This window comes from Duganella sp. GW822-FHT06D06, from assembly GCF_058799615.1.
Genome location: NZ_JBXALQ010000028.1, coordinates 1 through 48,055 on the forward strand (window position 1 = coordinate 1; position 48,055 = coordinate 48,055).

The 48,055-nt window shown below is 64.6% G+C and carries 42 protein-coding genes and 1 pseudogene; 34 read left to right on the forward strand and 9 right to left on the reverse strand.

Annotation, left to right across the window (positions count from 1 at the left end):
- The 19 genes from AC1RMD_RS29795 to AC1RMD_RS29885 form a co-directional block, all read left to right on the forward strand.
- The coding region (locus tag AC1RMD_RS29795; RefSeq protein WP_492932243.1) for a chemotaxis protein CheA at positions 1-1,388 on the forward strand (1,388 nt) is incomplete at its 5' end.
- A 214-nt stretch (positions 1,389-1,602) separates the two neighbouring features.
- On the forward strand, positions 1,603-3,006 hold the full coding sequence (gene leuC, locus AC1RMD_RS29800) for a 3-isopropylmalate dehydratase large subunit (protein WP_492932245.1): 1,404 nt from the start codon (positions 1,603-1,605) through the stop codon (positions 3,004-3,006).
- Between the two features lie 43 nt (positions 3,007-3,049).
- Positions 3,050-3,175 carry an entericidin A/B family lipoprotein gene (locus AC1RMD_RS29805; protein WP_008450980.1) on the forward strand — a complete coding sequence of 42 codons (126 nt, stop codon included), beginning with the start codon at positions 3,050-3,052 and terminating at the stop codon, positions 3,173-3,175.
- A 54-nt stretch (positions 3,176-3,229) separates the two neighbouring features.
- Entirely contained in the window at positions 3,230-3,877 is a 648-nt protein-coding gene (gene leuD / locus AC1RMD_RS29810; protein ID WP_492932247.1) for a 3-isopropylmalate dehydratase small subunit, read from the forward strand.
- Between the two features lie 15 nt (positions 3,878-3,892).
- A complete protein-coding gene (gene leuB, locus AC1RMD_RS29815; RefSeq protein ID WP_492932249.1) occupies positions 3,893-4,963 on the forward strand; it encodes a 3-isopropylmalate dehydrogenase in 1,071 nt (356 codons plus the stop codon).
- 28 nt (positions 4,964-4,991) lie between these two features.
- A complete protein-coding gene (asd, locus tag AC1RMD_RS29820; RefSeq protein ID WP_492932251.1) occupies positions 4,992-6,119 on the forward strand; it encodes an aspartate-semialdehyde dehydrogenase in 1,128 nt (375 codons plus the stop codon).
- 216 nt (positions 6,120-6,335) lie between these two features.
- Positions 6,336-9,104 (forward strand): motility hub landmark protein FimV, encoded by a 2,769-nt coding sequence (locus tag AC1RMD_RS29825; RefSeq protein ID WP_492932253.1) that lies wholly within the window; start codon positions 6,336-6,338, stop codon positions 9,102-9,104.
- Positions 9,105-9,152: 48 nt separating this feature from the next.
- Positions 9,153-9,956 carry a tRNA pseudouridine(38-40) synthase TruA gene (gene truA, locus AC1RMD_RS29830; protein WP_492932255.1) on the forward strand — a complete coding sequence of 268 codons (804 nt, stop codon included), beginning with the start codon at positions 9,153-9,155 and terminating at the stop codon, positions 9,954-9,956.
- A 9-nt stretch (positions 9,957-9,965) separates the two neighbouring features.
- The gene (locus AC1RMD_RS29835; RefSeq protein ID WP_492932257.1) at positions 9,966-10,679 is read left to right on the forward strand and encodes a phosphoribosylanthranilate isomerase; all 714 of its coding nucleotides are present in this window, start codon (positions 9,966-9,968) and stop codon (positions 10,677-10,679) included.
- Positions 10,624-11,877 carry a tryptophan synthase subunit beta gene (trpB, locus tag AC1RMD_RS29840; protein ID WP_492932259.1) on the forward strand — a complete coding sequence of 418 codons (1,254 nt, stop codon included), beginning with the start codon at positions 10,624-10,626 and terminating at the stop codon, positions 11,875-11,877. The genes AC1RMD_RS29835 and trpB overlap by 56 nt, the downstream gene beginning before the upstream one ends.
- A 10-nt stretch (positions 11,878-11,887) precedes the next feature.
- Complete coding sequence (gene trpA / locus AC1RMD_RS29845; RefSeq protein ID WP_492932261.1) at positions 11,888-12,685, forward strand: tryptophan synthase subunit alpha; 798 nt, start codon at positions 11,888-11,890, stop codon at positions 12,683-12,685.
- Positions 12,686-12,774: 89 nt separating this feature from the next.
- Positions 12,775-13,077: a hypothetical protein gene (locus AC1RMD_RS29850; protein WP_492932263.1), complete on the forward strand. Its 303-nt coding sequence runs from the start codon at positions 12,775-12,777 to the stop codon at positions 13,075-13,077.
- Positions 13,078-13,185: 108 nt separating this feature from the next.
- On the forward strand, positions 13,186-14,058 hold the full coding sequence (gene accD, locus AC1RMD_RS29855) for an acetyl-CoA carboxylase, carboxyltransferase subunit beta (RefSeq protein ID WP_116990177.1): 873 nt from the start codon (positions 13,186-13,188) through the stop codon (positions 14,056-14,058).
- An 83-nt stretch (positions 14,059-14,141) separates the two neighbouring features.
- Complete coding sequence (folC, locus tag AC1RMD_RS29860; protein ID WP_492932265.1) at positions 14,142-15,431, forward strand: bifunctional tetrahydrofolate synthase/dihydrofolate synthase; 1,290 nt, start codon at positions 14,142-14,144, stop codon at positions 15,429-15,431.
- Between the two features lie 22 nt (positions 15,432-15,453).
- A complete protein-coding gene (locus AC1RMD_RS29865; protein WP_492932266.1) occupies positions 15,454-16,470 on the forward strand; it encodes an SPOR domain-containing protein in 1,017 nt (338 codons plus the stop codon).
- Positions 16,471-16,487: 17 nt separating this feature from the next.
- Positions 16,488-16,976, forward strand: coding sequence for a CvpA family protein (locus tag AC1RMD_RS29870; protein ID WP_492932268.1), 489 nt, complete (start codon positions 16,488-16,490; stop codon positions 16,974-16,976).
- 39 nt (positions 16,977-17,015) lie between these two features.
- A complete protein-coding gene (purF, locus tag AC1RMD_RS29875; RefSeq protein WP_492932270.1) occupies positions 17,016-18,539 on the forward strand; it encodes an amidophosphoribosyltransferase in 1,524 nt (507 codons plus the stop codon).
- A gap of 55 nt (positions 18,540-18,594) precedes the next feature.
- Complete coding sequence (locus AC1RMD_RS29880) at positions 18,595-19,839, forward strand: cystathionine gamma-synthase family protein (protein WP_492932272.1); 1,245 nt, start codon at positions 18,595-18,597, stop codon at positions 19,837-19,839.
- Between the two features lie 59 nt (positions 19,840-19,898).
- Entirely contained in the window at positions 19,899-20,393 is a 495-nt protein-coding gene (locus AC1RMD_RS29885; RefSeq protein WP_492932274.1) for a hypothetical protein, read from the forward strand.
- Between the two features lie 48 nt (positions 20,394-20,441).
- On the opposite strand, the gene lexA is transcribed toward AC1RMD_RS29885, so the two are convergent.
- The gene (lexA, locus tag AC1RMD_RS29890; protein WP_492932276.1) at positions 20,442-21,080 is read right to left on the reverse strand and encodes a transcriptional repressor LexA; all 639 of its coding nucleotides are present in this window, start codon (positions 21,078-21,080) and stop codon (positions 20,442-20,444) included.
- Positions 21,081-21,376: 296 nt separating this feature from the next.
- Between lexA and rpsF the strand changes: the two genes are divergently transcribed.
- The 7 genes from rpsF (at position 21,377) to AC1RMD_RS29925 (ending at position 26,130) form a co-directional block, all read left to right on the forward strand.
- Positions 21,377-21,763 (forward strand): 30S ribosomal protein S6, encoded by a 387-nt coding sequence (rpsF, locus tag AC1RMD_RS29895; RefSeq protein ID WP_026334223.1) that lies wholly within the window; start codon positions 21,377-21,379, stop codon positions 21,761-21,763.
- Between the two features lie 18 nt (positions 21,764-21,781).
- Positions 21,782-22,087 carry a primosomal replication protein N gene (gene priB, locus AC1RMD_RS29900; RefSeq protein WP_492932317.1) on the forward strand — a complete coding sequence of 102 codons (306 nt, stop codon included), beginning with the start codon at positions 21,782-21,784 and terminating at the stop codon, positions 22,085-22,087.
- A 15-nt stretch (positions 22,088-22,102) separates the two neighbouring features.
- Positions 22,103-22,393 (forward strand): 30S ribosomal protein S18, encoded by a 291-nt coding sequence (gene rpsR, locus AC1RMD_RS29905; protein WP_008450941.1) that lies wholly within the window; start codon positions 22,103-22,105, stop codon positions 22,391-22,393.
- Positions 22,394-22,427: 34 nt separating this feature from the next.
- The gene (rplI, locus tag AC1RMD_RS29910; RefSeq protein ID WP_492932279.1) at positions 22,428-22,880 is read left to right on the forward strand and encodes a 50S ribosomal protein L9; all 453 of its coding nucleotides are present in this window, start codon (positions 22,428-22,430) and stop codon (positions 22,878-22,880) included.
- Between the two features lie 121 nt (positions 22,881-23,001).
- Positions 23,002-24,387: a replicative DNA helicase gene (locus AC1RMD_RS29915; protein ID WP_492932281.1), complete on the forward strand. Its 1,386-nt coding sequence runs from the start codon at positions 23,002-23,004 to the stop codon at positions 24,385-24,387.
- Positions 24,388-24,461: 74 nt separating this feature from the next.
- Positions 24,462-25,088, forward strand: coding sequence for a DUF47 domain-containing protein (locus AC1RMD_RS29920; protein WP_492932283.1), 627 nt, complete (start codon positions 24,462-24,464; stop codon positions 25,086-25,088).
- 31 nt (positions 25,089-25,119) lie between these two features.
- On the forward strand, positions 25,120-26,130 hold the full coding sequence (locus AC1RMD_RS29925; protein WP_492932285.1) for an inorganic phosphate transporter: 1,011 nt from the start codon (positions 25,120-25,122) through the stop codon (positions 26,128-26,130).
- A 28-nt stretch (positions 26,131-26,158) separates the two neighbouring features.
- On the opposite strand, the gene AC1RMD_RS29930 is transcribed toward AC1RMD_RS29925, so the two are convergent.
- Together AC1RMD_RS29930 and AC1RMD_RS29935 are read right to left on the reverse strand one after the other, a co-directional pair.
- The gene (locus AC1RMD_RS29930; RefSeq protein WP_492932287.1) at positions 26,159-26,422 is read right to left on the reverse strand and encodes a hypothetical protein; all 264 of its coding nucleotides are present in this window, start codon (positions 26,420-26,422) and stop codon (positions 26,159-26,161) included.
- Positions 26,419-26,826 carry a hypothetical protein gene (locus AC1RMD_RS29935; RefSeq protein ID WP_492932289.1) on the reverse strand — a complete coding sequence of 136 codons (408 nt, stop codon included), beginning with the start codon at positions 26,824-26,826 and terminating at the stop codon, positions 26,419-26,421. The genes AC1RMD_RS29930 and AC1RMD_RS29935 overlap by 4 nt, the downstream gene beginning before the upstream one ends.
- Before the next feature lie 102 nt (positions 26,827-26,928).
- Between AC1RMD_RS29935 and AC1RMD_RS29940 the strand changes: the two genes are divergently transcribed.
- A complete protein-coding gene (locus tag AC1RMD_RS29940) occupies positions 26,929-27,315 on the forward strand; it encodes a hypothetical protein (RefSeq protein ID WP_492932291.1) in 387 nt (128 codons plus the stop codon).
- Here AC1RMD_RS29940 and AC1RMD_RS29945 read toward each other — a convergent pair.
- Positions 27,292-27,891 carry a TetR/AcrR family transcriptional regulator gene (locus tag AC1RMD_RS29945; RefSeq protein WP_492932293.1) on the reverse strand — a complete coding sequence of 200 codons (600 nt, stop codon included), beginning with the start codon at positions 27,889-27,891 and terminating at the stop codon, positions 27,292-27,294. The two genes, AC1RMD_RS29940 and AC1RMD_RS29945, sit on opposite strands and share 24 nt — an antisense overlap.
- 72 nt (positions 27,892-27,963) lie before the next feature.
- Here AC1RMD_RS29945 and AC1RMD_RS29950 point away from each other — a divergent pair, with 72 nt between their 5' ends.
- Positions 27,964-28,419, forward strand: coding sequence for a nuclear transport factor 2 family protein (locus tag AC1RMD_RS29950; RefSeq protein WP_492932295.1), 456 nt, complete (start codon positions 27,964-27,966; stop codon positions 28,417-28,419).
- A gap of 7 nt (positions 28,420-28,426) precedes the next feature.
- Here AC1RMD_RS29950 and AC1RMD_RS29955 read toward each other — a convergent pair.
- The 3 genes and pseudogenes from AC1RMD_RS29955 to AC1RMD_RS29965 form a co-directional block, all read right to left on the reverse strand.
- A pseudogene (locus AC1RMD_RS29955) lies at positions 28,427-28,666 on the reverse strand (PIN domain-containing protein); the annotation flags it as partial.
- Positions 28,666-28,902 carry a type II toxin-antitoxin system VapB family antitoxin gene (gene vapB, locus AC1RMD_RS29960; protein WP_492932297.1) on the reverse strand — a complete coding sequence of 79 codons (237 nt, stop codon included), beginning with the start codon at positions 28,900-28,902 and terminating at the stop codon, positions 28,666-28,668. The gene vapB and the pseudogene AC1RMD_RS29955, both read right to left, overlap by 1 nt.
- Positions 28,903-28,980: 78 nt before the next feature.
- A complete protein-coding gene (locus AC1RMD_RS29965; protein ID WP_492932299.1) occupies positions 28,981-29,826 on the reverse strand; it encodes a DUF2306 domain-containing protein in 846 nt (281 codons plus the stop codon).
- A gap of 293 nt (positions 29,827-30,119) precedes the next feature.
- Between AC1RMD_RS29965 and AC1RMD_RS29970 the strand changes: the two genes are divergently transcribed.
- From AC1RMD_RS29970 to AC1RMD_RS29980, 3 genes are all read left to right on the forward strand, one after another.
- On the forward strand, positions 30,120-32,606 hold the full coding sequence (locus tag AC1RMD_RS29970) for an MASE4 domain-containing protein (protein WP_492932301.1): 2,487 nt from the start codon (positions 30,120-30,122) through the stop codon (positions 32,604-32,606).
- A gap of 141 nt (positions 32,607-32,747) precedes the next feature.
- A complete protein-coding gene (locus tag AC1RMD_RS29975) occupies positions 32,748-33,548 on the forward strand; it encodes a metallophosphoesterase (protein WP_492932303.1) in 801 nt (266 codons plus the stop codon).
- Positions 33,549-33,558: 10 nt separating this feature from the next.
- Positions 33,559-34,026, forward strand: coding sequence for a GNAT family N-acetyltransferase (locus tag AC1RMD_RS29980; RefSeq protein WP_492932305.1), 468 nt, complete (start codon positions 33,559-33,561; stop codon positions 34,024-34,026).
- Positions 34,027-34,038: 12 nt separating this feature from the next.
- Here AC1RMD_RS29980 and AC1RMD_RS29985 read toward each other — a convergent pair whose 3' ends face one another.
- On the reverse strand, positions 34,039-36,396 hold the full coding sequence (locus AC1RMD_RS29985; RefSeq protein ID WP_492932307.1) for a GspE/PulE family protein: 2,358 nt from the start codon (positions 36,394-36,396) through the stop codon (positions 34,039-34,041).
- Positions 36,397-36,407: 11 nt separating this feature from the next.
- Positions 36,408-37,304 (reverse strand): MBL fold metallo-hydrolase, encoded by an 897-nt coding sequence (locus AC1RMD_RS29990; protein WP_492932309.1) that lies wholly within the window; start codon positions 37,302-37,304, stop codon positions 36,408-36,410.
- Between the two features lie 212 nt (positions 37,305-37,516).
- Here AC1RMD_RS29990 and AC1RMD_RS29995 point away from each other — a divergent pair, with 212 nt between their 5' ends.
- From AC1RMD_RS29995 to AC1RMD_RS30005, 3 genes are all read left to right on the forward strand, one after another.
- The gene (locus AC1RMD_RS29995; RefSeq protein ID WP_492932311.1) at positions 37,517-39,133 is read left to right on the forward strand and encodes an HD domain-containing phosphohydrolase; all 1,617 of its coding nucleotides are present in this window, start codon (positions 37,517-37,519) and stop codon (positions 39,131-39,133) included.
- A 34-nt stretch (positions 39,134-39,167) separates the two neighbouring features.
- Positions 39,168-41,447 carry a CHASE2 domain-containing protein gene (locus AC1RMD_RS30000; RefSeq protein ID WP_492932313.1) on the forward strand — a complete coding sequence of 760 codons (2,280 nt, stop codon included), beginning with the start codon at positions 39,168-39,170 and terminating at the stop codon, positions 41,445-41,447.
- A 253-nt stretch (positions 41,448-41,700) separates the two neighbouring features.
- A partial coding sequence (locus tag AC1RMD_RS30005) for a YDG domain-containing protein (RefSeq protein WP_492932315.1) occupies positions 41,701-48,055 on the forward strand: 6,355 nt, incomplete at its 3' end.

The following is a 48,055-nucleotide window of genomic DNA, read 5'->3' on the forward strand; positions in this document are numbered from 1 at the left end:
CGGCCGGTAGCTACACCAAACCCGCCGCGGCCGCCGCGGCGCCAGCTCCGGCTCCGGCCGCCGCTGCGCAAGCGCCGTCGGCGCCGTTGCCGGCCGCCGAGCTGGCCGCCGTGGTCGCCGCCGTGCACGCCGCCGCGCCGACCTCCAGCCCCGCCAAGCGCGAAGCGGCCGAAAAACGCGAAGAGCGTCCGCACGCCGCGCCGGCCAAGGAAGAATCGATCCGGGTCGACGCCGTCAAGCTGGACGCGCTGCTGGAAGTGGCCGGCGAATCGGTGCAGGCCGCCAACCAGGCCGCCGTGCTGCTGGAGCGCCTGCTGCAATTCAAGTTCGAAGGCCAGGCCCAGACGCTGATGGCGACCTTGGCGGAAACGCTGGAGCGCGCCTCGCGCTACTCCACCGAACTGCAGCGCGCCACCCTGGCGACCCGCATGCAGCCGGTCGGCCGCCTGTTCCAGAAGTTCCCGCGCCTGGTGCGCGAACTGGCGAAAGACCTGGGCAAGGACGTCGAGCTGACCATCGAAGGCGCGGAGACCGAAGTCGACCGCGTGGTGGTGGACAGCCTGTACGATCCGCTGGTGCACATGCTGCGCAACTCGCTGGATCACGGCGTCGAATCGCCGGAAGACCGCCTGGCGGCGGGCAAGCCGGCCAAGGCCTATATTTCGCTCAAAGCATGGCAGGAAGCAAATAGCGTTATGATTGTGCTTCAGGACGACGGCAAGGGCATGGATCCGGTGGTGCTGCGCACCAAGGCCCAGCAAAAGGGCCTGATCTCGGAATCGGTGCAGCTGACCAACGATGAATGCTTCCAGCTGGTATTCTTGCCGGGTTTCTCGACCAAGGAAGTCGCTTCCAGCGTGTCCGGCCGCGGCGTCGGCATGGATGTGGTGAAGACCGCGGTGGAGAAGAACCGCGGCGCCATCCACATCGAATCGGCGCTGGGCAAGGGCACCAAGTTCGCCATCCGCCTGCCGATCGAGCTGTCGATCGTGCCGACCATGCTGGTGTCGACCTCGGGCGCCGCGCTGGCGCTGCCGATGGCCGTGGTGCAGCGCGTGGTCGAGCTGCCGGAAGTGTTCATGGAAGTGGGCGGCGCGCCGGTGCTGAAAGACCAGGGCCGGCCGTTGCCGGTGCGTTCGCTGGCCGATTCGCTGGGCTACGAGAGCTGCCGCGAGAAGGTCGGCATTGTTGTCGCCGCACCACAGCCATACATCCTGGCGGTGGAAGCGGTCGACGGTACCGCCGACCTGGTGATTAAACCGATGACCGCGATTAGTGTCGAAGGTATTACCGGCACCGCGCGTTCGGCCGAGGGCGAACTGGTGCTGGTGGTGGGCCTATCGTTCCTAATGGACGGATGTCGAGGGAGTGTACGCATGGCGGCTTAGTCTCAGCACTGAGCCAGATAGACCAAAAGCCTGCGTTCAAGCAGGCTTTTTTTATTTGTATTTCCGAATTTAGCAAAAGGAGTCATAAAAAGTGTATCGGTAGGCGGAACTGCATCGGCTCACGAGGCCGGCCAGCGGCGGCCGCTACCGCATTGCACAATATGGCATAATCGAAGTGGATCACTCACACAGGCAGCAGCAGTACTCATAAATTATGATGAAGACGCTTTACGACAAACTCTGGGAATCCCACGTGGTCAAGGCCGAAGAAGACGGCACCACGATCCTCTACATCGACCGCCACCTGGTGCACGAAGTCACCAGCCCGCAGGCCTTCGACGGCCTGCGCGAAGCCGGCCGCGCGCCGTGGCGCGTGTCCGCCAACCTGGCGGTGGCCGACCACAACGTGCCGACCACCGGCCGCGCCGACGGCATCGCCGACCCGGTCTCGCGGCTGCAGGTGGAAACGCTGGACAAGAACGCCAAGTCCTACGGCCTGACCTACTTCAACATGAACGACAAGCGCCAGGGCATCGTCCACGTGATCGGGCCGGAGCAGGGCGCGACCCTGCCGGGCATGACCGTGGTCTGCGGCGACTCGCACACCTCGACCCACGGCGCCTTCGGCGCGCTGGCGCACGGCATCGGCACCTCGGAAGTGGAGCACGTGCTGGCGACCCAGACGCTGCTGCAAAAGAAATCCAGGGCCATGCTGGTGCAGGTCGACGGCGCGCTGCCGGCCGGCGTCACCGCCAAGGACGTGGTGCTGGCCATCATCGGCAAGATCGGCACCGCCGGCGGCACCGGCTACTGTATCGAGTTCGGCGGTTCGACCATCCGCGCGCTGTCGATGGAAGGCCGGATGACGGTCTGTAATATGGCGATCGAGGCCGGCGCGCGCGCCGGCATCATCGGCGTCGACGACGTCACCATCAACTACGTCAAGGGCCGGCCGTTTTCGCCGGCCGGTCCGCACTGGGACCGCGCGGTCGACTACTGGCGCACGCTGCATTCGGACGCCGGCGCCAAATTCGACCTGGTGGTCACGCTCAACGCCGCCGAGATCAAGCCGCAGGTGACCTGGGGCACGTCGCCGGAAATGGTGGTGGCGATCGACGGCCGGGTGCCGGACCCGGACCAGGAAAAAGACAGCGTCAAGCGCGACGCCATGGAAAAGGCGCTGGTCTACATGAACCTGAAGCCGAACACCGCGATCGAGGACATCCGCATCGACAAGGTCTTCATCGGCTCCTGCACCAACTCGCGCATCGAGGATTTGCGCGCCGCCGCCGAAGTGGTGCGCGGCAAGCACCGCGCCTCCAACGTCAAGCTGGCGATGGTGGTGCCGGGCTCCGGCCTGGTGAAAGACCAGGCCGAGAAGGAAGGCCTGGACCGCATCTTCAAGGACGCCGGCTTCGAATGGCGCGACCCGGGCTGCTCGATGTGCCTGGCGATGAACGCCGACCGCCTGGAACCGGGCGAGCGCTGCGCCTCCACCTCGAACCGTAATTTTGAAGGACGCCAAGGCCAGGGCGGACGCACCCATCTGGTGTCGCCCGCGATGGCCGCCGCCGCCGGTATCGCCGGCCACTTCGTCGATGTACGCGCTTTACGCTGAGCGTTGCGTTGATTTTTCTTTTTGATACTACGAGTACGCCAACATGAAAAAACTATTCGCGCTGTCCATCATCGCGCTGATCCTGACCGGTTGCAACACCGTCAACGGCTTCGGCAAGGACGTCAAAAAGGTCGGTGAGTCGCTGGAAGGCGCCTCGACCAAAAAATAAACCGCAGCACGGCGGGCCGCGACGGTCCGCCGTCGCACAACCCGAACGAGAATCATGGATAAATTTACGATCTACGAAGGACTGGTGGCCCCGCTGGACCGCGCCAATGTCGACACCGACGCCATCATTCCGAAGCAATTCCTGAAGTCCATCCACCGCACCGGCTTCGGTCCCAACCTGTTCGACGAGTGGCGCTACCTGGACCACGGCGAGCCGGGCCAGGACAACAGCGTGCGTCCGCTCAATCCGGAGTTCGTGCTCAACGAAGCGCGCTACCAGGGCGCCTCGATCCTGCTGACCCGCAAGAACTTCGGCTGCGGCTCCTCGCGCGAACACGCGCCGTGGGCGCTGGACCAGTACGGCTTCCGCGCCATCGTCGCGCCGTCGTTCGCCGACATCTTCTTCAACAACTGCTACAAAAGCGGCTTGCTGCCCATCGTTTTATCCGAAACGCAGATCGACCATCTGTTCAATGAAGTCAAGGCCTTCCCCGGTTACCGTCTGGTGGTCGACCTTGAACAGCAGCGCATCTCCACCAGCAATGGCAGCGTCTCCTATCCCTTCGAGATCGACGCCTTCCGCAAATACTGCCTGATGAACGGGCTCGACGATATTGGCCTGACGCTGCGTCACGCCGACGCTATCCGCGGCTTCGAAGAGCGCCATCTGGCAACCCAACCTTGGTTGGCCAACGTCATCTAATCTCGAAAAGTAACCATGAAAATCGCTATCCTCCCGGGCGACGGTATCGGCCCGGAAATCGTCGCACAAGCCGTCAAGGTCCTCAATGTGCTGGGCGAACAGTTTGAGCTGGAAAGCGCGCCGGTCGGCGGCGCCGGCTACGCGGCCCACGGCCACCCGCTGCCGGAAGGCACGCTGGCGCTGGCCAAGGCGGCCGACGCGGTGCTGTTCGGCGCCGTCGGCGACTACCAGTACGACAATCTGGAGCGCGCGCTGCGCCCGGAACAGGCGATCCTGGGCCTGCGCAAGCAGCTGGGCCTGTTCGCCAACCTGCGTCCCGCCATCCTGTACCCGCAGCTGGCCAACGCCTCGACCCTGAAACCGGAAGTGGTGTCCGGCCTGGACATCCTGATCATCCGCGAACTGACCGGCGACATCTACTTCGGCCAGCCGCGCGGCGTGCGCGAGTGCCCGGACGGCGCCTTCAAGGGCCAGCGCGAAGGCTACGACACCATGCGCTATGCCGAAGGCGAAATCCGCCGCATCGCCCACGTGGCGTTCCAGGCCGCGCAGAAGCGCGGCAAGCGCCTCACCAGCGTCGACAAGGCCAACGTGCTGGAAACCTTCCAGTTCTGGCGCGACATCGTCACCGACGTCCACCAGGAATATCCGGACGTCGCGCTGGAGCATATGTACGTCGACAACGCCGCCATGCAACTGGTGCGCGCGCCGAAGAAGTTCGACGTTCTGGTCACCGGCAATATGTTCGGCGACATCCTGTCGGACCAGGCTTCGATGCTGACCGGTTCGATCGGCATGCTGCCGTCGGCCTCGCTGGACGCCAACAACAAGGGCCTGTACGAGCCGTCGCACGGTTCCGCGCCCGACATCGCCGGCAAGGGCATCGCCAATCCGCTGGCGACGATCTTGTCGGCCGCGATGATGCTGCGCTACTCGCTGAACAAGGCCGAACAGGCCGACCGCATCGAGCACGCCGTCCAGCAGGTGTTGTCGCAAGGCCTGCGCACCGCCGACATCTACGAAGCCGGCACCACCAGGGTGGGCACGGAACAGATGGGCGACGCGGTGGTCAAGGCTTTGGTATAAATCGTATAAATCATTAGAGGGAAAGAAAATGAAACTCGTAGGCTTGGTAGGTTGGCGCGGCATGGTTGGTTCGGTCCTGATGCAGCGCATGCAGGAAGAGGGTGATTTCGCCCACATCGAACCGGTGTTTTTCACCACCTCGAATCCGGGCGGCGACGCCCCGGCGATGGCGAAGAACGAAACCAAACTGAAAAGCGCGACCGACATCGACCAACTGAAAAAGTGCGAGATCATCATCTCGTGCCAGGGCGGCGACTACACCACCGAAGTGTTCCCCAAGCTGCGCGCGGCCGGCTGGAACGGCTACTGGATCGACGCCGCCTCCACGCTGCGCATGGAGAAGGACGCCGTCATCGTGCTCGATCCGGTCAACCTGCACGTCATCAAGGACGCGCTGGGCAAGGGCGTGAAGAACTACGTCGGCGGCAACTGCACCGTGTCGTGCATGCTGATGGGCCTGGGCGGCCTGTTCCAGCACAACCTGGTCGAGTGGATGACTTCCATGACCTACCAGGCGGCATCGGGCGGCGGCGCCCAGCACATGCGCGAGCTGCTGACCCAGTTCGGCACCATCAATTCGTCGGTGAAAGCGCTGCTGGACAATCCGGCTTCGGCGATCCTGGAAATCGACCGCCAGGTGCTGGCCACCCAGCACGGCCTGAGCGCGGAAGAGACCAAGCAGTTCGGCGCGCCGCTGGCCGGCAACCTGATCCCGTGGATCGACAAGGACCTGGGCAACGGCCAGTCGAAGGAAGAGTGGAAGGGCGGCGCCGAGACCAACAAGATCCTGGGCCTGGGCGCGGACTTCGGTTCGAAAGCCATCCCGGTCGACGGCCTGTGCGTGCGCATCGGCGCCATGCGCAGCCACTCGCAGGCGCTGACCATCAAGTTGAAGAAAGACGTGCCGATCGACGAGATCCACGACATCATCGCCGCCAACAACCAGTGGGTCAAAGTGGTGCCGAACACCCGTGAAGCGTCGGTCAAGGACCTGTCGCCGGCGGCCGCCACCGGCAGCCTGACGATCCCGGTCGGCCGCCTGCGCAAGATGAGCATGGGCGACGACTACCTGTCGGCCTTCACCGTCGGCGACCAGCTGCTGTGGGGCGCGGCCGAACCGCTGCGCCGCATGCTGCGCATCGTGCTGGACAAGTAACAAGCTTTCCGGCAATTGTTAAAGCAGAAGGGGTTTTCTCTATGAGTTCTCATAGGGGAAATCCCTTTTTTTGGTTTAAAGTAGGCATAGACGTTACACATCCTCATGTATCACTAGAGAAACATCGTGCAAAGCTTGCATGCTCTGGAGCATGATGATATGTTGATATATCTGGGAAAGTAACATTTTCCCTCTGACAACCAGATGCCGCCCACTATGCACGTACCAACTCGCTCCAGCATTGTTTCCTTCGCGTTGAAGACGCTCACTGGGGCTGTCGCCAGTGCGGTGTTAGTGGCGTCCGCCAACGCCGCCGGGCTTGGCAAGCTGACGGTTTTATCGTCGCTGGGGCAGCCGCTGCGGGCGGAGATCGAACTGACCGCGGTCTCGGCGGACGAAGCGGGCGCGCTGGTCGCCAAGCTGGCGCCGGCCGAAGCCTTCCGCACCGCCAACATCGAGTTCAATCCGACCCTGCTGTCGCTGCGCTTCGAAGTCGAACAGCGCAATGGCCGCCAGTTGATACGCATAACGTCCAGCCAGCCGGTCAACGAGCCCTTCGTCGACATGCTGCTGGAGCTGAACTGGACCGGCGGCCGCATGGTCCGCGAATACACTTTCCTGCTGGACCCGGCCGACATGCGCGCGACGCAAGCGCCGCAAGTGGCCGCGCCGGTGGACCTGGGCCGCACCGCCGCGCCTTCCGCACCCGCCGCCGCTCCGGTGGCAGCGGCACCGGCCGCCGCGCCGGTGGCGCCAAGCACGCCGGCGCCAGTGCGCCAGCCGGCCGCACCGGCCAAGCCTGCCGCCAATGAATACACCGTCAAGGCCGGCGACAACCTGACCCGCATCGCCAACCAGGTCAAGCCGGTCGACGTCTCGCTGGACATGATGCTGGTGGCGCTCTACCGCGCCAATCCGGAAGCCTTCTCCGGCAACAATATGAACCGCCTGAAGTCGGGCCAGATCCTGGCCGTGCCGGACGCCGAGACGATCCGCAACAGCGCGCCGGAAGGCGAGGCGCGCGGCGTGGTGGTCGCGCATGCGGCCGACTTCCACGCCTACCGCGCCAAGCTGGCCGGGCAGGTGGCCAACAGCACCCCGGCCAGGGAGCCGGACGCCAGCCAGAACGTGTCGGGCAAGATCACCGCCAAGGTGGAAGAAAAACCGAACGCCGTCAACGCCGCCAAGGACAAGCTGACCCTGTCGAAAACCACGTCCGGCGCGCCGGTCGCCGGCAAGACCGGCATGGCGGTGGAAGACAAGATCGCGCACCAGAAGGAACTGGACGAGGCCGCCGCCCGCACCAAGGAACTGGAAAAGAACGTCCACGACCTGGAAAACCTGATGGCGGTCAAGAACAAGGCTGGCGCGGACGGCGCGAAGCCATCGGCTTCGGCGCTGGCCTCGGCGCCGGTGCCGGCTTCGGCCCAAGTGGAGGCGTCCGCGCCGGCCAAGCCCAAGCGTACGCTGGTGGTGCCGCCGCGGCAGTTGACCGAACCCAGCCTGTTCGAAAAGATGATGGACAATCTGGAATACGTCGGCCTGGCGGCTGCGGCCCTGCTGGCCGCCGTCGGCGCGCTGATCGCTACGCGCCGCCGCAAGAAGTTCGAGGTGCCGAAGGAAGAGGGCAGCATCCTGGGCGACACCGCGATCCCATCGCAGGCGCTGATCGCCGAAGCGGGCGGCCAGAGCGTCGACACCAACAACAGCGTGTTCAACTCCAACTTCGCGCCATCTGCCAGCCAGCTCGACACCAATGAAGTCGATCCGGTGGCGGAAGCCGACGTCTACATCGCCTACGGCCGCGACGCCCAGGCGGAAGAAATCCTCAAGGAGGCGTTGCGCAGCCATCCGGAGCGCCATGCGGTGCGCCTGAAGCTGCTGGAAATCTACGTCACCCGCAAGGATGCGCGCGGGTTCGAGAGCCAGGCCTCCGAGCTGTATTCGATGACGCGCGGCCAGGGCGATGAGTGGGCGCAGGCCGCCGCCATGGGCCGCACGCTGGACCCGGGCAATCCGCTGTACTCCGAAGGCGGCGCCGCCGCCGACAGCATGTTCGCCGCCGCGCCGGTCGTGGCCGCTGCCGGTGTCGCCGCCGGCGCCGCCGCGTTCAGCGCATCGGACTTCAGCAACGACTTCGACGCCCCGGCCCCGGCGCCGACGCCGGCCGCCGCAGGCCTGGACCTGGACTTGGGCTTCGATGCCCCGCCTGCCGCCAGCGACAGCAATCTGATGGATTTCGGCAGCGAGATGGACACCGCCTTGCCGCAGGCCGCCGATGCCTCCGTGTCGCCAGCCTCGGTGGCGGCGGAAACCGATAATCTGATGGACTTCGACCTGGGTGGCCTGAGTTTCGAGCCGGCCGCCGCCGCGCCGGCGCCGGCTGCTGCGGCCGAGCCGGAAGCCTTGCCGGAAGACGCCTTCAACCTGGCCTTCGACGCGCCAGCCGCGCCGGCGCCAGAGCCCGCGTCGGCGCCGGTGGAAGACCTGAGCATGGACTTCGGCCTGGACCTGCCGGCCGAGACGGTGGCGCCTGGCTTGCCGTCGGCCAGCAGCGATCCGCTGGATCTCGACTTGATGAACTTTGAAATTCCGGAATTGCCGGCCGCGCCGGCACCAGCCCCGGCGCCGGCCGCCGAATTCGACGCCGGCGACTTCGGCGATGCGCTGCAAGGCGCCGAAGAAGTCACGCCGGCGCCGGCGCCGGCCGCCCAGGAGTTCGACCTGTCCGGCATCGACCTCGACCTGGATACCGCACAGGGTGGCTCCGGCGCCCCGGCCGCGGCAGATTCCGCGCCAGCCCAGGGCCGCGACGACACGCTGTCGGCGCACCACATGGAAATGGACACCAAGCTGGACCTGGCGATCGCCTACCAGGAAATCGGCGACAAGGAAGGCGCGCGCGAATTGCTGGACGAAGTGCTGCGCGGCGGCAGCGACGACCAGATCGCCAAGGCCAATGCGATGCGCGCCCAATTGGGGTAATCCCGCTCCGTATATAATGGCTGACTCTGACACGACATCGGGCAGCAATTGAAACGGATAGCAATCGGCGTCCAGTACGACGGAACCGCGTGGAACGGCTACCAGAAACAGGCGGACGGCCACACGGTCCAGGATAAGCTGGAACAGGCGCTGGAGAAATTCGCCAGGGTGCCGCTGGCCACCACCTGCGCCGGCCGCACCGACACCGGCGTGCACGCCCTGGAACAAGTGGTCCACTTCGACACCGGGCTGGTGCGCGACACCCATTCCTGGGTGCGCGGCGTCAATGCCTTCCTGCCGCCGTCGATCGCGGTGCGCTGGGCCAAGCAGCTCGACGGCGACCCCAGCGTCAACGACTTCTTCCACGCCCGCTTCAGCGCCCGCGCCCGCACCTATCACTACGTGCTGTACAACAATCCGACCCGCTCGCCGCTGCTGGAAGGGCGCGCCGGCTTCTGCTTCCGCCCGCTGGACGTGGAACTGATGCGGCAGGCCATCCCGCCGCTGCTGGGCTGGCACGACTTCACCGCCTTCCGCGCCGCGCAATGCCAGGCCAAGTCGCCGGTCAAGCTGATGCACGAGATCCAGATCAAGCGCCACGGCGAGCTGGTGGTGTTCACCATCACCGCCAACGCCTTCCTGCATCATATGGTGCGCAACCTGGTCGGCTCGCTGGTTTATATTGGCACCGGGCGGGAACAGCCGGAATGGCTGGGCCGGCTGCTGGAAACCAAGGACCGCCACGCCGCCGCGCCGACCTTCATGCCGGACGGTCTGTACCTGGCGAAAATCGACTACGACCCCAAATGGGAATTGCCGCTGGAGACCAGCAGCGCCTTGCCCTGGTTTTAAAGGATCAACATGGCACGCACACGTATCAAGATTTGCGGTTTGACCCGTCTGGAAGATGTGCAAGCCGTGGTGGCGGCCGGCGCCGATGCGATCGGCTTCGTGTTCTACCCCAAGAGCCCGCGCTACGTGACGCCCGAACAGGCCGCCGAGCTGATCCGCGCCGTGCCGCCCTTCATCACCTGCACCGGCCTGTTCGTCAACGCCACGCCGGAAGAGGTGGCCGCCACCTGCAAGGTGGCGCCGATTTCGCTGGTCCAGCTGCACGGCGACGAGACGGTGGAGCAGTCCGCCGCCATCGCGGCGGAGGCCGGGCGACAATTTATGCGGGTGTTCCGCGTCAAACCCGACACACTTCCGGCCGATTTGCTAGAATACGAGCAGCTATGCCGCGCCGCCAGTCCCTTGTTCACCAGCCTGTTGCTGGATACCTATGTGGATGCCTATGGCGGTGCAGGAAAGGGTTTTGATTGGTCTCTCATCCCAAAAGATCTCGCGCCTCGGGTCGTTTTAAGTGGTGGCTTGAGCGTACACAACGCGACTGACGCGGTGGTCGGTGTACGCCCCTACGCCGTCGACATCAGCAGTGGTGTCGAAGCGTCCAAGGGGATCAAGGATGCCCGCAAGATCGCCGCCTTTGTCGCGGCGGTGCGGGCCGGAGATACCATGAATGAAAGCGAAATCCACCATGATGAACGCCCCAGCGAAGCCGCTGTTCCACGCTAAAGACTACAACCTTCCCGATACCAAAGGCCATTTCGGCCCCTACGGCGGCTCCTTTGTCGCCGAGACGCTGACCTACGCCCTGGCCGAGCTCAACGAAGCCTACGAGCGCTACAGCAAGGATCCCGAGTTCCTCGACGAGTTCCGTTACGAGCTCAAGCACTTTGTCGGCCGGCCGTCGCCGATCTACTACGCCAAGCGCTGGTCCGAGCTGGCCGGCGGCGCGCAGATCTACTTCAAGCGCGAAGACCTGAACCACACCGGCGCCCACAAGATCAACAACGTCATCGGCCAGGCCTTGCTGGCCAAGCGCATGGGCAAGCCGCGCATCATCGCCGAGACCGGCGCCGGCCAGCACGGCGTCGCCACGGCCACCATCTGCGCCCGCTTCGGGCTGGAGTGCGTGGTCTACATGGGCAGCGAGGACGTCAAGCGCCAGGCGCAGAACGTCTACCGCATGAAGCTGCTGGGCGCGACCGTGGTGCCGGTGGAGTCCGGTTCCAAGACCTTGAAGGACGCGCTCAACGAAGCCATGCGCGACTGGGTCACCAACATTGAAAACACCTTCTACATCATCGGCACCGTGGCCGGCCCGCATCCTTATCCGATGATGGTGCGCGACTTCCAGTCGGTGATCGGCGAGGAGTGCCTGGTGCAGATGCCGGAAATGACCGGCCGCCAGCCCGATTGCGTGGTCGCCTGCATCGGCGGCGGCTCCAACGCCATGGGCATCTTCTACCCGTATATCGACCAGAAACAGGTGCGCCTGATCGGCGTCGAGGCGGCGGGCGAGGGGCTGGACGGCGACAAGCACGCCGCGTCGCTGACCAAGGGTTTCCCGGGCGTCCTGCACGGCAACCGCACCTATCTGCTGCAGGACCAGAACGGCCAGATCATCGAGACGCATTCGGTCTCGGCCGGGCTCGACTATCCGGGCGTGGGGCCGGAGCACGCCTACCTGAAGGACATCGGTCGCGCGGAATACGTGTCGATCACGGACGAGGAGGCGCTCAAGGCCTTCCACGATTGTTGTCATATCGAAGGCATCATCCCGGCGCTGGAATCGTCGCACGCGCTGGCCTATGCCGCCAAGCTGGCGGCAACCTTGCCTAAAGATCAGATTATTTTGGCCAACCTGTCGGGTCGGGGCGACAAGGACATGCATACGGTGGCAGAACGTATGGGTTTGAACTTCAACTAAGGAAAACGACATGTCCAAAATCGCAGCTACTTTCAGCGCCCTGAAGGCGCACAAAAAAACCGCGCTCATCGCTTTCATCACCGCCGGCGATCCGTCGCCGGAATCGACGGTGCCGCTGATGCACGCCATGGTGGCGGGCGGCGCCGACATCCTGGAACTCGGCGTGCCGTTTTCCGATCCGATGGCCGAGGGCCCGGTGATCCAGCGCGCCTGCGAGCGGGCGCTGGCCAACGGCGTCGGCATCCACGACGTGTTCGGCTACGTGGCGGAATTCCGCAAGACCAACCAGAGCACGCCGGTGGTGCTGATGGGCTATGCCAATCCGATCGAGCGCATCGGCGCGGCCACCTTCATCGCCAAGTCCAGGGCGGCGGGGGCGGACGGCGCCATCGTGGTCGATTACCCGCCGGAAGAGTGTGAAGAGTTCGCGGCCGCCATGCGCGCCGCCGAGCTGGACCTGATCTTCCTGCTGGCGCCGACCTCGACCGAAGAGCGCATCGCGCAGGTGGCCAAGGTTGGTGGCGGCTTCAGCTACTACGTCTCGCTGAAGGGCGTGACGGGCGCCGGCAATATCGACACGGTGGAAGTGGCGGAGCGTTTGACGGCGATCCGCAAGCATGTGCAGTTGCCGATCGGCGTGGGCTTCGGCATCCGCGACGGCGCTACCGCGCGTGCCGTGGCCGAGGTGGCCGACGCGGTCGTCATCGGCAGCCGCATCATCCAGGAAATCGAAAACGCCGGCAAAGACGGCGCCGTCGCCGCCGTGCAAACCTTCGTCAGCGGCATCCGCGCCGCGCTCGACGCCTAAACCCGCGCCGGCGCCCTTAGCCGGCATCAAATCCCGACCGCTCACCTTGATACATAGTTCAGTACTGGCTATGTTGAAGGAGAGCGGCCGTGCGTTTCGAATGGGCCTTTATCCATGAGGTGACTTATATGTGTGACGAGGAGCTGGATGTGGCGCGTTATGTCTCCGTACCCCATCCTTTAGCGAAGCTAATGGGAAGGCCTGTGACCATCGGATTGGCCCATTCAGATATCGAATACTTTAAGAAGATAGGGGACGAAATCGGCTTGTCAGCAGAACATGTGATGGAAATCTATCTCCGGAATATTGTCTATACTGGTTATAAAATCCACATCGACTTGCCCCCTAAACAAGATGAAAAATCGTCCTTTGCAGTAGGTGATTCCCTCTAAAAACCCGCCAATTTCATGACGAACCTTAAAAATTGTTGTACAGCAAAGTTCGACAGAGGGGCGAGAAACGGCTACACTTCGGCCACAAGTTAGCTGCAAGGAGAATTTATGAGTTGGTTGGAAAAACTGCTGCCCCCACGTATCCAGCGTTCCGACGCTGCCGCACGCAAGACCATGCCCGAGGGCCTGTGGGTCAAATGCCCATCCTGCGAAGCCGTGCTGTATCGCACCGATCTGGAATCGAACCTGCACGTTTGCCCGAAATGCGACCATCACATGCGCATCCGCGCCCGTGAGCGCCTCGACAGCCTGTTCGACGCCGGCGGCCGCTATGAAATCGGCATGGACACCCTGCCGGTCGATACGCTGAAATTCAAAGACAGCAAGAAATACCCAGACCGCCTCAAGCAGGCGATGGAAGCCACCGGCGAGACCGATGCGCTGATCGTCATGGGCGGCGCCATCATGAGCCTGCCTTGCGTGGTGGCCTGCTTCGAATTCGAATTCATGGGCGGCTCGATGGGCTCCGTGGTCGGCGAGCGCTTCGTGCGCGGCGCGCAAGTGGCGCTGGAACAGAAAGTGCCGTTCATCTGCATCACCGCCACCGGCGGCGCCCGCATGCAAGAGGGCCTGCTGTCGCTGATGCAGATGGCCAAGACCACCGCCATGCTGACCAAGCTGTCCGACAAGAAGCTGCCGTTCATCAGCGTGCTGACCGATCCGACCATGGGCGGCGTGTCCGCTTCGTTCGCCTTCATGGGCGACGTCGTCATCGCCGAGCCGAAAGCGCTGATCGGCTTCGCCGGCCCGCGCGTGATCGAAAACACCGTGCGCGAGAAACTGCCGGAAGGCTTCCAGCGCGCCGAGTTCCTGGTCACCAAGGGCGCCGTCGACATGATCGTCGACCGCCGCAAGATGCGCGAAGAAATCGCCCGTCTGATGGCACTGCTGCAAAATCAAGCGGTAGAGGTACTGGCCTAAGATTCGCCCAGTTCCCCACGCTACGGCGCGCAATCGGCTATCATGCCGGCCTGCGCGCCGTTTTTCATTTCTGAGCCCCCATCATGCCGAATCTCCCAACTACTTTGCCCGCCTGGCTTGCACTGCTTGAGTCGCGCCACGCCGAAACCGTCATCAACATGGGCCTGGACCGCGTGCTCGCCGTCAAGCAGCGCCTGCAGCTGAGCTTCAGCTGCCCGGTCATCATGGTGGCCGGCACCAACGGCAAGGGGTCGACCTGCGCCATGCTGGAATCGGTGCTGATGCGCGCCGGCTACAAGGTCGGCCTGTACATCAAGCCGCACTTCCTGGACTTCAACGAGCGCGCCCGCATCAACGGCGAACTGGCCAGCGACGACGTGCTGGTGGCCGCCTTCAACGCGGTCGAGGCGGTGCGCGGCGATACGCCGCTGACGTACTTCGAATTCACCACGCTGGCCATCATGCACCTGCTGGCTGGCGCAGGCATGGACGTCGCGATCCTGGAAGTGGGGCTGGGCGGCCGCCTGGACGCGGTCAACATCGTCGATGCCGATGTCGCCATCGTCACCAGCGTCGATATCGACCATACCGACTATCTGGGCGACACGCGCGAAGCGATCGGCTTCGAGAAGGCCGGTATCTTCCGCTCCGGCAAGACCGCGATCTGCTCGGACCCGGTGCCGCCGCAATCGCTGATCGACCATGCCGAGGCCATCGGCGCCGACCTGTGGCTGATGGGGCGCGATTTCAACTATTCCGGCGACAAGCAGCAGTGGAACTACGGTGGCCGCTCGCAGCGCCGCAACTCGCTGGCCTATCCTAGCCTGCGCGGCGCCAACCAGATCCTCAACGCCGCCGCCGTGCTGGCCGCGCTGGAAGCGCTGAAGATGGAATTGCCGGTCGGCGCGCAGGAAGTGCGCACCGGCCTGGTGACGGTGGAACTGCCGGGCCGCTTCCAGGTGCTGCCTGGCCGCCCGACCGTGATCCTGGACGTGGCGCACAATCCGCACGCCGCCTCGGCGCTGAACCAGAACCTGGGCAATATGGGCTTCCACCCCTACACCTACGCCGTGTTCGGCTCCATGCACGACAAGGATATCGACGGCGTGATCGCAGCCATGGCCGAGCACGTGGACCACTGGTGCCTGACCAACCTGCCGTCGCCGCGCGCGGCCAGCGCCTCGGAACTGGCGGCCAAGGTGCAGATCGTGCAGGAAGAAAAAGCCGAACGCACCATCAATATCTTCGACGATCCGGCCGCCGCCTATGCAAATGCGATCAGCCGAGCCGGGGAGAATGATAGAATTGTGGTCTTTGGATCTTTCCTCACGGTCGCCGGTGTCATGGCGGCACGAAAATCCGCATTCCATTGAACGCACAGGACTGAAATCACGCATGGGCTTGTTCTCGAAACTCGGTAAAAACAAGCAAGAGACCGCTGGTCAGGACAGCGGCTATTACACCAGCGCAGATGACCAGGCCGCGTCGGAGCGCGCACGCTCCAAGCGGGCCTCGTCGGCGGATGGTTCCGCCAACTCCCGCCGCAGCAAAGACCGCGAAGCGGATGACCCGGTGTTGCCGGAAAAGAAACGCGCGCGCCGCCGCCTGGTGGGCGCCATCGCGCTGGCGCTGGGCGTGGCCATCGGCTTGCCGATGGTGCTAGATTCCGAACCTAAGCCGCTGGCGTCCGATATTGAAATCAAGATTCCCGCCAAGGACAAGCCGGCCGAGGCCGCTGCTGCGCCGGCCGCCGCCGCGCCGGTAGCGCAGAGCGCCGCGCTGGACAGCCGGGAAGAAATCGTCGAAGACGTCAAGCCGGCCAAGCCGGCCGCCGCGCCGCTGGTGGTGGCGCCGGTCAAGGTCGATAGCGCCAAGCGCGACGCCGAACTGAAGGCCGAAGCCAAGGCCAAGGCCAAGGCCGAGGCGGAATCCATCGCCAGACTCAAGGCCGACAACGAAGCCAAGGCCCGCCAGGACGCCGACTACAAGCTGGAAATCGAACGCAAGCAGGCCGAAGTGAAAGCCGAAGCCAAGGCCAAGGCGGAAGCCGAGCGCAAGCTGGCCGAAGCCAAGGCCGCCAAGCCGGCCGACAGCGCCAAGCCGGCGGCGACGTCGGAAGACGCCCGCGCCTTGGCCATCCTGGAAGGCAAGGGCGCCGCCAAGCCGGCCGCCGCCGCTGCCGAAACCGGCCAGAAATTCGTGCTGCAAGTGGCCGCGCTGAGCGACCAGGGCAAGGTCGACGAGCTGCGCGACAAATTGAAAAAGGCGGGCATCAGCTCCTTCACGCAAAAGACGCCGTCCGGTGACATCACCCGCGTGCGCGTGGGGCCGTTCACCAACAAGGAAGAGGCCGAAAAAGTGCGGGCCAAGCTGAGCGCCATGGGCCTGAGCGGCCGTCTCGAAACCGTCTGACCGAGCGGGCGCCCGACGTGACGATATTCGATTACCTGGTGATTTTTGTGTTGGCCGCGTCGGTCGTCATCAGCATGATGCGCGGCCTGGTGAAGGAAGTGTTGTCGCTGGCGGGCTGGGTGGTGGCCTTCGTGGTCGCCAACGCCTACGCCGCCGTGCTGGCGCCTATGCTGCCGCCGGTGGTGCCGGGCGAGGTGCTGCGGCTGATTCTTGCCTTTATTGCACTGTTTATCGGTGTGAAGATTTTGACGGGCCTGTTGGCCATGGCGCTGGGCGCCTTGCTCGATGCAGGCGGCCTCAGCCTGGTTGACCGCGCGCTGGGCATGGTGTTCGGCTTCGGTCGCGGCCTTGTAATTGTGCTGGCCGGTGTCATCCTGTGTGGGATGACCTCGATACCGCAACAAGCATTCTGGAAGGATGCGCTATTGAGTCCGTTCGCGGAGACCGGAGCGCATACGGTGAAAGCCTTGCTTCCCGCTGCCATGGCGCAGCATGTGAATTTTTGAATTCTTTAAATCAGTAGCACCCAGTCCAGGAGCAACATCATGTGTGGCATCGTCGGCGTCGTTTCTCATCAACCTGTCAACCAACTGCTGTATGACGCATTGCTGCTGCTGCAGCACCGCGGCCAGGATGCGGCAGGTATCGCGACCAATCACAGCAGCATGTTCGCCATGCACAAGGCCAACGGCCTGGTTCGTGACGTTTTCCGTACCCGTAACATGCGTACGCTGCAAGGCAATTCCGGCATCGGTCACTGCCGCTATCCAACCGCCGGCTCGTCGAGCGAGGAAGAAGCGCAACCGTTCTACGTCAACGCCCCGTTCGGCATCACCCTGGCGCACAACGGCAACCTGACCAACTGGGAACAGCTCAAAAAAGAAATGTTCCAGAACGACCGCCGCCACATCAACACCGATTCCGATTCGGAAGTGTTGCTGAACGTGCTGGCCCACGAGATCCAGAAAGCCACCACCGGTATCTCGATCGACGCCGACACGATTTTTGAAGCCGTGACCGTGCTGCATCGCCGCGTGCGCGGCGGCTACGCCGCCGTGGCGCAGATCGCCGGCGTCGGCCTGCTGGCCTTCCGCGATCCGTTCGGCATCCGTCCGCTGTGCCTGGGCATCAACGAAACCGAGCTGGGCGCCGAGTACCTGATTGCCTCCGAGTCGGTGGCGCTGGAAGGCATGGGCTTCCGCTTCGTGCGCGACATCGCGCCGGGCGAGGCGGTCTTCATCGACGCCGACAAGCAGCTGCATTCGCGCCAGTGCGCCGACAATCCGTCGCTCAACCCTTGCGTGTTCGAGTTCGTCTACCTGGCGCGTCCGGATTCCGTCATCGACGGCGCCTCCGTGTACGCCACCCGCCTGAAAATGGGCGAGTACCTGGCCGAGAAGATCAAGCGCGAGTTCAAGGACGGCGAGATCGACGTCGTCATGCCGATTCCGGATTCGTCGCGTCCGGCCGCGATCCAGCTGGCGCTGGCGTTGAACGTGGAATACCGCGAAGGCTTCATCAAGAACCGCTACATCGGCCGCACCTTCATCATGCCGGGCCAGGCCGCGCGCAAGAAGTCGGTGCGCCAGAAGCTGAACGCCATCGCTTCCGAGTTCAAGGACAAGGTCGTGTTGCTGGTGGACGACTCCATCGTGCGCGGCACCACCAGCCGCGAGATCGTGCAGATGGCGCGCGAAGCCGGCGCCAAGAAGGTGATCTTCGCTTCGGCGGCGCCACCGGTGATCTTCCCCAACGTGTACGGCATCGACATGCCTACCCGCGACGAGCTGATCGCCTACGGCCGCAGCACCGAGGAAGTCTGCCGCGAGATCACCGCCGACCACCTGGTGTACCAGGATATCGACGCGTTGAAGCGCGCCATCTCCGACGTCAACCCGGCGCTGAAGAACTTCGAGGCATCGTGCTTCGACGGCGTCTACGTCACCGGCGACATCTCCAAGGACTACCTGGACAAGCTGGAATACGCGCGTCACCATCCCAAGGCCGCCGGCCCCGAGGATGCCGGACGCTCGCAACTGAATCTGAATCTCGCGACCGCCGAAGGCTGATGTCGCGCCCGGTGCGGATGAGTCCGCACCGGGCTTTTTTTTTGACTGCTTGAACATGAACGACAAGAAAAACTACGGCTTCACCACCACCATCCTGCACAACGATCGCCAGAAGGGCATCGAGCACGGTTCGCTGCACAAGCCCATCCACACATCGGTCGCCTTCGGCTACGCCGACGCGCGCCAGCTGGCGTCTGTGTTCCAGGGCAAGGAGCCGGGCTTCCGCTACGGCCGCCAGGGCAACCCGACCATCTCCGCGCTGGAGGACAAGGTCAACCAGATGGAGCAGGGCGTCGGCACGATCTGCTTCGCCACCGGCATGGGCGCGATCGGCGCCGTGTTCCAGTCGCTGCTGCGCGCGGGCGACCATGTGGTGTCGTCGGCTTTCCTGTTCGGTAACACCAACAGCCTGTGGCAGACCACCATGGCGCAGGGCTTGGCGGTGTCGTTCGTCGACGCCACCGACGTCGCCAACGTGGCCGCCGCCATCACCGCGCAGACCCGCGTGGTGTTCGTCGAGACCATCGCCAATCCGCGCACGCAAGTGGCCGACCTCAAACGCATCGGCGAGCTGTGCCGGCAGCGCGGCATCCTCTACATCGTCGACAACACGATGACCACGCCTTATCTGTTCCGTCCGAAGTCGGTCGGCGCCGGGCTGGTGGTCAACGCGCTGACCAAGTCGATCGGCGGCCACGGCAACGCGCTGGGCGGCAGCCTGACCGACACCGGCGCCTACGACTGGACCCGCTTCCCGAATATCTACGAGAACTACAAGAAGGCCGCGCCGCTGCAATGGGGGCTGGCGCAGATCCGCGCCAAGGGCTTGCGCGACTTCGGCGCCTCGCTGGCGCCGGAAGCGGCGCACCACATCGCCGTCGGCGCCGAGACGCTGGCGCTGCGCATGGAGCGCACCAGCGCCAATGCGCTGGCGCTGGCCAGGCTGCTGGAGGCGGACGAGCGCGTGGCCGCGGTCTACTACCCGGGCCTGGCGTCGCACCCGCAGCACGCCATCTCCAGCGAACTGTTCCGCAGCTGCGGCTCGCTGCTGAGCTTTGAGCTGAAGGACGGCATCGACTGCTTCGACTTCCTGAACCGCCTGAAGCTGGCGATTCCGGCCTCCAACCTGGGCGACACGCGCACCTTGATCATCCCGGTGGCGCACACCATCTTCTTCGAGATGGGCGCGGAACGCCGGGCGTCGATGGGCATCGCGGAATCGCTGATACGGGTGTCGGTCGGCATCGAGGATACCGACGATCTGTTGGACGATTTCAGCTGCGCACTGGAAGCTTGCTGAGCATCGCGCCGAGTTGTGATAATCTAAGCTTTCAATTTTGCTAAGCGGGAGGAGGCGTTATGAAAGCAGCATGGGTACTAGCCTTGACCGTGCTGTCGAGTAGCGCCTGCGCCGACGAGCAGGCCCGCCGTCTGGCGCGGCAGGCCGAGATCGAGTACTACACCAGCCGCTACGACGGCGCCGACATCGCGCTGGCCCGCTTCAACTGCCAGGCTCCCAATATGCCGATGCGCCCGGCCCTGGCCGGCGGTGCTGCGGTGACGCAGGCGCTGGCCGCGTGGCGCAGCTGCTACGACCGCTTCCTTGCGAACTACAATGCCGCGCTCCCGGTCGGCAAGAGCATCCCGCCCGACCTGGCCGACCTGATGACCGATGATGAAATGGACGCCGCGCAGACCTTGATGAGCGAGGTGTTCGTGCGGGTGGCCGACGAGGCCAAACGCCAGGCGGACGCGGTCACGCTGGCGCAGGCTGCATGGGGAGGCCGGCGCGGCGACATCGCCTTGAGCGCGCGCGACCTGTCGCGCCAGCCGGAGACGGCGGGCAAGCGCTAGGCGCCTGGGGGGGGGATTACCCCGCCGCCAGCGCCGCCGGGGTAATCCTTAGTGCCAGCTGCGCATCAGGCCGACCGCCAGGCCTTCCAGCGCGAACTCGTCGGCTTCGGGATCGACCTTGATGATCTTGAAGTCCGGGTTTTCCGGCAGCAGTTCGACGAGCGAGCCGGTCTTGCGGTAGCGCTTGACGGTGACGTCGTTGCCGATGCGGGCCACGACGATCTGGCCGTTCTTGGCGCTGTCCACCTTTTTCACTGCCAGCAGATCGCCATCCATGATGCCGGCGTCGCGCATCGATTCGCCGCGCACCTTCAGCAGGTAGTCGGGGCGGGAAGAGAACATGGCCGGATCGACGCTGTAGCTGGTCTCCAGGTTTTCCTGCGCCAGCATGGGCGAGCCGGCGGCCACGCGGCCGATCAGCGGCAGCGACATCATCAGCGACAGCGGCACCTTGGAAGCGGCCGGTTCGGCGTGCACGCCCAGCAGGCGGATGCCGCGCGACGTGCCGGCGGCGATCTCGATCGCGCCCTTGCGCGCCAGCGCCTGCAAATGCTCCTCGGCCGCGTTGGCGGACTTGAAGCCCAGTTCGTTGGCGATTTCGGCGCGGGTCGGCGGGAAGCCGGTGTTTTCGATGGCATCCTTGATCAGATTGAGAATTTGTTCCTGTCTTGCGGTGAGCTTGATCATAGAGTGCTTTAGGCCTGTGTATATAGACAGTCTGTATTTTTGTACAGTGTGAAGCGAAATGCAAGGGAATTTGTTGCTTAGCACGAAATAATTTCATGCCGGGGTCAAGTCTGACATTCGGACACGAGCTCTGCCGTAATAAATGCTACGGCAGAGCTCGTGTCCGAATGTCAGACTTGACCCCGGTCAGGGGCTGGTCTTTTGGCGGCAAAGCTGCTATAGTCGCGGGCTTACCTCTTCCCACACCTGTCTTGACGCCAGGGTGGGCTATATTCACAGTCCTTAAGGGAGTTTGCATGCGTCACTATGAAATAGTATTTATCGTCCATCCGGACCAGAGCGAGCAAGTGCCCGCCATGATCGAGCGTTACAAAGCCTCGGTCACCACCCGCGGCGGCGCCGTGCACCGTGTTGAAGATTGGGGCCGTCGTCAGATGGCTTACTCGATCCAGAAACTGGCTAAAGCACACTACATCTGCCTGAACATCGAATGCGACAACGAGACCCTGGTCGAGCTGGAAACCGCCTTCAAATTCAATGATGCCGTGCTGCGTCACCTGACCGTCAAGATGAAGAAAGCGGAAACCGCTCCTTCGCCGATGATGAAGTCGGTACAACGTGAAGATGCAGCGAAATCGCATCGCACCGAAGCCCCAGCAGTCGCTGCTGCTCCTGCGGCCTAATTGTTCCCGGGAACCGAGCTGAATCAGCTCCAGTTTATTGCTTTGATCGCCGAACGGGACGCCTTGCGCTATACCCCGGCCGGCATGCCGATCGTCAGTGCTGTACTCCAGCACCGCTCGCAGCAAGTCGAAGCAGGCATCGCCCGATTGAGCGAGTTTGAAATTTCCGCGGTTGCCGCGGGCGAGATTTCAGGCCGCTTCAGTCAGGCGCCACTGGCAGGCATGTATCAGTTCACCGGTTTCCTGAACAAGAAGAATCGCAATAGCAAAAGCCTGGTGTTTCACATCATTGATTTTAGTGCTGTCCCAGACAGCTCAATTTAGATACAGGAGCCTAAAATGGCATTCGGTAAAAAGTTCGACAAAAACAAGCTCAAGCTGAAAGAAAAGCGCAAGCAACAGAATCCTTTGTTCAAGCGTAAGAAATTCTGCCGCTTCACCGCCGCAAACGTAGAACAAGTTGACTACAAAGACGTCGACACCCTGAAAGACTTCGTCCAGGAAAACGGCAAAATCATGCCAGCACGTCTGACCGGTACCAAGGCGCACTACCAGCGTCAAGTTGACACCGCAATCAAGCGCGCTCGCTACCTCGCGCTGCTGCCTTACACCGATCTGCACCACGCTTAATCGCGTCGTCTAGATAAGATCCTGGAGAAGAACTATGCAAATCATTCTGTTAGAAAAAGTCGTCAACCTGGGCAACCTGGGTGAAGTCGTTAAAGTTAAAGACGGTTACGCACGTAACTTCCTGATTCCGCAAAAAATGGCCCGCCGCGCTACCGCGTCCGCCGTTGCTGAATTCGAAGTCAAGCGCGCCGAACTGGAAAAAGCTGCTGCTGAAAAGCTGGCCGCCGCTCAAGCCCAAGGCGAGAAACTGAGCGGCATGACCGTGAACGTTTCGCAAAAAGCTGGTGTTGACGGCCGTCTGTTCGGCTCCGTCACCAACTTCGACATCGCTGAAGCGCTGACCAAAGCTGGTTTCGCAGTTGAAAAAGCTGCCGTGCGCATGCCTACCGGTCCGCTGAAGACCGTTGGCGAGCACCCGGTCAGCGTCGCTCTGCACACCGACGTGGTGGTGGAAGTGACCGTTGCCGTCGTAGGCGAAGCTGCCTAATACTTTTCTGGGCGGAAACGTCTGGTAAGTGTTGCAACACATTGAAAAAGCCGGGCTTGCCCGGCTTTTTTCTCGTCATAAATTTGTAATACGGCCCATGCAAGCAGGTATAATTCGCGCCATGAACGCCCCCTCCGATCCGCAAGTAGATTCACTCCGCGTCCCGCCGCATTCCATCGAAGCAGAACAGTCCGTCATCGGCGGCCTGCTGCGCGATAATGCGGCGTTCGACCGCATTGCGGATATGATGCATGCCGAAGACTTTTACCGCTACGACCACCGCATCATCTACGAGCAAGTCGTCAAGATGATCAACGGCTCCAAGCCGGCCGACGTCATCACGGTGTTTGAAACCCTGACCCAGCTGGGCAAGGCCGACGATGTCGGCGGCCTGGCCTACCTGAACGCGATGGCGCAGAACACGCCGTCGGCGGCCAACATCCGCCGCTACGCCGAGATCGTCCGCGACCGCTCCATCCTGCGCCAGCTGATCACCGTGGCCGACGAGATTTCCGGCCAGGCGTTCACGCCCCAGGGCAAGGAAGTCAAGCAGATGCTCGACGAGGCCGAGTCCAAGATCTTCGCCATCGCCGAGCAGGGCGCGCGCGGCGCGGCCGGCTGGATTCCGGTGCAGCCGCTGCTGACCCAGGTGGTCGAGCGCATCGACGAACTGTATTCGCGCGAGTCCGGCTCCGAGATCACCGGCGTGCCGACCGGCTGGATCGACCTCGACCGCATGACCTCCGGCCTGCAGCCGGGCGACATGGTGGTGGTGGCCGGCCGCCCGTCGATGGGCAAGACCGCGTTCTCGATGAACATCGCGGAAAACGTCGCGGTGGAAGAGGGCTTGCCGGTGGCCGTGTTCTCGATGGAGATGGGCGGCGTGCAGCTGGCCATGCGTATGCTGGGCTCGGTCGGCCAGCTCGACCAGCACCGCCTGCGCACCGGCAAGCTGAACGACGAGGATTGGCCGCGCCTGACGCACGCCATCCAGAAAATGAACGACGCCCAGGTCTATATCGACGAGACGCCGGCGCTGAACCCGATCGAGATGCGGGCCCGGGCGCGCCGCCTGTCGCGCCAGTGCGGCAAGCTGGGCCTGATCGTGGTCGACTACCTGCAACTGATGCAGGGCTCCACCCAGGGCGACAACCGCGCCTCGGAGATTTCCGAAATTTCGCGTTCGCTCAAAGGCCTGGCCAAAGAGCTGCAGTGCCCGGTGATCGCGCTGTCGCAGTTGAACCGCTCGCTGGAGCAACGCCCCAACAAACGTCCCGTCATGTCCGACCTGCGCGAATCCGGCGCTATCGAGCAGGATGCGGACGTCATCATCTTCTTGTATCGCGACGAGGTCTACAACCCGGATTCGCCCGATAAAGGAACGGCCGAGATCATCATCGGTAAGCAGCGTAACGGCCCGATCGGTTCGGTACGCCTGACCTGGATCGGCCAGTACACCAAGTTTGGCAACTACACCGGTAATCTGGCGTTGTACCAAGGTGACTAAGCTAGCACGACTAATCTTTACGCCGTCCTTATCCCGGACGGTGATCTGCAGTAATCAATGGAACGGAGAATAAAATGTTTGGACGTTTGATGCCCACCGAGGGCAAATTTTTTGACCTGTTTAACCAACACGCCGAGCTGTGCGTCAAAGGTGCAAAAGAAATGCTGGGCCTGATGTCCAATTTCGACGACCTGGAAAATCGCGTGCACGCGATCGAGAGCATCGAAAAGCAGGCCGACAAGATCACCTACGCCACCGTCGACCTGCTGCACAAGACCTTCATCACGCCGATCGACCGCGACGACATCCATAAGCTGATCACCCGCATGGACGACATCCTCGACCTGCTGGAAGACGCCGCCCAGACCGTCTCGCTGTACGACCTGCATTCGGTCACGCCGGAAGCCAAGCGCCTGGCCGAGCTGGTGCTGTCCTGCGCCGAGAAGGTGCGCGACGCCGTGGCCCTGTTGCACAATATGGACAATTCGCGCAAGATCGTCGCCATCTGCGAAGAGATCGACCGCCTGGAATCGGACGCCGACCACGTGATGCGCGCCGCCATGTCCAAGCTGTTCCGCGACGAACCGGACGTGCGCAACCTGATCAAGATGAAGGCCATCTACGAAATCCTGGAAACCGTGACCGACCGTTGCGAAGATGTGGCCAACATCATCGAAGGCATCATCGTCGAAAACGCGTAACGCATACATAACTACAAAAGAATAGTCCAATATGCATACCCTACAAATCAGCATCTACGTGCTGGTCGTCCTGATCACCCTGGCGCTGGTGTTTGACTTCATGAACGGCTTCCACGACGCCGCCAACGCGATCGCCACGGTGGTCTCGACCGGCGTGCTCAAGCCGCAGGCGGCGGTGGCGATGGCCGCGTTCTTCAACTTCACCGCGATCTTCGTGGTCGGCCTGCACGTCGCCTCGACGGTGGGCAAGGGCACCATCGATCCCGGCATCGTCGATCAATACGTGATCTTCGGCGCGCTGGTCGGCGCCATCGTGTGGAACCTGTTCACCTGGTACTACGGCATTCCTTCGTCGTCCTCGCACGCGCTGATCGGCGGCCTGGTCGGTGCCGCGGTGGCCAAGTCCGGCACCAGCGCGCTGGTCGGCGGCGGCCTGCTGAAGACGGTGCAATGGATCATCCTGTCGCCGCTGATGGGCTTTGTGTTCGGCTCCATCATCATGCTGATCGTGTCGTGGATCTTCGTGCGCTCGACGCCGCGCCGGGTCGACAAGTGGTTCCGCCGGCTGCAGCTGGCGTCGGCCGCCGCCTACAGCCTGGGCCACGGCGGCAACGATGCGCAGAAGACCATCGGCATCATCTGGATGCTGCTGATCGCGGTCGGCCAGGTGCCGGCCGGCGACGCCGCGCCGCCGCTGTGGGTGGTGATTTCGTGCTACACGGCGATCTCGTTCGGCACGCTGTTCGGCGGCTGGCGCATCGTCAAGACCATGGGCCAGAAGATCACCAAGCTCAAACCGGTGGGCGGCTTCTGCGCCGAAACCGGCGGCGCGCTGACCTTGCTGATCGCCTCGCACTTCGGCGTGCCGGTGTCGACCACGCACACCATCACCGGCGCGATCGTCGGCGTCGGTTCGGCGCAGAAGATGTCGGCGGTGCGCTGGGGCGTGGCGGGCAATATCGTGTGGGCCTGGGTGTTCACGATCCCGGCCTCGGCCTTCGTGGCCGCGCTGGCCTGGTGGGTCGGTCAGCACATCATGTAATAAACCAAGGGAGCTTCGGCTCCCTTTTTTAATGTCCGGATTTCGGCTTGATGCCGAGGCGCTGGTAAGCCTCGGCCATGATTTTCGTTCGTTCGGACTCAGGCAGGTCCGGGGGCAATACCACGGTAGTCTTCTTACCGGTTTTGCTTTGAATGACGTAGGTGTAATCGTCTTCCGGTTTGCGTGGGAAGAAGTGGCGTATGGCCCATGCAATCGCCAATGCAGCAGCCAAAGAGCCCAGCATCCATGAAGCGATCAAGATCAATCCGTCAAGGACTGCGCTCCAGTTCATCGTTTACCTCCCCGTAAGATATCGAATACGACTACGGTGACCCAAAGTATAGCGCCGATAAGAATTGAAGTGCGCCTGCGATCCAGGTCAACCAGTGTGTCGCTGCCATCTGTGAGACTGAGATACAGGCTAACGGGCCAAGCTATTAAGCCTACCCAAAGAGCGAGATTCGTAAGTTGCGCCCAGCGATCATCATTGCGGTCGAATGAAATAGTCTTACGTTTGATGGTAGTAGGCGGAATTTCTCTCGCTCGCGTGAAGGGCAGCATCATGCCCAGCACAGCGCCACCGACAGTCGGGCCAATGAAGGTAGTGGCGTCCGCTGCATGCAAGCTGGTGCGCAGCAGAAAATCGAGAACGGCCATCAGCCACGGAAAGGCCCAAGTCAGGATGCGGAGTGCCATGTCATCTGCGCCGGAGACGAAGTTATTAATTTAGGCTGATTTGCGCTGCGGCGAGTTGATCTGGATTGCAGTAGAATCGGAAATTCTCTTGCTGGGTATTTCATGTTGAAAATCGATTTTGCGCAACTGATGGTGTTGGCCCAGGTTTCCGCCGGCGTGACGGCGCCGTGCAGTTGCAGTACCGTGTCGCTGGCGGCCTGGCAGCGGCTGCCGACCTCGCTGGAGCTGGACCGCTTCGAGGAAGTCGGCACGCTGATGGACGATCCCTACGATGAGCCGACCTTCGCCGAATATCATCCGCACGGCACGCGCTACGACAGCGCCGACGCGCCGATCGCGCCGCGCTACTATCCGTGCAACCTGAGCCAGGTCGCGCGCTGCCTGAACTGCGGCCGCCACTACCTGCGCTACAACGAGGCCGGCGGCTACTTCACCGAACTGCGCATCCGCGCCTTGCAGCCGCAACTACTGGTCGACGCCGCCCTGTAGTCCCAGCATCCGCGCCGCCATCGCCCGCGCCAGCACGGCCGGCGCCGGGACTGCGATCGGCAAATCGGTGAACGCCTCGTCGATCGCCAGGTTGGCCAGGCCGTGCGCCAGGCTCCATCCGGTCAAGGCCAGCTCCGGCCCGCGTGCCGCGTCGAACCCTGTGGCCGCCACCACCAGCACATTGAACGCGCGCTCGGCCGCCTGCTTCAAATCCGGATGGCGGGATTTTTGCGCCAGCATCGGGCCGAACATCAAACGGAACTGCGCCGGTCGCGCGCGGGCGAATTCCACATACACCTCGCAGATATCCATCAGCCGTACGCCTTGGGCGCGGGCGCGGTCGCGGTCGGCCGCCGCCATGGCCGCGGCCAGCCCGGCGAAGGCGCGCGCCGCCACCGCCGCCAGCAATTGTTCGCGGCTGGCGAAGTGATGGTAGGGCGCCGCGTGCGACACGCCGGCCGCCTTGGCCACTTCGCGCAAGGTCAGCGCCTGCGCGCCGTCGCGGGCGAGCAGGGTGTCGGCGGCATCGAGCAGGCTGTCGCGCAGATTGCCGTGGTGGTAGGGTCTGGTGGTCATCAAGTTATCTTGACAGGAGAAAGATATCATCGCACTATACGCATCTTTCCAGTGTAAAGATTGGAGTCCGCCATGTACCACTTTATCGTTGGCCGCAAGCTGCGGCGTGCTTTTGGGGATATCAACGCCGGCGCCTACGAGCGGGTGCTGCCGCAGTTCGCGGCCGCGCACCGCCATGTGATGCACGGCCATCATCCGCTGGCCGGCGAGCGCCGCACGATGGCGTCGACCGCGCAGTGGTACGCGCGCCTGGCGCGGCTGCTGCCGGGCTTGCGCTTCGAGATCGACGCCGTCGCCGTCACCGGCTGGCCGTGGCGCACGGTCGCCACGGTGACGTGGAAAGACCGCTTCACGCTGCCCGACGGCAGCACCGGCGCCAACCAGGGCGTGCACGAATTCGAATTGCGCTGGGGCCGCGTGCACAAGCTGGAAGTCCACTGCGACACGGCGAAACTGGAGCACTACTGCCGCGGCATGGCCGCCAGCGGCATCGCCGAGGCCGCCGCCGCGCCGATCAGCGACACTTGATAACTTGCGCAGAGGCAGCCCTGGCGTCAAACGGCGCGACCGGCAGGGATCGGATGAGGGCGACCAAGTGGCGCCGTTGGCCAGCGCTGTCACTACTCGCCAGCACGCCGTATTCAAGTTCAGCTAATGTGATGGCTGAGATGACCACGTCTCCGACGTAGCAGAGGGCAAAGCGCCTGGCGATCTTTTCCGGCTGATTCTTCATTAAGTAGATGCACATGTTGGTATCCAGCATGTACAACGCCATTACAACTCCTCGCGTTCGCTTTGCTCCTGCGATCCTCGTCCAGCGACCATGAAGTCAGGGGAGAATCTCGCAAACTTTTTCAAGACGCCAGCCAGCGAGCGCCGTACCGGGCGTATTCGAAGTTCGTCGCCGACACGTTCAATTTCCAGCTCGATATCGGTGCGCGCGTATGCCAACTCGGCGGGAATGCGGACCGCTTGCGAGTTGCCGTTCTTGAATGCTTTCGTGGTATGCATTTCGACCTCCGTTCAAGCTCAATGTAGGTCGAAACTCCACCTATGTAAATCCATGTGTGTACATGAGTTGACCTGGCTCTAGTTGCCATGGATATGAGGCAGCCACATGGCCATGCTGGCGCCGAAGATCCCCACTCCCATCGCCAGCGTCAGCAGCGTCAGGCCGGCCGCCGCGGCCAGCTTGTGGGCGCCGCCGCCATCGCGCGCGCGCAGGTAGAGTTCCAGCAACGCCAGCGGCAGCAACGATTCGCCGAACACCAGGATGTTGAGCGCCGGGCCGGTGAAGGTCTTGGGATCGAAACCGACCGGGCCGCCGTTGACCAGGATCCAGAACAGCAGGCCGACGCGGAAGAACCAGCTGCCGCTCACCACCAGAAACAGCCGCAGCGCCCAGCGCCGGTGCAGGTCCAGCCGACGCGCCAGCGCGTGACGCACCGCCATCGCGGCGCACAGCGCGATCAGCACGGCGTTCAGCGTGGTGCCCCAGTGCTGGGTCATGTCGCCGGCCGCGTTGCGGGTCCAGACCATGTAGGCGCCGGCGATGGCGGTGAGGACGGAAACCGCCACGTAGATGCGCCCGTTCCAGCGATGGAACGCCGGGAAACGCGCGCGCAGCGCCGGGATCAGCTGCAACGGCCCGGCCAGCGTGACGAGCGCGGCGATCGCCAGGTGCGCGGCCAGCGCGGCGTTGCCCATGCGGTCGCCGGGAAGGTAGCCGACCGGCAGCACCTGGTTCCAGCGCATCCAGTCGCCCGCCGCGGCCGCGCCGCCATAGAACGACACGATATAGCTCACGAAGATCGCCTGGCCGGCGACCATCACCGCGAACCAGAACGCGGCGGCGGCCTTCAGCGCCTGGCCGGCGCGCACGCGCAGCTTGCGGCCATAGGGCAGGGCGCCATTCATCATCAGGGTATCCGACATCTCATTCCTCTTTGCTTGGGCTGCGCCGCAGTCCGGCGCCGCATCGGAATATGGCCGCAGGCGCCGGCGCGCACCAGCCGTATCCGACCAGGCACGCCCCCTTTTGGACGAGGCGCGGCCGGCGCCGACCAACGGCGATCCCATGAAACCGCGCGCAGCCGCCTGAAGCGGCGCCGGGATGTGTTGTCGGCAAGCCGCAGTCGGCTGCATTTATTTCGCCAGATGCAAGTCCGCCGCGCGCGGAGGTACAATGGCTTGCAGGCTGAAAGGCCGGCAACCACCGTGGAGGATGCATGACGGAGACGTCGCCGGCGGCAAACTTGCCATTGTTGCCATTAATGAAGGCCGACCGGCCGGCGCGCAAGCGCGCGCTGGTGCTCACCCTGGTTTCGGTGCTGGTGTTTTGCGCGCTGTTGCCTTACACCACAGTGCCATTGCCGGCGCTGGCGGCCTTCATCCCCATCTACGAATCGAGCCTGCTGCTCAACGACCTGATTACCGCCGCCATGCTGTTCGGGCACTTCAGCACGCTGCGCTCGAAATCGCTGCTGGTGCTGGCCGGCGCCTATCTGTTCACCGCCTTGCTGACCGTGCCGCACATGCTGACCTTCCCGGGGGTGTTCTCGCCCAGCGGCTGGCTGGGTGGGCATAGCCAGTCCACCGCCTGGCTGTATGTGTTCTGGCACGCCGGCTTCCCGGCCTGCGTGGCGGCCTACGCGCTGCTGAGCCATCGCGAGCGCCAGCAGCCGCAGCACCCGCCGCCGTCCCAGCTGGCCGCGCTGGGGGCGATCGCCGCCGCGCTGCTGGCGGCCGCCGGGTTTACCGTGCTGGCCACGCTGGGCCACGAGCTGCTGCCGCCGATCCTGGTGGCGGGCCACTACACGCTGGCCGGCCGCATCGTGCTGGCCTGCACCTGGGGCGCCAGCGTGGTCGCGCTGGCGGTGTTGTGGCGCTATTCCAACCGTTCGCTGCTGGACCTGTGGCTGGGCGTGGTGATGGCCGCCTGGTTGTGCGACATCGGCCTGTCGGCGGTGCTCAACGCCGGCCGCTACGACGTCGGCTGGTACGCCGGCCGCATCTACGGCCTGTTTGCGGCCAGCGCCGTGCTGATCGTGCTGCTATTGGAGAGCAACAAGTTGTTTGCCCGCCTGGTGGTGTCGCATGAGCAGGCGCTGCGGCGCGGCGCCGACCTGCAACGCCTGAACCTGCAAAACGAGCAGCGCGCCACCCAGTATGCCAAGGCGCTGGACGAGCTGCACCTCAAGGAAGAGGAAATCCGCGCGGTGGTGCACAACATCGCCGACTGCGTGCTCACCACCGACGCCGCCGGCGTGGTGATCAGCGCCAATCCGGCGCTGGAACAGGTGTTCGGCTACGCCGCGGCGGACGTGGTGGGGCGCCACATCTCGCTGCTGATACCGGAGCTGGCGGCCGAGCGCGCATCGGCATTCATCCGCGACGGCGAGGTCGAAGGCCTGCACCGCGACGGCCGCCAGCTGCCGCTGGAACTGGCGATGAACGACTTCGAGGTGCACGGCGTGCGGCAGTCGGTGGTGGTGCTGGCCGATATCAGCGAACGCAGGCAGTTCGTGGCCGAGCTGCGGCGCGCGCAAATCAACGCCGAGCAGGCCAACCAGGCCAAGTCGACCTTCCTGGCCAATATGAGCCACGAACTGCGCACGCCTCTCAACGCCGTGCTCGGCTTCGCGCAGATCCTGGCGGCGGACACGATGCAGGTGACGCCGGAAAAACGGCGCGAATTCGTCCAGCACATCCTCAAGGCCGGCAAGCACCTGCTGCTGCTGATCAACGAGGTGCTGGACCTGGCCAAGGTCGAGTCGGGCACGCTGTCGCTGTCGGTGGAGGCGGTCGAGCTCGATGAAATCATGAGCACCTGCCAGCAGATGATCGCGCCGCTGGCCGAGCAGCGCGACTTGCGCCTGCGCTTTGTGCTCGAGCCTGGCATGTACGTGCAGGCCGACCACACCCGCCTCAAGCAGGTGCTGCTCAACCTGTTGAGCAACGCGGTCAAGTACAACCGCAAGGGCGGGCTGGTCAGCGTGACCGGCGTCGCCCTGTCGCCCGAGCGCACCCGGATCGCGATCGAGGACGGCGGCGAGGGCCTCACGCCGGCCCAGCTTGCCCAGCTGTTCCAGCCCTTCAACCGGCTGGGGCGCGAAGCGTCGGGCGAGGAGGGCACCGGCATCGGCCTGGTGATGACCCGGCGCCTGGTGGAAATGATGGGCGGGACCATCGGCGTCAGCAGCACGGTCGGGGTCGGCAGCGTGTTCTGGATCGAGTTGAAGGCGGCCGCGGCGCTCCGCAGCGCGCCCGGGTTCGGACAGATCATGCCGGCGGCGCTGCTGGCCGCCAGCGGCGCCGCGCAGCGCACCCTGCTGTACGTGGAAGACAACCCGGCCAACCTGTTGCTGGTGCGCGAATTGATCGGCTTTCGCGGCGACCTCAGGCTGTTGACCGCCAGCGAGGCCGGCACCGGCCTGCGGCTGGCGCGCGAGCAACGGCCGGACGTGATCCTGATGGACATCAACCTGCCCGGCATGTCCGGCAACGAGGCGATGCGGCTGCTGGGCGCCGATCCGGCCACCCAGGACATACCGGTGATCGCGCTGTCGGCCAATGCGATGTCGCACGAAGTCGCGCGCAGCCGGCAGCAAGGCTTCATGGGCTACCTGACCAAGCCGCTGAACCTGGACGAATTTACCGCAGCGCTGAACGCGGCGCTGCGCTGCTCGGCGCAGCGCGCCAGCCGCAGCCTGTAGCCTGGCCCGCCGCCAGCGGCCGCCGGCCGGAGCCGTCCAAATAGGCTATCATGCCGCCTCTTTAGCCGTTTGATTGTTCTTCCCATGAAAGTTCCCCGCAGTAAGCATTTTTCACCGCACCGGAGCAAGCTGGAAGCGTTGGTGAATGTCGTCCTGATGGGGGGCGTGGTGAGCGCGTTGAGCTACCACTGCCGCTTGCACGGCCGCCTCGGCGTGACCCGCCACGCCATCGCGCTGGCGCCCGGCCAGCGCCTGCCGCGCCCGCTCAAGATCGCCTTCGCCTCCGATTTTCATGCCGGCCCGCCCACCCACGCCGGCATCTTCGACGATTTGTTCGCCAGCATCGCCGCCGAGCAGCCGGACGTGCTGTTGCTGGGCGGCGACTACGTGGCCGGCCCGGCCGCCAACGTCGCCGTGCTGTGCCCGGCGCTGGCGGCCTGCCGTCCGCCGCTGGGCAAGTTCGCCGTGCTGGGCAATCACGACCTGGCGACCGACGACGGCGAGATTTGCCGCCGCTTCGAGGCGGCCGGCGTGCAGATGCTGGTCAACCGCGCGCAGGCGCTGCCGGCGCCGTTCGCCCAGGTCGCGATCTGCGGCATGGACGATCCCTGGACCGGCGAGCCGGACGGCGCCGCCACCTTTGCCGGCGCCGCCGACGCCGCGCTGCGGGTGTTGCTGATGCACGCGCCGGACGGCTTGCTGGCGCTGGCCGGCGAGCGCTTCGACGTCGCCTTCGCCGGCCACACGCACGGCGGCCAGATCGCGCTGCGCGACGGCACGCCGCTGGTGCTGCCGGCCGGTCCGTTGTCGCGTCCCTATCATTATGGACGCTTCCCGGTGGCCGGCAACGGCGAGCTGATCGTCAGTCGCGGCGTGGGTTGCAGCCGGATTCCGGTGCGCATCAACGCCGATCCTGAACTGGTGATCTGTACTGTGCAATAATTTGCACACTATGCACACCGACATCCAACTCCAAACCGAAGACCCCACCGCCCGCGACTCCCTGCTGTTGATGGAGGAGTTGTCGACCGCGCTGGAAGCGATCACCGGCGACAGCGGCCGCTCCTCGTTCGACATCGACGACGTGGTCGGCCCGGCGGGCTGCTTCGTGGTGGCGCGCGACGGCGCCGGCCTGGCGCTGGGCTGCGGCGCGCTGCGGCCGCTGGAGCCGGGCGTGGCCGAGATCAAGCGCATGTACGCGCGCCATGGCACCAGCGGGGTCGGCAGCGCGGTGCTGCGTTTCCTGGAGGACGAGGCGCTGTCCCTGGGCTACCAGGCGCTGTGGCTGGAGACGCGTCTGGTCAACCGCCGCGCCGTCGATTTCTACGAAGCGCGCGGCTACCGCCGCATCGCCAACTACGGCAAGTACATCGGCAACCCGCTGGCGGTCTGTTTCGAGAAACAATTGCCGTCGCCGTGACAGGGCCCGCTGCTACTTGATGCAGACCGCCCGCACCATCTTGATGTCGGTGATGCCCAGCAGGACTTTCTCGATGCCGTCCATCTTCAAGGTCAGCATGCCGTCTTCCAGCGCGGCCGCCAGCAGCTGGGCGACCCGGGCGTGCTCCTGTAGCAGCTTCTTGACCTTGTCGCTGCCTATCATCAGCTCGTGCAGGCCGACCCGGCCCTTGTAGCCCTTGTTGCACTCGTCGCAGCCGAGCGCGCGGTACAGCGTGAACTTGCCGTCCTTGGCGTAGCGCTGGCGCCAGCCGGCCAGCACGGCGGCGCGGCCGGCGGCGCCGTCCCGGATGAAGCTTTCCGTGTTGAGCAACTCCTCGCAGAACTCGGTCAACAGCAGGTTCAGCTCCGCTTCGTCCGGATGGTAGGCTTGCTTGCAGTTGCCGCACAGGCGCTTGGCCAGCCGCTGCGCCAGGATGCCCAGCAGTGCGTCGGCGAAGTTGAACGGGTCCATGCCCATGTCCAGCAGCCGCACGATCGATTCCGGCGCGCTGTTGGTGTGCAGCGTGGCGAACACCAGGTGGCCGGTCAGCGAGGCCTCGATGCCCATGCCGACGGTTTCCTTGTCGCGCATCTCGCCGACCATGATGATGTCCGGGTCGGCGCGCAGGAAGGCCCGCATCACGGTGGCGAAGTCCAGCCCCGCCTTGCGGTTGACCTGCACCTGGCGCAGGCCCTTCTGCGTGATCTCGACCGGATCCTCGGCGGTCCAGATCTTGGTGTCGGGCGTGTTCAGGTAGTTCAGCACCGAGTGCAGCGTGGTGGTCTTGCCGGAGCCGGTCGGGCCGCAGACGAAAAACAGGCCGTACGGTTTCTCGATGGTGGCGCGCAGCCGTTCCAGGTTGAACGGCAGCACGCCCAGCTTGTCGAGCGGGATCGGTTCGCCGGCCGCCAGGATCCGCATGACGATGTCCTCGACCCCGCCGGCCGAGGGGATGGTCGCCACCCGCAGCTCGATGTCCAGCGGCCCGTATTTCTTGAACTTGATCTTGCCGTCCTGCGGCTTGCGCCGCTCGGAGATGTCGAGGTCGCACATGATCTTGACCCGCGCCACCAGCGCGCTGCGGTAGGAGGCCGGGATCTCGATGTAGGGCACCAGCGTGCCGTCCTTGCGGAAGCGGATGCCGGTCTTGCCCTTGCCGGGCAGCGGCTCGATGTGGATGTCCGACACGCCCTGGCGGTAGGCGTCGACGATGATCTTGTTGAGCAGCTTGACCAGTTCGTTCTCGACCGCTTCCGACACCTCGGCCGAACCGCCCTCGCTGTCGCCGTCGTCGTCGTCCATGCCCGACAGCAGCTCGCCGACGCTGCCGCTGTCGCCGGCGGCGCCGAAGAAGTGCTCGATCAGCATGCGGAATTCGCGGTTGCTGGTGACGCGGAACACCGGCTTGGCCTTGGGGAAGATCTGGTTGACGATGTGGGTGTTGGCCACCCGCTCCGGGTCCAGCGCCACCACCAGCATGCCGTCCTTGCCGTCCTCCAGCGGCATCCAGCCGGATTCCTCGATGTACTGGCGCTTCAGGTTACGCAGCAGTTCGACCGGCTTGATGCGGTCCGCCTTGTAGTGTTCGTACGGCACGCCGAAGTGCCGCTCCAGCGAGGCGCCGATGGCCGCCAGCTTGACCTGGAACTCGTCGATCAGCACATCCTCGATGTCGTGGTCCTTTTTGCGGGCCGAGCGCGTGGCCAGCTCCAGCTCGGGCGCCGACAGCACCGCGTCGGTCACCAGCCCGTCATATTTGGTGCGTACCATTTGCGGCGGTTTCAGGCGCTGGCTGAAGGCCACCGACAGCGTCTCGCACAGCTCCTTGACGCCGTCCTCGGCGATGGAGGAGAACGGCGCGCGGTCGCGGTTGTTGATGAACTGGACCACGCCCAGCAGCTCGCGCGACTGCACCGCGATCAGCGGCGCCACCAGCATCTGCTTGGTGCGGTAGCCGGTGCGCTGGTCCACGCCCTGCTGGAAGCGCAGCTCCGGCGAGTAGCGCGCCAGCTCGCTCTGGTCGTAGACGTCGGCGAGGTTGACGGTCTTGCGGGTCAGCGCGACGTAGCCGGCGATCGAGGCCGGCGTGACCGCCAGCTTGAGGTCGCGGAACGAGGTCAGCCCGGTCTTGACCTTGGAGACGATGTAGTCTTTTTCATGGTCCATCGCGTACAGCGTGAAGCGGTCGCAGTTGAACAGGTCGCAGAATTCCATGCCGAGGTCGAGCATGATCTCGTCCAGGTTGCTGGTGGCGTGGATCTTGGTGGTGACCGTTTGCAGCTTCTGGAAAAACGCCAGCCGCAGGTCGACATCGCTGGGGTGTGGACTGGGGTGGCCGGCGTCGTTCATGTGCGCTTTCGCTAGGTCAGTGGAACTTCCATGCCTTCGTAAGCGAGGAAGACCTTCAGGTCGCCCAGCAGCGGCGCGTGGCGCGCCATCACATCGGCGAACACGGCTTCGAGTTCGTCGTCGCTGCGGGTCGGTTCATGATGGGTGCAGTATAGCGCTTTGGCGCCGGCGCGCAGCGCCATGGCGAACGCGGAATCGAAAGTGCCGTGGCCCCAGCCCTGCTTGGCCGGATATTCCTCGCGGGTGTAGGAGCAGTCGACGATCAGCGCGTCGACCCCTTGCACCGCGGCGTCGATCGCGGTGTTGCGCTCCTCCATCCACTGCTGGTAGGCGGCGTGCTGCGGGTGGCCGGGCGGATGGATGTTGTAGTGCGGCTCGTGGTCGCCGGTGAAGAACAGCGACTTGCCGTGGCACTCGATGCGGTAGCCGAGGTCGGTCACCGGGTGGTTCATCACCACATTGTGCACGGTGGCGTCGCCGACCTGGATCGGCTCGCCGATGGTCAGGGTCTGGTACTCGATGGTGGCGTCCATCTGGGTTTCGCTGACCGGGAAATAACTGTTTTGCAACTGCACGCCCATCACGTGCTCGATGCCGTTGCCGGTCACCGGGTCGGTCACGCCGTGCAGGCGCACGCGGCTGTCGCGCACGAACAGCGGCGTGAAGAAGGGCAGGCCGTGGATGTGGTCCCAGTGGCTGTGGGTGATGAAGATGTTGGCGTGGACCGGCGTTCTTTTGTTTTGCAGCAGGGACTGGGCCAGCGAAAAGATGCCGGTGCCGCCGTCGATGACGATCAGGGTGTCGTCGTCGGTGCGCACTTCGATGCAGGTGGTGTTGCCGCCATAACGCGCGGTGCGCGGGCCGGGGGAGGGAATGGAACCGCGCACTCCCCAAAAAATAAATTTCATACTCAATCCCTGTTCTTTTTTTACTAAATACTGCGGTCGATGATAGCTTTTTTTCTCGACAACAGGGAAAAACCCGACACTGCCGGCGCTAATTTTGTGTCCTGCGTCATTTGCCGATGTACAACAGCTTGTGCTAGAGATACACTCCGAAAGTGCGCCTGAGCGCTTGAAGGCCAGCGCAAGCCCATACTACAGGTATTGAAAAAACAACCATGCAAGAGTTGAACCAAACGCAGATCTCACAGCGGCTCGACCAGCTGACGGAACTGAGCGTCCAGTTGGGCAGCAGCCACGACACCGATACGCTGCTCGAGCGCATCCTGATCGTGGCCAAGAGCATGACCAACGCCGACGGCGGCACGCTGTACCGCCCCAGCGAGGACAAACGCTCCCTCGATTTTACGATCCTGATCAACGACACCCTGAAGACCCATCAGGGCGGCGTCGATGGCGAACCGATCACGGCGCCGGGCGTGCCCCTGTTCGACGAGAACGGCGAAAAAAACCTGGCCTCGGTGGCGGCCTACGCGGCCCACTTCGGCCTGTCGGTCAACATCGAGGACGTCTACAAGGCGGACGTGTTCAATTTCTCCGGCATGGTCAAGTTCGACCAGCTGCGCCACTACCATTCGCAATCGTTCCTGACGGTGCCGATGAGCGACCACGAGGGCGAGCTGGTCGGCGTGCTGCAACTGATCAACGCCAAGGACGGCGACACCGGCGCGATCCGCGCCTTCAGCCAGACCGACCAGCGCTTCATCGAGGCGCTGGCGGCGCAGGCCGCCGTGGCGCTGACCCACCAGCGCCTGATCGCCCAGCTGGAAGAACTGCTGGAGTCGCTAGTCAACCTGATCAACATCGGCATCGATGAAAAGTCGCCGTACACCGGCCGCCACTGCCAGTTCGTGCCGGAATTGACGATGCTGCTGGCCGAGGCCGTGCACAGCACCGAGACCGGCCCGATGGCCGATTTCCGCATGAGCGACGCCGACCGCAAGGAGCTGTGGCTGGCCGGCCTGCTGCACGACTGCGGCAAGATCACCACGCCGGTGCACGTGGTCGACAAGGCCACCAAACTGGAAACCATCTTCGACCGCATCGCCGTCATCGACACCCGCTTCGAAGTGCTGCTGCGCGACGCCGAGATCGCCGCGCTGCGGCGCAAGCTGGCCGGCGGCGACCACGCCGCCATCGATGAGGAGCTGGCGCAGCTGCAGGCCACGCTGCGCGAGGAGCGCGACTTCATCCGCTTTGCCAACGTCGGCGGCGAGGGCATGAAGGCGGACGACCAGGAGCGCGTGCGCCGCATCGGCCAGCGCCGCTGGGTCGGCGTCGATGGCGTCGAACAGGACTTCCTCGACGCCGACGAGCTGATGAACCTGACCATCAAGTTCGGCACCTTGACCGACACCGAGCGCAAGGTCATCAACAACCACATCTCGATGTCGATCCGCATGCTGGAGGCGCTGCCGTGGCCCAAGCATCTGAAGAACGTGCCCGAGTACGCCGGCGGCCACCACGAGCGCATGGACGGCAAGGGCTATCCGCGCGGGCTGACCAAGGACCAGATGTCGATCCAGGCGCGGGTGATGGCGATCGCCGACATCTTCGAGGCGCTGACGGCCAAGGACCGGCCTTACAAGAAAGGCAAGATGCTGTCGGAGTCGCTGCGCATCCTCGGCAACTTCTCGCTCAACGGCCACATCGATCCCGACCTGTTCGACATCTTCATCCGCAGCAAGATCTACCTGGTGTTCGCCCACAAGAACATGGACGAAAAACAGATCGACGCCATCGACGAGTCCAAGATCCCCGGCTATACACCCTAACGCCCTGACGCCCTAACCCCCGGAAGGAGCGCGCGTGCGCCTGATCCCCGCCAAGTGGACCAAGTCCCTGCTGAAGTACGGCCCGCGCTGGCTGCTCGGCGTGCTCATCACGACGGCCGGCGTGCTGTACTCGCTGAGCATCTGGGACAGCGAGGCGGTGGCCCGCTTCGACAACCTGCTGGCCGGCGAACGCATGAAGCTGGAGGCGCCGGTGCTCGATGCGCGCATCGTCATCGTCGACATCGACGGCAAGGCGCTGACCGAGTTCGGCCGCTTCCCGTGGAGCCGCAACGTGCAGGCGCGGCTGATCTCGCAGCTGACCGGCCACTACCAGGTCAAGGCGGTCGGCTACGATATCTCCTTCCCCGAGCCGGACACCAGTTCCGGCTACGGCGTGCTGGAGAAACTGTCCAACCACGAGCTGCGCGACGTGCCGGCGCTGCGCCAGAAGCTGGCCGAACTGAAGCCGTCGCTGGACTACGACGGCCTGTTCGCCGCCGCGCTGGCCGGGCAACCGGTGATCCTGGGCTTCAACCTGTCGCCGGACCAGGTCAAGGGCGAGCTGCCCAAGCCGCTGTTCAGCGAGCAGGACTTGAACGGCCGCGAACTGACCGCCTACAACGCCCCCGGCTACGAGGCCAACGTGCCGGTGCTGCAACGGGCGGCGGCCGGCGGCGGCAGTTTTTCCGTCTCCACCGACCCGGACGGCATCGTCCGTTCGGCCTACCTGATCCAGCAGGTCGGCGACCAATACTATCCTTCGCTGTCGGTGGCCACGGCCGGGCTGTACCTGGGGGCGCTGGCGATCAAGCCGCTGCTGACGGAATCGGTGGACCAGCTGTCGCAGAACCAGCTCGACAGCGGCGGCTACGACGCCCTGACCATCCTGCTGCCGGACCGCAAGCAGCGGGTGATCCCGGTCGGCGAGGCGATGACCACGGTGGTGCAGTTCCGCGGCACCGGCGGCCCGGCCGGCGGCGCCTTCCGCTACGTGTCGGCGGCGGACGTGCTGACCGGGCGCGCGCCGGTTGAGCTGCTGAAGGGCACGGTCGTGCTGATCGGCACCACCGCGCCCGGCCTGGTCGATCTGCGCGCCACCCCGGTCAAGGCCGAGTATCCGGGGGTGGAAATCCACGCCAACCTCATCAAGTCCATCCTCGACAACCGCTTCAAGTCGCGGCCCTATTATGCGTTCGCGCTCGAGGCCGGGCAGATCCTGGCGATCGGCCTGGTGCTCAGCTTTGCGCTGGCCGCGCTGTCGCCGCTGCGCTCGATCCTGCTGGGCGTGCTGGTGCTGGCCGCCAGCTTCGGCCTGAACTACTACGAATACGCCGCGCTCGACCTGATCTACAACCTGGCGATGCAGCTGATCGTGGTGGCCGCCGTGTTCGTGCTCAACGTGGCCTGGGGCTATTTCTTCGAGGTCAGGAAAGGCCAGGCGCTGGTGTCGCGCTTCGGCGAATACGTGGCCCCCGAGCTGGTGGCCGAGATGGCCGACGATCCCGAAAAATACAATATGGACGGCGAAAGCCGCGAGCTGACCGTGCTGTTCGTCGACGTGCGCGGCTTCACCACCATCTCCGAAGGGCTGACCCCCAAGCAGCTGCGCGAATACATCAACCTGTATCTGACGGCGATGTCGGAAGACATCCGCGACAGCCACCGCGGCACCCTGGACAAGTACATCGGCGACGCCGTCATGGCCTTCTGGGGGGCGCCGGTGGCGTTTGCCGACCACGCCAGCCGCGCGGTCGCCACCTCGCTGCTGATGCAGGCGTCCGCCCACCGCCTCAACGACGAGTTCGTCGCGCGCGGCTGGCCGCCGCTGAAGATCGGCATCGGCCTCAATTCCGGCCTGATGCACGTGGGCGACATGGGCTCGAAGATCCGCCGCGCCTACACCGTCATGGGCGACGCCGTGAACCTGGGCTCGCGGCTGGAGGGCATCACCAAGGTGTACGGGGTCGGCATCGCGGTCGGCGCGGCCACCCGCGCCGCCGCGCCGGAGTACGCCTACCGCGAGCTGGACCTGGTGCGGGTCAAGGGCAAGAACGAACCGGTGGCGATTTTCGAGCCGATCATTCTGGAAAAAGACCTGGATCCGGCCACCCGCGGCGAGCTGGAGCGCTGGCATGCGGCGCTCGCTGCCGTACGCGCGCAACAGTGGGATCAAGCAATGGCAATAATTGTTGATTTAAAGACATTATTGCCTGACCGCAGCCTGTATTCCTTATATACTGAGCGGATCGCACACTACCGAGCTCATCCTCCCGGCGCGGACTGGGACGGCGTCACCACGTTTGAAACCAAATAGTTGAAAAAGCGCAATCATGAAGGCGAAATAATAAGGCGCAATCTAGCCACAGGCAGGAAAAAAACTGTCCTCCAGACGGGAAAAAAAGTGGCGGCCTGAACAAAGAAGGCTACACTGAGAGGAATATTAGTTTCCTAGTGGCTATTCTTTGCGCGTGTTTTCAGCCCTTCGGACCACCTACAATCTTAAGCAACACACTCGCGGCGCACCGGGGCGCGCGGGACCAGATCCACACCGGATAGAGGATGCCCTTATGAACGCCGAGACCAGCCGCTCCCCACAACGCCGCGCACACACCGCGCCGCTGCGCCGCAAACTGATCGCCGTGCTGGTGGCCGCTTGTTACACCGGCGCCCAGGCGGCGCCGGTCAGCCCGACCGTGGTGGCGGGGCAGGCCAGCTTCAACCTCCAGGGCAAGACCTATTCGATCACCAACACCCCCAACACCATCATCAACTGGCAGAGTTTTTCGGTGGCGGCGGACGAGATCACCCGCTTCATCCAGCAGAGCGCCGACAGCAAGGTGTTGAACCGCATCACCGGCCAGAGCCCGACCCAGATCCTCGGCTCGCTGCAATCGAACGGCAAGGTGTTCCTGATCAATCCGAACGGCGTGCTGTTCGGCGCCGGCGCGCGGGTGGATGTGAACGGCCTGGTGGCCTCCAGCCTGGCGATCTCGAACGCCGACTTCCTGGCCGGCAAAAACAACTTCAGCGGCGACGCCGCGGCGGGCAAGGTCAGCAACGCCGGCACGATCACCACGCCGGCCGGCGGCCAGATCTTCCTGGTCGCGCCGGCGGTGGAGAACAGCGGCGTGATCTCGGCGCCCAACGGCGATGTGGTGCTGGCGGCAGGCCATAGCGTGCAACTGTTCGATTCCAAGGATCCGAACGTGCAGGTGGTGGTGTCGGCGCCGGCCGACCAGGCGCTGAACCTGGGGCAGATCGTGGCGCAGGGCGGGCGGGTCGGCGTGTACGGCGCGCTGGTCAGCCAACGCGGCGGCATCAACGCCAACAGCGCGGTGCGCGGCGCCAACGGCCAGATCATCCTGAAATCGAGCGGCACCACGCTGGTGGAGGCGGGCAGCAGCACCACCGCCAGCGGCAGCAACCTGAACACCGGCGGCGACATTCGACTGCTGGGCCCAAAGGTGGGCCTGACCGGCAACGCCGTGGTCGACGCCAGCGGCGCGGCCGGCGGCGGCACGGTGCTGGTCGGCGGCGATTACCAGGGCAACAACCCGGCGGTGCAGAATGCATTGCAAGCGTATGTCGGCAAGGACAGCGTGATCAAGGCCGACGCCACCGGGAACGGCGACGGCGGCAAGGTGATCGTCTGGGGCGACCAGGCCACGCAGATGTTCGGCAGCATCTCCGCGCGCGGCGGCGCGGCCGGCGGCAACGGCGGCTTCGTCGAAACCTCCGGCCATTACCTCGACATGCGCGGCCAGGTCGACACCCGCGCGCCCAAGGGCGCGACCGGCAAGCTGCTGCTCGATCCCAGCGATGTCTATATCGCCGACGACGACAGCGTGTCCGGCGTGCCCAGTTCGGTGGGCAACCTCAATCTGGTGGCCGGCGGCGGGATCTTCCTGGAGTCCGGCAGCGTGCAGGATTCGCTGTTGCTGACCAGCGTGCTGCACACGGCGCTGCTGGCCAGCGACGTGACGGTCAGCACGGGCAACGTCAACGGCAGCAGCGGCGGCGATATCTCGGTGCTGAGCGAAGTCCTGTTGCCCTCCAGCCGGACCCTGACGCTGACGGCCGATCGCGACATCCTGCTGAAAGCCCCCATCACCGGCGGCAGCGGCGACCTGGTGCTGACGTCGGGCCGCAACATCACGCAAGTCACGGAACCGATCTCCGCGCTCACGCTGCACAACCTGACGGCGCTGGCGGCCACCGACATCACGCTCGACAACACCAGCAACGCCATCGGCGGCGCCGCGTCGCTGCAAGCGACCAGCGGCAACATCCTGGTGACGGGGAGCAGCGTCAATCTCGGCGCCAGCAGCGCCGGCGGCACGCTGACGGCCACCGCCGGCAACAGCGACCTGGTGGTCAGTGGCGCCGTCACCGGCGCCGGCAACCTCGTGCTGAGCTCGACCAAGACGAATGGACAGGTGACGATCAACAGCGGGGCGTCGCTGTCGTCCAGCACCGGCACTATTGCCGTGCAGGCCGATAACATTGCGCTGGGAGGCGCGCTCACCAGCGCGGGCGATATGACGCTGACCTCGACCAAGGGGAACGGCCAGATTACGCTCGACAACGGCGTGGCACTGTCGGCCACCGCCGGCAACATCGTCATGCAATCCGATAACATGGCGCTCGGCGGCACCATGACCACCGCCACCCAGCATGGCGTGCGGCTGACGCCCAGATCCGACGCGACCGCCATCCAGGTCGGCGTCGGCGCCACCGACGGCGCCGGCGTGCTGGGCCTGAGCCAGGCCGAACTGGCCGGCGTGCATCTGCCGGTCAACGGCTGGCTGAGCATCGGCGAACGGGCCGACGGTAACTCCGGCGGCAGCGGTACCGGCAGCCTGTCGGTGGTGGGCAATCTGGACCTGACCGGCGGCCAGAATGCCGGCAGTTTGACGTTCTACAGCCAGGGCGGCAACATCAGCGTCAATTCCGGCGCGGCGGTCAACGGCAGCGGCGCGATCAGCCTGATCACCCGTGCCAACGGCGCCTACCGCGTCACCAATGCCGGCAGCATCACCTCCAGTTCCGGCATCAACCTGTACGCCGGCAAGATGACCCTGGCCAACGGTACGCTCAACAGCAATTCGGTCAGCCTGGGCTCGACCAACGCCATCGACATCGGCGCCTCCGGCGATCCGAGCGACACGCTGGTGCTGAGCAGCGCCGACCTGGCCAGCGTCACCGGCAGCGCGCTGACCATCGCGAACAACAAGGCCGCCGCGGCCGGCGACATCGTCGTCAGCGGGGCGCTGACCCGCACCAACAGCCTGAGCCTGACGGCCACCGGCAGCATCGCGCTGCAAGCGGCGGTCAGCACCGGCGGCCTGACGCTGAACGCGGGCACCGGCGTCACCGCCACCGACAGCGTGGCCGTCAACGGTATCTTCGACCTGCAATCCGGCGCCTGGTCGCAGGTCGGCACCCTGCCGACCTTCAGCGCCACCGATTTCCGTATCTCCGGCGGCAGCTTCGTGCGCGCCGTCAGCGGCGACGGCAGCAGCAGCACGCCGTTCCACCTGGCCGATGTCCATGGCCTGCAGGGGATAGGGTCCTTGTCCACCGGCTATTACTACACGCTCGACAACGATATCGACGCCAGCCAGACGGCGTACTGGAACAACAACGGCAGCGCCGTCTACGCCGGCTTCAAGCCGATCGGCGGCACCGACTACGCCTACAACGGCACGTTCAACGGCAACTACAAGACCATCAGCGGCCTCTACATCAAAAACGCCGGCAACCATACCGGCCTGTTCTCGGTGCTGGGTTCGGGCACGCTGCAGAACGTCAAACTGAGCGGCGCCACGGTCGAGGGCAGCAACTACACCGGCGCGCTGGTGGGCACCATCAATGTCGGCGGCAGCGTCAGCGGCGTGGCGGTCGAGGCCAACGTGATCGGCAATGGTTATAAGGCCGGCGGACTGGCGGGCTACTCCAACGGCGCCGTCAGCAACGTCTACGTGCAGGGCAACGTGACCGGCACGACCTCCGACAGCACCGGCACTACCGGCGGCCTGCTGGGTGTCAACGACAGTTCCGGAACCATCAACGCCGCCTACAGCAGCGGCAGCGTCAAGTCCAATACCAACGACGTGGTGAATGCGCTGGTTGGCGACGGCGCCGGCGGCGGCGCGGTGACGGGCGGCTACTTCCTGACCACCGGCGCCACCAGCGACAGCGCCGGCGCCGTCGGCCTGAACGCGACGCAGATGAAGCAGCAGGCCAGCTTCACCGGTTTCGACGTCAACAACAATTCGTCGGCGTGGCGCATCTATGAAGGCCACACGCTGCCCATGCTGCGCGGCTTCCTGACGCCGTTGTCGGTGCATGTGACCGGCAGCGGCAGCAGCAAGGTGTACGATGGCCAAACGGCCGCTTTCGGCCAGAGTTATACGCCGCCGGCCGACGTCAGCGGCGCGCTGGGTTACGACGACGCCGTCAATGCCGGCACCTACAACGTCGGCGGCCTGTACTCGGGCAAGTACGACATCAGCTACGACGCCACGCCGCAGCTGGTCATCACGCCGCGCCACATCACCGCCACCGTCACCGGCGCCAGCAAGACCTATGACCGCCTGAGCGAGCTGGTGCTGGGGACCTCCGACGGCACCTACAGCTTCAGCTACGGCAACACCGTCAACGGCGACGCGCCCGGCATCACCGGTGAGCTGAGCTTTGTCGACAAGCTCGCCGGCAGCGGCAAGACCGTCACCGTCGCCAGTCCGACGCTGACCAACAACCCGTATGGCAACTACGTGCTCGATGGCGGTGTCAGCGGCACCGGCGCGATCCACCAGGCCAGCCTGTCCATCAGCGGCCTGAGCGTTGCCGGCCGCACCTACGACGGCTCCGTCAACAACCTCACGCTCAACGGCCCCGGATCGGTGACCCCGATCTACGGCGACGACGTGACGCTGACCGGTTCCGGCACCGCCACGCTGCAGACCAAGGCCGCCGGCGCCAGCAAACCGGTCAACCTGGCGCTGGGCACCCTGGCCCTGAGCGGCGACGATGCCGCCAATTACCTGCTGGTCTTGCCGACCGATCTGATGACCGAGATCGCGAAGGCGCCGCTGACGGTGGGCGGCACGCTGACCGCCAACAGCCGCGTCTACAATCTGGATTGGAACCCGGCCGCCGGCGAGTACGGCACGCTGGCGGCACTGAACGTCGCCAACGGCACACTGAGCGGAAAAATCGGCAGCGACGTCGTCACCCTGTCCGCTGGCAGCGGCACCTTCGACACCCGCCACGTCGGCAGCGGCAAGAGCGTGACGGCCACCGGCTTCACGCTGGGCGGCACCGACGGCGGCAACTATATGGTGACCAATCTGCCGACCGGGCTGACCGCCAACATCACCCAGGCCACGCTGACGGCGACCCTGGCCAGCCGCGAGTACAACAACAGCACCGGCGCCCTGGCCGAGGGCGCCACGCTCTCCGGCGTGTTGAGCGCGACCGATGGCCCGCACGACACGGTGTCGCTGTTCGTCAGCGAAGGCGCCACCCTCAGCTACGCCGACAAGAACGTCGGCGTCAACAAAACCGTCACCGCCAGCGGCGGCACGCTCAGCCTGACCGGCACCGACGCCGGCAATTACACGCTCAACACCAGCACCGGCGTCCATGGCACCATCACCGCGCGTCCATTGTCGACCTGGAGCGGCAGCGGCGGCGGCTTGTGGAGCGCCGCCGGCAACTGGGTCGACAGCATCGCGCCGGACGGCGCCAACGTGCTGGCCGCCACCATCGGCAGCAGCGCCGGCACCATCACCTACGACGCCACCGCCGGCAGCACCACGCTGAACCAGCTCACCGTCGGCAGCGGCAGCCAGCTGGCGGTGACCGGCGGCACGCTGACCGTCGGCGGCGCCGCCAACCTGAGCGGCGCCACGCTCAACCTCAACGGCGGCAGCCTGGTGCTGAACGGCGCCACCACGGTCAGCAACCTGACGCTGGCCAGCGGCGTGCTCAGCGGCACCAACAGCGCCGCCACGCTGACCGCCTACAACCTGACGCAAACCAACGGCAGCATCGACATGAGCGGCTCGTTCAACGTCTATGGCTACAGCGGCATCTCGGTTGGCAATGTGCGGGCGCAGAATGGCATCACGCTGAACATGAGCGAGGGCAGCGGGGCGATCACCCAGACCGGCGCGCTGACCACCGACAGCCTGCATGCGGTCGGCACCAACGGCATCACGCTGACGAACAGCGGCAACCATGTGGGCGCCTTCACCGCCAGCAACAGCCAAGGCAGCATTCTGCTGAATAACACCGTCAGCAGCGGCGAGCTGGCGCTGGGTACGCTGACCACCACCAACGGCAACATCGTCATCGACAACCACGGCGGCATCCATACCGGCGGCACCATCCACGCCTACAACGGCGGGGTGTCGATCACCGCGCACAGCCCGATCACCATCAGCGACATCCTGATCGGCGACGACATCGCGCTGTCGGCCAGCACCGACATCACCTTGCAGGGGGGCTCGCAGCTGACCGCGGCCAACTCGATCAACATGGTGGCGACCAATAACATCGTGCTGGGCGGGCTGTTGAGCGTGAGCTCGCCGAGCGGCAGCATCTCGGCGGTCGCCACCAACGGTAACATCACGGTCGGCAGCGCCACCACGATCAGCAGCAACGGCGCGCAGGTGGTGCTGGCTGCCCCCTACGGTTCGGTGAGCACCTCGTCGGTCACGCTGGGCAGCAACACGGTGCCGAGCATCGATTCCGGCAGTGCCGCCGCGGCCGCCGCCGCTGCCGCCGCCCAGGCCGCCGCTGAGGCCAAGGCCGCCGCCGACGCCGCAGCCAAGGCCATCGCCGACGCCGCCGCCAAGGCCGCCGCCGACGCCGCCGCCAAGGCCGCCGCCGACGCCGCCGCCAAGGCTGCCGCCG

Excerpts from the sequence above, each read along its gene's own strand:
- purF (WP_492932270.1), top strand. The coding sequence starts at position 17,016 with ATGTGTGGCATCGTCGGCGTCGTTTCTCATCAACCTGTCAACCAACTG.
- AC1RMD_RS29985 (WP_492932307.1), bottom strand. The coding sequence starts at position 36,396 with ATGAACGACGCCGGCCACCCCAGTCCACACCCCAGCGATGTCGACCTG.
- AC1RMD_RS29865 (WP_492932266.1), top strand. The coding sequence starts at position 15,454 with ATGGGCTTGTTCTCGAAACTCGGTAAAAACAAGCAAGAGACCGCTGGT.
- lexA (WP_492932276.1), bottom strand. The coding sequence starts at position 21,080 with ATGATCAAGCTCACCGCAAGACAGGAACAAATTCTCAATCTGATCAAG.
- AC1RMD_RS29970 (WP_492932301.1), top strand. The coding sequence starts at position 30,120 with ATGACGGAGACGTCGCCGGCGGCAAACTTGCCATTGTTGCCATTAATG.
- AC1RMD_RS29925 (WP_492932285.1), top strand. The coding sequence starts at position 25,120 with ATGCATACCCTACAAATCAGCATCTACGTGCTGGTCGTCCTGATCACC.
- AC1RMD_RS29990 (WP_492932309.1), bottom strand. The coding sequence starts at position 37,304 with ATGAAATTTATTTTTTGGGGAGTGCGCGGTTCCATTCCCTCCCCCGGC.
- AC1RMD_RS29835 (WP_492932257.1), top strand. The coding sequence starts at position 9,966 with ATGGCACGCACACGTATCAAGATTTGCGGTTTGACCCGTCTGGAAGAT.
- leuC (WP_492932245.1), top strand. The coding sequence starts at position 1,603 with ATGATGAAGACGCTTTACGACAAACTCTGGGAATCCCACGTGGTCAAG.
- AC1RMD_RS29940 (WP_492932291.1), top strand. The coding sequence starts at position 26,929 with ATGTTGAAAATCGATTTTGCGCAACTGATGGTGTTGGCCCAGGTTTCC.
- vapB (WP_492932297.1), bottom strand. The coding sequence starts at position 28,902 with ATGCATACCACGAAAGCATTCAAGAACGGCAACTCGCAAGCGGTCCGC.
- rplI (WP_492932279.1), top strand. The coding sequence starts at position 22,428 with ATGCAAATCATTCTGTTAGAAAAAGTCGTCAACCTGGGCAACCTGGGT.
- trpA (WP_492932261.1), top strand. The coding sequence starts at position 11,888 with ATGTCCAAAATCGCAGCTACTTTCAGCGCCCTGAAGGCGCACAAAAAA.
- leuD (WP_492932247.1), top strand. The coding sequence starts at position 3,230 with ATGGATAAATTTACGATCTACGAAGGACTGGTGGCCCCGCTGGACCGC.
- rpsR (WP_008450941.1), top strand. The coding sequence starts at position 22,103 with ATGGCATTCGGTAAAAAGTTCGACAAAAACAAGCTCAAGCTGAAAGAA.
- AC1RMD_RS29920 (WP_492932283.1), top strand. The coding sequence starts at position 24,462 with ATGTTTGGACGTTTGATGCCCACCGAGGGCAAATTTTTTGACCTGTTT.
- AC1RMD_RS29995 (WP_492932311.1), top strand. The coding sequence starts at position 37,517 with ATGCAAGAGTTGAACCAAACGCAGATCTCACAGCGGCTCGACCAGCTG.
- rpsF (WP_026334223.1), top strand. The coding sequence starts at position 21,377 with ATGCGTCACTATGAAATAGTATTTATCGTCCATCCGGACCAGAGCGAG.
- AC1RMD_RS29825 (WP_492932253.1), top strand. The coding sequence starts at position 6,336 with ATGCACGTACCAACTCGCTCCAGCATTGTTTCCTTCGCGTTGAAGACG.
- AC1RMD_RS29915 (WP_492932281.1), top strand. The coding sequence starts at position 23,002 with ATGAACGCCCCCTCCGATCCGCAAGTAGATTCACTCCGCGTCCCGCCG.
- leuB (WP_492932249.1), top strand. The coding sequence starts at position 3,893 with ATGAAAATCGCTATCCTCCCGGGCGACGGTATCGGCCCGGAAATCGTC.
- AC1RMD_RS29980 (WP_492932305.1), top strand. The coding sequence starts at position 33,559 with ATGCACACCGACATCCAACTCCAAACCGAAGACCCCACCGCCCGCGAC.
- AC1RMD_RS29880 (WP_492932272.1), top strand. The coding sequence starts at position 18,595 with ATGAACGACAAGAAAAACTACGGCTTCACCACCACCATCCTGCACAAC.
- accD (WP_116990177.1), top strand. The coding sequence starts at position 13,186 with ATGAGTTGGTTGGAAAAACTGCTGCCCCCACGTATCCAGCGTTCCGAC.
- asd (WP_492932251.1), top strand. The coding sequence starts at position 4,992 with ATGAAACTCGTAGGCTTGGTAGGTTGGCGCGGCATGGTTGGTTCGGTC.
- AC1RMD_RS29805 (WP_008450980.1), top strand. The coding sequence starts at position 3,050 with ATGAAAAAACTATTCGCGCTGTCCATCATCGCGCTGATCCTGACCGGT.
- folC (WP_492932265.1), top strand. The coding sequence starts at position 14,142 with ATGCCGAATCTCCCAACTACTTTGCCCGCCTGGCTTGCACTGCTTGAG.
- AC1RMD_RS29950 (WP_492932295.1), top strand. The coding sequence starts at position 27,964 with ATGTACCACTTTATCGTTGGCCGCAAGCTGCGGCGTGCTTTTGGGGAT.
- AC1RMD_RS29885 (WP_492932274.1), top strand. The coding sequence starts at position 19,899 with ATGAAAGCAGCATGGGTACTAGCCTTGACCGTGCTGTCGAGTAGCGCC.
- AC1RMD_RS29930 (WP_492932287.1), bottom strand. The coding sequence starts at position 26,422 with ATGAACTGGAGCGCAGTCCTTGACGGATTGATCTTGATCGCTTCATGG.
- trpB (WP_492932259.1), top strand. The coding sequence starts at position 10,624 with ATGAAAGCGAAATCCACCATGATGAACGCCCCAGCGAAGCCGCTGTTC.
- AC1RMD_RS29935 (WP_492932289.1), bottom strand. The coding sequence starts at position 26,826 with ATGGCACTCCGCATCCTGACTTGGGCCTTTCCGTGGCTGATGGCCGTT.
- AC1RMD_RS29965 (WP_492932299.1), bottom strand. The coding sequence starts at position 29,826 with ATGTCGGATACCCTGATGATGAATGGCGCCCTGCCCTATGGCCGCAAG.
- AC1RMD_RS29945 (WP_492932293.1), bottom strand. The coding sequence starts at position 27,891 with ATGACCACCAGACCCTACCACCACGGCAATCTGCGCGACAGCCTGCTC.